Annotated in this window: 41 protein-coding genes and 8 pseudogenes (1 of these 49 running past the window's edge); 22 read left to right on the top strand and 27 right to left on the bottom strand. The window is 70.6% G+C overall.

All coding sequences use genetic code 11. The features are described 5' to 3' along the window. Positions 1 to 620, bottom strand: a pseudogene (locus tag IH68_RS0140735) (RNA-guided endonuclease InsQ/TnpB family protein); the annotation flags it as partial. A 24-nt stretch (positions 621 to 644) separates the two neighbouring features. Here IH68_RS0140735 and tnpA point away from each other — a divergent pair. Beyond that, positions 645 to 1,058 (top strand): annotated as a pseudogene (tnpA, locus tag IH68_RS50700) (IS200/IS605 family transposase). A 353-nt stretch (positions 1,059 to 1,411) separates the two neighbouring features. Here tnpA and IH68_RS0140745 read toward each other — a convergent pair. Continuing rightward, a complete protein-coding gene (locus IH68_RS0140745) occupies positions 1,412 to 2,104 on the bottom strand; it encodes a haloacid dehalogenase type II (RefSeq protein WP_030946333.1) in 693 nt (230 codons plus the stop codon). Here IH68_RS0140745 and IH68_RS56725 point away from each other — a divergent pair. The 3 genes from IH68_RS56725 to IH68_RS0140755 all read left to right on the top strand — a co-directional run bounded on the left by IH68_RS56725 (position 2,085) and on the right by IH68_RS0140755 (position 5,213). Further along, entirely contained in the window at positions 2,085 to 2,360 is a 276-nt protein-coding gene (locus IH68_RS56725) for a hypothetical protein (RefSeq protein ID WP_159403813.1), read from the top strand. The two genes, IH68_RS0140745 and IH68_RS56725, sit on opposite strands and share 20 nt — an antisense overlap. A gap of 81 nt (positions 2,361 to 2,441) precedes the next feature. Further along, positions 2,442 to 2,951 carry a hypothetical protein gene (locus IH68_RS0140750; protein ID WP_030946336.1) on the top strand — a complete coding sequence of 170 codons (510 nt, stop codon included), beginning with the start codon at positions 2,442 to 2,444 and terminating at the stop codon, positions 2,949 to 2,951. Positions 2,952 to 3,125: 174 nt separating this feature from the next. Beyond that, entirely contained in the window at positions 3,126 to 5,213 is a 2,088-nt protein-coding gene (locus IH68_RS0140755) for an NACHT domain-containing protein (protein WP_159403814.1), read from the top strand. Positions 5,214 to 5,711: 498 nt separating this feature from the next. Here the strand turns inward: IH68_RS0140755 and IH68_RS50705 are convergent. After that, positions 5,712 to 6,869, bottom strand: a pseudogene (locus IH68_RS50705) (IS701 family transposase). A gap of 196 nt (positions 6,870 to 7,065) precedes the next feature. On the opposite strand from IH68_RS50705, the gene IH68_RS0140770 reads away from it, so the two are divergent. Continuing rightward, entirely contained in the window at positions 7,066 to 7,938 is an 873-nt protein-coding gene (locus tag IH68_RS0140770; protein WP_159403815.1) for a class I SAM-dependent methyltransferase, read from the top strand. Between the two features lie 81 nt (positions 7,939 to 8,019). Here IH68_RS0140770 and IH68_RS56730 read toward each other — a convergent pair. Continuing rightward, a pseudogene (locus tag IH68_RS56730) lies at positions 8,020 to 8,349 on the bottom strand (transposase); the annotation flags it as partial. A gap of 381 nt (positions 8,350 to 8,730) precedes the next feature. Here IH68_RS56730 and IH68_RS0140780 point away from each other — a divergent pair. Together IH68_RS0140780 and IH68_RS55780 are read left to right on the top strand one after the other, a co-directional pair. Next, positions 8,731 to 9,108: a hypothetical protein gene (locus tag IH68_RS0140780; protein WP_030946345.1), complete on the top strand. Its 378-nt coding sequence runs from the start codon at positions 8,731 to 8,733 to the stop codon at positions 9,106 to 9,108. Between the two features lie 189 nt (positions 9,109 to 9,297). Next, positions 9,298 to 9,459, top strand: a pseudogene (locus tag IH68_RS55780) (IS1380 family transposase); the annotation flags it as partial. A 32-nt stretch (positions 9,460 to 9,491) separates the two neighbouring features. Here the strand turns inward: IH68_RS55780 and IH68_RS0140785 are convergent. Then, the gene (locus IH68_RS0140785; protein WP_234341762.1) at positions 9,492 to 9,959 is read right to left on the bottom strand and encodes a signal peptidase II; all 468 of its coding nucleotides are present in this window, start codon (positions 9,957 to 9,959) and stop codon (positions 9,492 to 9,494) included. A 401-nt stretch (positions 9,960 to 10,360) separates the two neighbouring features. Between IH68_RS0140785 and IH68_RS59565 the strand changes: the two are divergent. From IH68_RS59565 to IH68_RS57390, 4 genes and pseudogenes are all read left to right on the top strand, one after another. Further along, positions 10,361 to 10,495: pseudogene (locus IH68_RS59565) on the top strand (VOC family protein); the annotation flags it as partial. A gap of 167 nt (positions 10,496 to 10,662) precedes the next feature. Further along, positions 10,663 to 10,797 (top strand): hypothetical protein, encoded by a 135-nt coding sequence (locus IH68_RS59570; protein WP_324607700.1) that lies wholly within the window; start codon positions 10,663 to 10,665, stop codon positions 10,795 to 10,797. Between the two features lie 95 nt (positions 10,798 to 10,892). Continuing rightward, the gene (locus IH68_RS0140795) at positions 10,893 to 11,249 is read left to right on the top strand and encodes a PRC-barrel domain-containing protein (RefSeq protein ID WP_030946355.1); all 357 of its coding nucleotides are present in this window, start codon (positions 10,893 to 10,895) and stop codon (positions 11,247 to 11,249) included. 41 nt (positions 11,250 to 11,290) lie between these two features. Next, positions 11,291 to 11,464, top strand: a complete 174-nt coding sequence (locus IH68_RS57390; RefSeq protein WP_199931978.1) for a hypothetical protein — start codon at positions 11,291 to 11,293, stop codon at positions 11,462 to 11,464. A 60-nt stretch (positions 11,465 to 11,524) separates the two neighbouring features. On the opposite strand, the gene IH68_RS0140805 is transcribed toward IH68_RS57390, so the two are convergent. From IH68_RS0140805 to IH68_RS57395, 5 genes and pseudogenes are all read right to left on the bottom strand, one after another. Beyond that, positions 11,525 to 12,595 (bottom strand): YihY/virulence factor BrkB family protein, encoded by a 1,071-nt coding sequence (locus IH68_RS0140805; protein ID WP_030946357.1) that lies wholly within the window; start codon positions 12,593 to 12,595, stop codon positions 11,525 to 11,527. A gap of 209 nt (positions 12,596 to 12,804) precedes the next feature. Beyond that, positions 12,805 to 13,545, bottom strand: a complete 741-nt coding sequence (locus IH68_RS0140810) for a hypothetical protein (RefSeq protein ID WP_030946359.1) — start codon at positions 13,543 to 13,545, stop codon at positions 12,805 to 12,807. A gap of 75 nt (positions 13,546 to 13,620) precedes the next feature. Then, the gene (locus IH68_RS0140815; protein ID WP_051833976.1) at positions 13,621 to 14,907 is read right to left on the bottom strand and encodes an MFS transporter; all 1,287 of its coding nucleotides are present in this window, start codon (positions 14,905 to 14,907) and stop codon (positions 13,621 to 13,623) included. A 305-nt stretch (positions 14,908 to 15,212) separates the two neighbouring features. After that, entirely contained in the window at positions 15,213 to 16,778 is a 1,566-nt protein-coding gene (locus IH68_RS54250) for a cellulose binding domain-containing protein (RefSeq protein WP_030946365.1), read from the bottom strand. 150 nt (positions 16,779 to 16,928) lie between these two features. Beyond that, a pseudogene (locus tag IH68_RS57395) lies at positions 16,929 to 17,480 on the bottom strand (HAD-IA family hydrolase); the annotation flags it as partial. Between the two features lie 208 nt (positions 17,481 to 17,688). Between IH68_RS57395 and IH68_RS0140825 the strand changes: the two are divergent. From IH68_RS0140825 to IH68_RS0140835, 3 genes are all read left to right on the top strand, one after another. Beyond that, the gene (locus IH68_RS0140825; protein ID WP_030946370.1) at positions 17,689 to 18,354 is read left to right on the top strand and encodes an ArsR/SmtB family transcription factor; all 666 of its coding nucleotides are present in this window, start codon (positions 17,689 to 17,691) and stop codon (positions 18,352 to 18,354) included. Further along, the gene (locus IH68_RS0140830; RefSeq protein ID WP_030946373.1) at positions 18,351 to 19,688 is read left to right on the top strand and encodes an MFS transporter; all 1,338 of its coding nucleotides are present in this window, start codon (positions 18,351 to 18,353) and stop codon (positions 19,686 to 19,688) included. Before IH68_RS0140825 ends, IH68_RS0140830 begins: the two co-directional genes overlap by 4 nt. Before the next feature lie 173 nt (positions 19,689 to 19,861). Next, positions 19,862 to 20,371, top strand: coding sequence for a hypothetical protein (locus IH68_RS0140835; protein ID WP_051833977.1), 510 nt, complete (start codon positions 19,862 to 19,864; stop codon positions 20,369 to 20,371). Positions 20,372 to 20,409: 38 nt separating this feature from the next. Here IH68_RS0140835 and IH68_RS0140840 read toward each other — a convergent pair whose 3' ends face one another. Then, positions 20,410 to 22,557 (bottom strand): MMPL family transporter, encoded by a 2,148-nt coding sequence (locus IH68_RS0140840; protein ID WP_030946378.1) that lies wholly within the window; start codon positions 22,555 to 22,557, stop codon positions 20,410 to 20,412. Between the two features lie 250 nt (positions 22,558 to 22,807). Beyond that, positions 22,808 to 22,966, bottom strand: a pseudogene (locus tag IH68_RS0140845) (sigma factor-like helix-turn-helix DNA-binding protein); the annotation flags it as partial. A gap of 382 nt (positions 22,967 to 23,348) precedes the next feature. Between IH68_RS0140845 and IH68_RS0140850 the strand changes: the two are divergent. Continuing rightward, positions 23,349 to 23,537 (top strand): YbdD/YjiX family protein, encoded by a 189-nt coding sequence (locus tag IH68_RS0140850; protein ID WP_030946383.1) that lies wholly within the window; start codon positions 23,349 to 23,351, stop codon positions 23,535 to 23,537. An 80-nt stretch (positions 23,538 to 23,617) separates the two neighbouring features. Here IH68_RS0140850 and IH68_RS0140855 read toward each other — a convergent pair whose 3' ends face one another. Next, positions 23,618 to 24,361, bottom strand: a complete 744-nt coding sequence (locus tag IH68_RS0140855; RefSeq protein ID WP_030946386.1) for a GNAT family N-acetyltransferase — start codon at positions 24,359 to 24,361, stop codon at positions 23,618 to 23,620. A 55-nt stretch (positions 24,362 to 24,416) separates the two neighbouring features. Next, on the bottom strand, positions 24,417 to 24,908 hold the full coding sequence (locus IH68_RS0140860; protein WP_030946388.1) for a nucleotidyltransferase domain-containing protein: 492 nt from the start codon (positions 24,906 to 24,908) through the stop codon (positions 24,417 to 24,419). A 194-nt stretch (positions 24,909 to 25,102) separates the two neighbouring features. On the opposite strand from IH68_RS0140860, the gene IH68_RS0140865 reads away from it, so the two are divergent. Then, positions 25,103 to 25,318: a DUF4177 domain-containing protein gene (locus IH68_RS0140865; RefSeq protein WP_030946390.1), complete on the top strand. Its 216-nt coding sequence runs from the start codon at positions 25,103 to 25,105 to the stop codon at positions 25,316 to 25,318. Between the two features lie 62 nt (positions 25,319 to 25,380). On the opposite strand, the gene IH68_RS0140870 is transcribed toward IH68_RS0140865, so the two are convergent. Next, positions 25,381 to 26,307 carry a LysR family transcriptional regulator gene (locus IH68_RS0140870; protein WP_030946393.1) on the bottom strand — a complete coding sequence of 309 codons (927 nt, stop codon included), beginning with the start codon at positions 26,305 to 26,307 and terminating at the stop codon, positions 25,381 to 25,383. Positions 26,308 to 26,379: 72 nt separating this feature from the next. Here IH68_RS0140870 and IH68_RS0140875 point away from each other — a divergent pair, with 72 nt between their 5' ends. Both IH68_RS0140875 and IH68_RS0140880 read left to right on the top strand, forming a co-directional pair. Then, complete coding sequence (locus tag IH68_RS0140875; RefSeq protein WP_030946395.1) at positions 26,380 to 27,267, top strand: SDR family NAD(P)-dependent oxidoreductase; 888 nt, start codon at positions 26,380 to 26,382, stop codon at positions 27,265 to 27,267. A 35-nt stretch (positions 27,268 to 27,302) separates the two neighbouring features. Further along, on the top strand, positions 27,303 to 27,557 hold the full coding sequence (locus tag IH68_RS0140880; protein ID WP_030946397.1) for a hypothetical protein: 255 nt from the start codon (positions 27,303 to 27,305) through the stop codon (positions 27,555 to 27,557). 34 nt (positions 27,558 to 27,591) lie between these two features. On the opposite strand, the gene IH68_RS0140885 is transcribed toward IH68_RS0140880, so the two are convergent. After that, positions 27,592 to 28,791 carry an amidohydrolase gene (locus IH68_RS0140885; protein WP_030946399.1) on the bottom strand — a complete coding sequence of 400 codons (1,200 nt, stop codon included), beginning with the start codon at positions 28,789 to 28,791 and terminating at the stop codon, positions 27,592 to 27,594. A gap of 155 nt (positions 28,792 to 28,946) precedes the next feature. On the opposite strand from IH68_RS0140885, the gene IH68_RS0140890 reads away from it, so the two are divergent. Continuing rightward, complete coding sequence (locus IH68_RS0140890) at positions 28,947 to 29,510, top strand: hemerythrin domain-containing protein (RefSeq protein ID WP_030946402.1); 564 nt, start codon at positions 28,947 to 28,949, stop codon at positions 29,508 to 29,510. A 34-nt stretch (positions 29,511 to 29,544) separates the two neighbouring features. On the opposite strand, the gene IH68_RS0140895 is transcribed toward IH68_RS0140890, so the two are convergent. Beyond that, positions 29,545 to 30,066, bottom strand: a complete 522-nt coding sequence (locus tag IH68_RS0140895; protein WP_030946404.1) for a hypothetical protein — start codon at positions 30,064 to 30,066, stop codon at positions 29,545 to 29,547. Between the two features lie 167 nt (positions 30,067 to 30,233). Between IH68_RS0140895 and IH68_RS0140900 the strand changes: the two genes are divergently transcribed. Continuing rightward, the gene (locus tag IH68_RS0140900) at positions 30,234 to 30,767 is read left to right on the top strand and encodes a DoxX family protein (RefSeq protein ID WP_030946407.1); all 534 of its coding nucleotides are present in this window, start codon (positions 30,234 to 30,236) and stop codon (positions 30,765 to 30,767) included. Positions 30,768 to 30,772: 5 nt separating this feature from the next. Here IH68_RS0140900 and IH68_RS0140905 read toward each other — a convergent pair whose 3' ends face one another. The 7 genes from IH68_RS0140905 to IH68_RS56735 all read right to left on the bottom strand — a co-directional run bounded on the left by IH68_RS0140905 (position 30,773) and on the right by IH68_RS56735 (position 52,179). Further along, on the bottom strand, positions 30,773 to 31,555 hold the full coding sequence (locus tag IH68_RS0140905; protein ID WP_030946410.1) for an alpha/beta fold hydrolase: 783 nt from the start codon (positions 31,553 to 31,555) through the stop codon (positions 30,773 to 30,775). A 60-nt stretch (positions 31,556 to 31,615) separates the two neighbouring features. Further along, positions 31,616 to 32,755: an alpha/beta hydrolase gene (locus tag IH68_RS0140910; RefSeq protein WP_030946413.1), complete on the bottom strand. Its 1,140-nt coding sequence runs from the start codon at positions 32,753 to 32,755 to the stop codon at positions 31,616 to 31,618. After that, entirely contained in the window at positions 32,752 to 35,130 is a 2,379-nt protein-coding gene (locus IH68_RS0140915; RefSeq protein WP_030946416.1) for a thioester reductase domain-containing protein, read from the bottom strand. Before IH68_RS0140915 ends, IH68_RS0140910 begins: the two co-directional genes overlap by 4 nt. Before the next feature lie 63 nt (positions 35,131 to 35,193). Beyond that, positions 35,194 to 49,521, bottom strand: a complete 14,328-nt coding sequence (locus IH68_RS0140920) for a type I polyketide synthase (RefSeq protein WP_078912844.1) — start codon at positions 49,519 to 49,521, stop codon at positions 35,194 to 35,196. Positions 49,522 to 49,671: 150 nt separating this feature from the next. After that, a complete protein-coding gene (locus IH68_RS0140925) occupies positions 49,672 to 51,402 on the bottom strand; it encodes a fatty acyl-AMP ligase (RefSeq protein WP_030946422.1) in 1,731 nt (576 codons plus the stop codon). A 316-nt stretch (positions 51,403 to 51,718) separates the two neighbouring features. After that, entirely contained in the window at positions 51,719 to 51,955 is a 237-nt protein-coding gene (locus IH68_RS0140930) for a hypothetical protein (RefSeq protein ID WP_030946424.1), read from the bottom strand. Between the two features lie 62 nt (positions 51,956 to 52,017). Beyond that, on the bottom strand, positions 52,018 to 52,179 hold the full coding sequence (locus tag IH68_RS56735) for a hypothetical protein (RefSeq protein ID WP_159403818.1): 162 nt from the start codon (positions 52,177 to 52,179) through the stop codon (positions 52,018 to 52,020). Positions 52,180 to 52,319: 140 nt separating this feature from the next. Here IH68_RS56735 and IH68_RS0140940 point away from each other — a divergent pair, with 140 nt between their 5' ends. Then, entirely contained in the window at positions 52,320 to 53,561 is a 1,242-nt protein-coding gene (locus IH68_RS0140940) for a cytochrome P450 family protein (protein WP_030946427.1), read from the top strand. A 119-nt stretch (positions 53,562 to 53,680) separates the two neighbouring features. On the opposite strand, the gene IH68_RS0140945 is transcribed toward IH68_RS0140940, so the two are convergent. The 3 genes from IH68_RS0140945 to IH68_RS0140955 form a co-directional block, all read right to left on the bottom strand. Continuing rightward, positions 53,681 to 55,216 carry a helix-turn-helix domain-containing protein gene (locus IH68_RS0140945; RefSeq protein ID WP_030946429.1) on the bottom strand — a complete coding sequence of 512 codons (1,536 nt, stop codon included), beginning with the start codon at positions 55,214 to 55,216 and terminating at the stop codon, positions 53,681 to 53,683. Positions 55,217 to 55,329: 113 nt separating this feature from the next. Next, on the bottom strand, positions 55,330 to 56,514 hold the full coding sequence (locus IH68_RS0140950; RefSeq protein WP_030946431.1) for a GDSL-type esterase/lipase family protein: 1,185 nt from the start codon (positions 56,512 to 56,514) through the stop codon (positions 55,330 to 55,332). A 16-nt stretch (positions 56,515 to 56,530) separates the two neighbouring features. Further along, entirely contained in the window at positions 56,531 to 57,109 is a 579-nt protein-coding gene (locus IH68_RS0140955) for a TetR/AcrR family transcriptional regulator (RefSeq protein ID WP_030946433.1), read from the bottom strand. A 71-nt stretch (positions 57,110 to 57,180) separates the two neighbouring features. On the opposite strand from IH68_RS0140955, the gene IH68_RS0140960 reads away from it, so the two are divergent. After that, positions 57,181 to 57,209, top strand: partial view of an FBP domain-containing protein gene (locus tag IH68_RS0140960; RefSeq protein WP_030946435.1) — the start only. It continues 469 nt past the right edge of the window; the window shows 29 of its 498 coding nt (coding positions 1-29); its start codon is at positions 57,181 to 57,183; its stop codon lies beyond the right edge, outside the window.

Genomic DNA, 57,209 nt, shown 5'->3' on the forward strand with positions numbered 1-57,209 from the left:
CGGCTGGGCCTTCTTCAGCTTCTTCTCCGCACGCCGCAAAAAGCGCGGAGAGTCGATCTTCGTGCCGTCGGACAGGACCGCGAAGTGGGTCAGGCCGAGATCGATGCCGATGGTGCGGTCGGTCTCCGGCATCCGCATCGCGTCGACGGCCTGGGCGGTGTCGACGACAAAGGAGGCGAAGTACCTGCCGGCCGCGTCCTTGATGACGGTGACGAACGTGGGGGCGGGCAGGGTGCGGGACCACCTCACCTTCACCGCGCCGATCTTCGGCAGGTTCAGCCGGCCACTGCCGGTAATGTTCCAGCGGGCATTGGCGGTGAACCGGATCGACTGCCGCGCGTCCTTACGGGACTTCAACCGTGGTGCTCCCACCTTCGGTCCCTTGCCCAGCCAGGACCGCTCCTTCGTCTGCTTCGCCTCGGTAATCAGCCTCTTCGACTGCTCTGCGGCCTTGGGCAACGGCTGCTTGGCTGCTCTGGCCTCCTCACGGGCGCGGACCGCGTCGTTGAAAACGACACGGGCGCACCCGAACGCCCTCGCCAGGCGCACCCGAACGCCCTCGCCAACGCCCTCTGCTGACCGTTGTCCGGGTACAGGCGCAAGCTGTACCTGAGCTGCATGACCGCCACCGTAGATCTTGGGTTGTGGGTGAGATGCAGGAGATCAGAACTGGTCGGCACTGTGCTTTCGTGATGCACGCGCACTGGTCTTCGTGACCAAGTTCCGGCACAGAGTGTTCACCGATGCCCATTTGAGGCGCATGGAGGAGATCATGCGGTCGGTGCACGGACTTCGAGTGCGATCTGGTGGAGTTCAACGGCGAGGACAACCACGTCCACCTGCTGGTGAACTTCCCGCCCAAGGTCGCCGTGACCAAGCTGGTCAACTCTCTCAAGGGCGTCTCCTCGCGCCGTCTGCGGCAGGAGTTCCCCGACCTGGTGCGCCCCTACTGGCGGGCCAACAAGCTGTGGTCCCGCTCCTACTTCGCCGGAAGCGTCGGCGGCGCCCCGCTCACCGTGGTCAGGCAGTACATCGAACAGCAGAACCGGCCGGTATGAGCGTTCCCCGGCTCCGCCGGGGCGGGCCGTCATGACGCTTCGCGCCATGAGTGACGAATGTGCCCTCTCCGGCTCCGCCGGAGCAGATGCGGCGACGCTCCGCGTCGCCACCATCAGCTGCGCTTCACCCCGGCGTGAACGCCGAGGCACTGCGAATGAATCTCGGTAGCGCCACAACCAGCCACCGCGAACACCAACGCCGACAGGGCGACTTCCTGATCCAGTCGGCGTTTCGGGTTGTATTGCAGGAAGGTCGCCGAGTCCCCATACGCATCAACAGGACGAGAGCGGGATGGCCGCCCAAGACAGCCGAGCTCGCCGCCCTCCCCAGGACACCAACAACACCTGCCCGCCTACCTCGCCGTCAGCGCGGTGGCCAGTTCGTCCAGTCCGCTGCACCGCAGGTCGAAGACATCGGAACTCGTCGGAGGGTCCCCGACCGGTCGCTGAACGTAGGCTGTCCGCATCCCCGCCGCCTGGGCTCCGCGAAGATCCCAGGCGTGGGCGGCCACCATGAGCACGCGTTCTGGTGGACATCCGGCGGTGTCGATCGCAAGCTGATAGACCTCAGGAGCCGGCTTGTAGGCCAGGACGGCTTCACTGGAGAGCGCTTGGTGCCAGCGCAGCCCGGCATGTGCGTTGAGGCGCAGCAGGGCGGTGCGGCCGGCGTTGGAGAGCCCGAGCACGGGGAATTGCTTCGCCAGCCGTTCGATTCCGGCGACAGAGTCGTCCCAGGGAGGCAGGCGCTGACCCGCTGTGGCCAGCCGGGCGACGGTCGCCGGATCGGCGAGTCCGGCCTCGCCGACCACCCGTTGAGCTGCCTCTTCATCGATGATCTCGGTGTTGGCGTACGCACGAAGCCCTTGCGCGATGCGTTGCTGCTCAAGCTCTACATGCTGCTGCCACAAGGTGAGCAACTCGTCGGCAGACGCGTCGTCGGACGCAGGCACGGCCTCGCGAATTGCCGCTCGAAGCCCGCTGGTTTCGTCGACCATTGTTCCGAGGACGTCGAAGACGACAACCTCGATGTCGCAGATCCCGGCCATCCGGCCCCCTGTTCGTGCTGGTGTCAACAGCTCAGCAGGGGACGACCTTGCCCCGAATATCGTCACCAGTCAAGGTGGTGATGCGGATATCGCCGACGGTGCCGGCACCTCCGGTTCCACCGCCAAGTGGATCGCCTCGCACCACACCTCCAGCGGCGACTGCACCACGCTGAACGATTGCAGCGCCTTCGCCGTCTCAGTTGCGGATGACACGGGGAGCGACGGCCCCGAAGAAACCGCCAACCGCACCGGCTGAGCCGGACTGGACCGGGCCGGGCGCCGGTGACCGACAGGCCGACGCCCGGCTCGGCCCCCTACCCGTACGAGGGTGACCCCGATGTCCCGACCTCCGCACCGCCGCCATCGTCCCCGCCCGACCCGGGCCGGCGACGCGTGGCTCGCCATCGCGCCGGCCCTCCTGGCCCTCCTGGTCGTGGGAGTCACTGGCTGCTCGAAGTCCGACGTCCGCAGCGGCGCGCCCCCGCTGAAGCTGTGCGGGGTCACCTTCTGGAGCGGCGCCGAGGGCATCGGCACGACCCAGCTGAGCACCTCCACCCGCGGCATGCCGTCCGCTCCGGCCGCCGATCGGCTCCCTGCCACGACCGCCCGGGACTCCGGCGGTCCGCCGCCCCGCGTCGTCTCTGTCTCCTCCGACTGCTCCCACGGCCGTACGGTCGTCGTCTCCCCGGCTTCCTCTGTGCGCGTCCGCAAGGTGGCGAAGGACGGCGGCGGTCACGTCGTCGCCCTCTCCCTGGTCCCGGCGCAGCCCGGCACACCTGCCGAGGTGCACATCTACGCCTACGACGGCACCCGCCCCACTGGCCAACTCCTCACAATGGTGGGCTGATACACGGCGGCCACTACTCGGCCACTGTCTTGCGCTGGACCGTCCCTACCGCAACCCCAGCCGTAGCCTGCGCAGAACCCCGCGGGCGATTGCGCAGAGCTCACCAAGCAAAATTCAACTGCGGTGAATCCTGGCCATGTTGCGGTGGATAGCCCAACGGGAATGACGCCCTGCATGGGGGCATCGCGCGTACGTCGGACAGCTCTGGTCTATGTCGTTCTGCTGGCTGCAGCCGCGGGACTGGCACTGTGGCTTTCATCCAAGGAGTTCGAGGCAGCCCGCTTGGCGACCACTGCCATCGCGCTCGTCCTTGCTGCTCCCAGCGCCTACCTGGCCGGGGCTGCCTACCTCGCTGACCGCCGTGAGGCTGCGGCGGACATCGATGCAAAGACCAGGACGATCGCTGCCGCTGTGGCAGTGGCCGAGGCCCGGCAACGAGCGCAGCTGATCGGACCCGGAGCACACCGCATCGACTTGACCTTCCGCTACCGGACCGAGCCTGCCAACAATGCCGCCGGCGCGGACCCTCACGGCCGCCAGACCGGCATCGTCACCTACTACCGCAGAGTGAACCCTGCCCGTCTGGTGATCACTGGTGAACCCGGCGCCGGGAAGACACTGATTGCCCTGGATCTCCTGCTTGGCCTGCTGACCAGCCCTCATCGCACGGACGCCGACCCCATTCCGGTCCGCCTCTCCCTGGCTGGCTGGGACACCAGCCAGCCCTTCAAGCAGTGGCTCGCACACCAGGTCCACCAGCATTTCCGCGACCGTGGCATAACCGCCGCGGACGCTCTGCTCCTCGTTGATCACCACCGCATCCTGCCGGTCCTGGACGGTTTGGACGAAATGGATGCCGACACCGCGCCGGTCGGTCGACGCCGCGCCACCTCCGCGCTGCAGCAACTGAACGACTATCAGGACCCCACCGGCAACGCCCCGGTGATCCTCACCTGCCGTACCACGCAGTATGAGCAACTGGCCGCCCAGGACCTGCGAATGCGTGAGGCCGCTCGCATCCAGATCGATCCGGTCACCGCGTCCCAGGCGGCCGCCTATCTCACCGCTCGCAGCGCCAACCCAGCCCGCTGGACCGCGGTCATCGACAAGCTCACCGTTACACCTGGCGGCACCCTTGCCCGCGCCCTGAACACTCCCTGGCGGCTCAACCTGGCAGTCACCGCCTACGAGGAACGCCACCCCGACACGCTCACCTACCCGCATGACCCCGCGTTCCTGCTCACCTTGGCCTCGTCCAGCGCTGTCCGCGACCACCTGCTTGATCGCTACGTGCCCGCTGCGAGTCGGCAGCACCCAACTCACCCCGGTCGCTACCCTTCCGAGCAGGCTCACCACTGGCTCGCTGCAGTTGCCACTCACCTTGCAACCGGCACCGCGGCCACCGGACCAACCACCGACATCGTCCTCCACCAACTCTGGCCGATCGCCGGTCCCCGCCGCGTGCGCACCGCAGACGCTCTTCTCACCACGCTCCTCCTCTTTGTTTGCACCGCCTTCGTCGTGACCCAACTCCCTATCGACTCTTCACTTGGCCAACTGTTCCTTGTAGGAGGAACCGCCCATTCCGCCTTCTCGACCGTCTGGCAGGCCAGTCGCCCCACTGTTCCGGACCCCAAGTCCCTCCAGTTGCACCAGTTACGCGGTCGGGCCCAACGCGCGCAGATCGCCCGGGAACTCGTACGGGGGCTCGTGTCAGGGCTCCTGGCCGGGCTCGCGGTCGGCCTCACGCTCGCGCTACTGGTCTTCCTCACGGTCGAGCCGGTGCTTGCGCTTGGGGCCTTGCTCGCGTCCGCGCTCCTGGCCAGGCGCGCGTTCGGGCTCGCGGGCGAACTCGTGGCACCCCTGAATGACGCTCCACCAACCGAGCCGCGCCGTGCGCTCCGGGACGATGTCAGGGTCGGCCTCACGGTGGGTTTCGCGGTGGGCCTCGTGACCGGGCTCGCGTTCTGGCTCACGCTCACCGCCGTGGCCGCGCTCACCGTCGGCGCCGCGCACGCGTTCACGCTCGGTGTCGGGCTCGGTCTCGGGCTCACATTGGGGCTTACGTTTGGGCTGCGGATGGCAGGGGCCAGCCGCCGCTACATGGTCTTCCTCTGCTGCGCGCGCGGCCAACTACCCTGGCGCCTGGGCGCCTTCCTGCATTGGGCATACGGCACGGGAATGCTGCGGATCTCCGGAATGGCGTATCAATTCCGCCACCGTGAACTCCAGGACTGGCTCGCAACGCACCCTGTTCCCTAGGAGCACGCCGCCTGCTCCGTCCCTGGAGGGATGGTCCACCGCGACAACGTTCCGCGCCCGCACCCACAGCACGGCGACAAAGTCGAGACGGCGGTGGCCAACTATCTCTGAGGAAAATGGTCAACCATCGTTGAACACCGGCCGCCCAACAGCGGACTTCCCATTGTATCTGGCCACCCATCGCTGAAGGTCCCAGTCGACCGCGACAGCCGGCTGATGTCCTGCTGCCATCCCACCTTGAGCGTGTGCCATCGAAGCCTGAGCGCCCGATCCACAGAACGAGACAGCTATCTCAATTTTCACGCTCTGCTGAACCGGCACGTCAGACGCCCGCCCGACCTTGGCAATTCAGATGCTCCCGGTTCGCTCGGAGTGCGTGTGGACGCTCGCGTAAGGCCCTGGTGCTACTTCTTCGTCGCCAGATGGACCAGTTCTCTGCTCGTTGCGGGGAAGTCTTCGGTGCTTGGACGATGCGGTTCCAGATCTTCCGGATTTCGTTCACCGTGAGAGGGAGAAGATCTGGTCTCTCACCGGATGCGGAGCCCCTTTTTGGGAAGCGCGGCGGAGGACGACGAGGAATGCGGCGGCAGTCATGGACAGGGTGATGTGCCGATACCACGCTTCGTAGCCGCGAACTTGGCAGTGGTCCAGCCCGGTCTCGTTTTTCGCGGTCTGGAAACATTCCTCCACCGACCAGCGGGAGCCGGCGACGTGGATCCACTCCTCGAAGGTGGTGTCTTCGGGGGCGAAACAGATGTAGTACGCGATCTCCGCCGGCTTCGACCGGCTCCGGCGAGCCAGCAGCCAGTGAGCCCAGCCGGAACGGCGCAGGGGTCGGATGGGTTCGGCCGCCCAATCGTAGATACGCGGCCCTCGCACACCGTTCCCGCAGCTCAGCGGCTCCCAGGCATCCTCCGGCAGCCGGGCGATGACGTGATGGGCCCCTTCCTTGAGGAGGCCCATCGACACGACTGACTGCGACTTGGTCACCGCCAGGACGTGAGGTATGTCCCGCGACTCGAGCCACAGGCGGAACTGCCCGTCGCCGCCGTATACCGCGTCGGCGGTCACCCAGCCGAACGGAATCCCTGCCGCCAGAGCGCGTTCGACCATGCGGCGAGCAAGGGCAGGTTTCGTGGCGAACTCAACATCGTCTGGAATGCCGGCCGCGCGACACCGCTCACGATCGGAGGTCCATCCCCTCGGGAGATACAACTCCCGGTCCACCAAAGCTCGTCCATGCTGAGAGGCGTAAGCGAGGAACACGCCGATCTGAGAATTCTAGATCCTCCCTGCCGTGCCCGAATACTGGCGGGCCACACCGGCCGATTTGCGGCCTTTCTTCAGGAAGCCCGTCTCATCCACGACCAGAACACCGCCGTCCGCGTCCTCCAACTCGTGTACTACGAGAGCACGTATGTCATCCCGGAGACCATCGACGTCCCAGCAGTAGGAGTTCAGCAGACGCTGCATCCCCTGTGGGCCGGCGTCACCCACTGCCTCGGCCAGCGTCCAGCCGTTTTTCCGCTCGACCTCGCTGAGCAGTCCCTGCAGGCAGGACCGCATCCGACGCCGAGGCTCAACACGACCGAACCGCCCGGCGAACCGCCCCACGAACTCATCAAACAAGCCGGACCAACCGTCAGCTGCCCCCACCGTCACACCGACGACAACGAGACACCTGCACCGCAGTCACGAAGTGTCGTTTTCGTGTTACGACTCGTAACGAATTGAGCGCGGCATTGCTGTGCAGCATCACGAGGTTTCGCGACCACCTGTGGCTCCCAGCTGCGCAGGGTACCCAGGGCGAAAATCCTGTGGCCCCGTAAGGCGTAGCTGGCAGACTGTCGAAGTGGACGATCAAGAATCTGACCTCGACACCGGAGCTGCTCAGGATGCTGTCACCGCCGAGCGATCGATGGTGGCTGACACGACGCGCGCAGCTCGCCGGATGTCGTTCAACGCTGATGCACTGACCTATAAACGAGGCAGACCACGGTACCCGGACGCGGTCTTCGACCTGTTGGCAGAGCGCTGCGGGCTGCGGCCCGGTGCGCGGGTGCTCGAGATCGGTGCCGGTACGGGACTGGCCACCGAGCCGCTGCTGGCGGCCGGCGCGCACGTGGTCGCGGTCGAGCCCGGCGAAAGCCTGGCCGCGATCCTCGTCGCCGATCACGCGTGTGACCGGCTGGAGGTCCTCGTCAGTGACTTCGAGGCTGTAGACCTGCCAGGCGAGTTCGACCTCGCGGCGGCGGCGACAGCGCTGCATTGGCTCGACCCGGCCACGTCGACCGCGAAGATCGCCCGGTTGGTGCGTCCGGGCGGCTGGCTGGCGGCGTGGTGGAACGACTTCGGCGACGTCAAGCGGCCGACGCTCTTCCGCGACCGGCTCGACGAGGTCTACCAAGACCTGCTGCCTGCCGAGACCGGCTACCGGGACAGCCGCTCGCACGTCCTCGACACCGACCGGTGGCGCAGCCAGTTGACCACGGGCGGCTACTTCGACAACGTCTCCGTCGAGATCATCGAATGGGAGCAGATCCTGACCGCGCAGACCGCACGGGATCAGTGGTCCACGTTCCCGAACATCGCGGAACTCTCTGCGCCCGACCGCGAAGAGTTCCTCACTCGCCTCGGTTCGCTCGTCGACGAGCTCGGCGGCCAGGTCGCAGACCCGCGCCTAACGGTCACCTACACCGCTCAACGCGTCCAAGGCTCGCCGTGACCCGCATCCGCAGCGGTCCAGCAGAACACCATGACGAACGCGAAGACCTGTGGGCCACGGCGACACGAGACACAGCGACAATTTCAGCCGTCGCCAGCAGATGACGGCACAGCCGAGGGTGACGAAGGCATGGTGGATGTCGTCGCGGATCTCCCAGCGGATGCGCAAGCGGCGAAACCAGTGCAGCAGCGCGATCGTGCCCTCCACGACCCAGCGATAGACGCCCAGTCCGGAGCCGTGTTCGATGCCGCGCCGGGCGATATGCGGGGTGATCTCAAACCTGCGCACCCGGTCACGGTAAAGGTCGTGATCGTAGCCGCGGTCGGCATACAGATGCCTGGGCCGCCGTAGCGGTTGGCCGCGCTTGCCGCGGATCGGCGGCACGGCCTCGATCAGCGGAATCAGTTGAGTGCCTGTTTGCGATCCCGGTGTCGATCAGGAATGCGGGGTAGGGCTCGGTCATGGACCCCGACGAGTCAGAGGCCCCGGCACGGAAGTCCGCTCGTGAAAATGAGGCGCTCGCCCTGTCCGTCTTCGGTCTGCGTCTCCCGCTCCTTCGCCCGGCCCAAAACCAGCAGCGCACCACAGGGGGTATCCGCATGCCTGGCTAGGTCAGGTAGGCCTCGTGGTCGGAGACGTCGTACACCGCGCCCCTCGCGGTCGCTTCAGTCATCAAACACGTTTCGACGGTAATCGAACCCTTGGTGTCCTCCATTCGGCGACATCTAAGTTGAGGCGTCCAGCAGCACGAAGACGGCCTGCGGCGACGCAGGAGACCCACCAGGGGGAAACATGCGCAAGCTGTTCAGTGCCGCCGCGGCGTTCGCGACTGCGGCCACCGCGGTGGTGGCGATCGGCGGGGCCGCCCAGGCCGCGCCGGCGGGCAACAGCACGGTGTACGGATGCCTCTCCGGCAACGTGTGCATCTGGCCCGAAAGCGTCTGGCCGCAGGAAAACCCGCACCCGACCAACCAGTACGCCAGCTACGGCGCCCACAACCTGAGCAACCAGTTCGGGTACCACTGGGTCCTCAACAACCAGTACGGCGGCGCCACCGCGGACCTGTGCAACAACTACGGCGGCACCAACTGCGGCGAGCACCTCGCGCAGGACGAGTGGACCTACACGTACCTCACCCCCATCAACTCCATCAAGCTCAACCGGCCGTAGCGCGCCGCTCGCCACGGGGGAGCAACGGCTGGGACCTGTCCACGCCGGTCCCGGCCGTCCCGTTTTCCGCCACACCGGGTGAAAGCTTGGCTCCCTGTCCGACCCCCGAACACACCACCACGCTAGTGGCTCGTCTCGCATCGTTGACCAAGTAATCGACGTGCCGCCCGGCGGCCAGCAGACTATCTCGCCGAGCCGAAGAAGCTCCGCTACCGGCTGCTGCATGCAGCCGCTCGCATCACCCGGGGCGGTCGCCGCTTCCATCTGCGCATCTCCGCAACCTGGCCCTGGCGAAACGAGCTGACCAGCGCATTCGTAGGCCTCACAGCCCTGCCCCGGCCAGCCACCTGAAGCATGACAGCGCCCCTGCCCGCCCACCAAGGTTAGGCGGATTCTTCGCCCGGCACCTTAACGAGTTGCACACCACGCAGGCTGAGCAGCACCAACCCAGCGCACCCGCAGACGAGCGCGATGTCGGCGACGTTACCCACGAACGGGCCGTAGTCGATGAAGTCCACAACATGCCCGCGGCCCAGGCCGGGCTCGCGGAAGAGTCGGTCGCCCAGGTGGGATACCGCACCGCCGAGCAGCGCGCCCAGCACGAGCGCCCAGCTCGCCGAGGCCAGTCGGCGTGCGGTGTAGAGAATGCCGACCACTGCCGCTGCCGTTGCCAGGGTGAACACCCATGTCGCCTCGATGCCTATGGAAAAAGCGGCGCCAGGATTGTACAGCAGCCGGAAGTGGATCAAAGGCGGGATCACGGCGACGCGCTCGCCGTCGGACAGCGCGGAGACCGCCCACAGTTTGGTGAGCTGGTCCGCGAGCAGGACTACCGCCGCCAGTATGAGCATCACGCCGTACAGTCGGCTTGAACCCCGCGCCAACCGCATCATCATGGCCTCCGTGCGTAGCGATATCCGAACCAAGATTCCCCGAGACTATCGGCCCCTTCGCCATGGCAAGGTGCACGTTGCCGCCGTGGGGCAATCGACTGAGCTCGTGGCTTGTCACGCAGCCTTGGCCGGGTATTCGGTCCACTGACGGATCGATGACTCGGGCGCGAAGCGGGTCTTCGGCTCGGCCCGGCTGTTCCGCCAGCGGATGTAGGCGGCGATGTCGGCGTTCTGCTCGTCGTGGGTGCGATGATCGGTGCCGTTCAGCGCGAAGTAGCGCAGGGCTGCGAACTCGGATTCGATCCAGTTCAGCCAGGATCCCTAAGCGTCGTTCCCAGGCAATCGACCAAGGAGCGACCATGGTCACGATCAAGACCGCCAATGCTCAGTTCTGGGTGCACGACCAGGACGAAGCGCTCGACTTCTACACCACCAAGCTCGGCTGGGAGGTCAGGGCGGACGTGACGATGGAGGCATCGAGCTTCCGCTGGTTGTGTGTGGCGCCGCCGGGTGCGGACGGCCCGGCGCTGGTGCTGATGCCCGTTCCGGGGCAGCCGATGCTGGATGAGGCGAGCAGTGCCCAGCTGTCCGATCTGGTGGCCAAGGGTGCGGGCGGCACCCTGTTCTTGGAGACCGCGACTCCAAGGCCGCCTATGACGAGCTGTCCGCCCGAGGTGTCGAGTTCAACGACCCGCCGACGGTGCAGCCGTATGGAATCGACACGTCCTTACGCGACCCCTCGGGCAACAACATCCGGCTCACACAAGTACTGGAATTCGATCCGGAACGCCACTGACCGCACCCCACAGCGAGGGCGGCCTGGCCGCACGCCACCTGTCGGCAGGGATATCAGGGACACGTTCAGGGGTACTCCTCTGGTGGAGGTCCATGATGTTCGAGGCAGGCGACATTCGTGAATGGCGTGGTCACGGCGTGGTCGACCCCCGCGGTCACAAGATCGGCACCCTGGAGGCCGTCTACGTCGACACCGCGACAGACCAGCCCTTCTTCGCCACGGTGACCGTGGGTCTTCCCACCCGTCGGCGCCTGGTTTTCGTGCCGCTGTCCGGAGCGACCGTCGGGCCGGGCTATCTCAAGATCGCTCATCCCAAGGACGTGGTGAAGACGGCTCCCGCGATCGACACCGACGGCGAGTTGCCTGCCGCGGACGAGCCGGAGATCTTCGCGCATTACGAACTCGACTACGCGCCAGGAGCAGGCGGTGAACGCCGTCTGGCCCGTCGCTGAGCCGCCGCCGCTGAGAAGTCGATGAAGCCGCTGGAGCGCCGATGAGTCTGTTTCTGTTCCTCATCATCGTGGCCCTCGTTCTGGGCATCATCGGAGTCGCCGCGCACGGCCTGTTCTACCTGCTGATCATCGGCGCCGTCGTGCTGCTCGCCGACCTCGCCTACGGCGCCGTGCGCTTCCGCCGTGGCGGACGAAAGCACCGCTTGGCACGCTGACCGCGACATTCCCCGGCGGCGGCCGGCATTCTCTCGCCCTCGCCGCCGGGCTCTGTCCGGTCAGATGTCGTCCAGGCGGCGGATGTCCTCCTCGTCCCAGGTCCGGGTGGAGCGGGGGTGAGTGTAGGGCTCGGCCTCGGGCGGGTGGCCGCCGGCGATGGCCCGCTGCCGCACGGTCTCGGCATCGAACTCCAGGCCCAGCAGGATCGCGAGGTTGCTGATCCACAACCAGACGAGGAAGACGATGACGCCGGCCATGGTGCCGTAGGTCTTGTTGTACGAGGCGAAGTTGGCGACGTAGAACGCAAACCCGGCGGAGGCGGCCAGCCAGATCGCCAGGGCCAGCAGGCTGCCTGGTGTGATCCACCGGAAGCCCTTGACCTTGGCGTTCGGGGTGGCCCAGTACAGGATCGCGATCATGACGGTGACCAGCAGCACCAGTACGGGCCACTTTGCGATCGACCACACCGTCAGCGCGGTGTCCCCGATCCCGAGCGCCTGCCCGGTCTGGCGGGCCAGCGCACCGGTGAAGACCACGATCAGCGCGCTCATCACCGCCAGCACCATGAGCACCACGGTCACACCGATCCGCATCGGCAGGATCGCCCACACCGGTCGGCCCTCCGGCATGTCGTAGACGGCATTCGCAGCACGAATGAAGGCGGCCACGTACCCGGACGCCGACCACACCGCCAGCACGATGCCGACCAGAGCCATCACCGAGCCGGTCCCGGCGTTGTTCTGCAGTTGTTCGACGGCCCGCGTGATGATGTCGCGTGCCGAGCCGGGAGCCAGCTGCCTGAGGTTGTTCAGCACCTTGTCGGTGGCCGACTTGCCGGTGATCCCCAGCAGGGAAACCAGCACCAGGAGGGCCGGGAACAAGGACAGCACGCCGTAGTAGGTCAGCGCCGCGGCCCGGTCCGCCAGCTCGTCGTCCTTGAACTCCTTCAAGCTGCCTTTGAGTACGGCGACCCAGGCGCCCTTCGGCAGCTTCGTCGGCGTGTCCGGAGCAGCCCGTTCGACCTCCCGGTCCGGTCCTGCTTCCTCCGGTGACGGCACCGGGTCCCGGGAAGCCGGGGCCTCGTCGGTGCCGTCCTGATGTTTCCGCCCTGGAAGATGCAGCTTGGTCATACCCGCCGGGTATCCCCACGGCGTGGGCTCAAGCGGACGCCCGGCGGCTGTACCGGCCTCGTCTCGTACTGTGCCGCACAGCGCCCTCCAAGGACCGCCCTGACCAGCGTAAACACGCTTGGACGGCAGCATCGACCGGCGCCTGCCGCAGACCGGAATCGGGCAGGACGGCATCCGCCGTGTCCGGTCGATCAGCTCGCCGGCCCCTCCTACTCGCCTCGGGGCTTTGGTCTGTCGGGTGGGTCGAGGGTGAATACGGTGATCCACTCGGCGTCCGCGGCGTGGTAACCGAGGCCGGTCAGAGTCTCGGAGGCGGCACGCATGTGCCCGGCGCCGTAGACGACGGCGATGGCGAACGGGCCGGTCCGTCCGGCGTAACCCCGGTCGAAGTCGGTCAGGGCCTTGGCCAGCAATCGGTCGCGGCGCCGGAGAACCAGGTCGTCCAGGCCCGGCCAGAAGTCCGCCACGGCCTGCTCGCTCTCGCTCATCAGGTCCTCGACGGCGAGGTGCCGGGCGAGCCAGCGACGTGTCCCCAGCAGCCGCATGGCGGCCGTCATGGCCGGCACCACCGTGGCCACCATCGCGCGTTCCCTCAGTGGCAGCCGACGGAACCCTTCCTGGAACTGCGCTCCGCTCATGTCGGGGCACACGACGGGCAGCCCGAGCGCCTCGAAGTCGATGTCCTGCACGACCAGACCCAGGCGTTCATGTCCGTCGAGTCGCTCGTACGACGCGACCAGGGCGTCGGCGCCGGGCGAGCCTTCCCCAACGCCCTCGGCGACCACCAGGTCGCAGTCGCGGCGCAACCGTGCCGCCACTTCCCGGTAGAAGGCTGCCTCCCCGAGGTGAACCATGGGAAAGAGCACAAAGGTCAGCCCCGTCTGCGGCCGCGTGAACCTGATGACGGCCGATCGCACCCCGGCCAGGCCGGTCACCTCGATGAACTGCACACCCGCCCCCTTCGCGCCTGCCCCTCCCCCACAACCACGCCAGGACCGCCTGTGAGGGTTGCTCCCGGCTCGCTCTTACGGGCCAACACCAATGGGGCGCCGAAGGCCGGCGGCTACCCCCCGCTCTCCAGGCGTTCCCGACGGTTGGGCTGCCTCCGTGGTGTGTCCCGCTTCCGTCGGGGCTTCTGCGGCGGAGGAAGTGATCACCTCGGAGCGTCGGTCGCCCCGGTCCATGAGGCCGCCCGTGAAAGCGAGGCCGAGGCCCGCCACTGCGAGGGCGGCGCCGACGAGGTTGGGGGATGCCCAGCCCCAGCCTGCGGAGATGGCCAGTCCGCCGAGCCAGGCGCCGCCCGCGTTGGCCAGATTGAAGGCGGAGTGGTTGGAGGCCGCAGCCATCGTCGGCGCGTTCTTCGCCTTGGCCATGAGAAGCATCTGGACGGGTGTGGTGACGAAGGCGCCCATCGCACCGATGAAGGTGATCGTCACCAGGGCCGGGACGGTGCTGTGGACGGTGAAGAAGAAGGTCACCAGGGCTGCGGCGAGCAGGGCGAGGCCCCCGTAGAGCGTCGGGCGCAGGGCGCGGTCCGTGAGGGGGCCCGCAATCAGGGTGCCGAGCGTCATGCCGACGCCGTACAGCGCGAGGACCAGGGTGGTCGAGGAGTCGGAGATGCCCGTCAGGTGCGTCAGCATCGGCACCAGATAGCTGTAGACGGCGAAGAACCCGCCGAATCCCACCACGGCCGTGGCCAGGCCGATCGCGACCTGCCTGTTCCCCATCGCCCGCACCTCGTGCCGGATGCCGGACTGGCCGCCTCGTGGCTGGTGGGGGACGAAGAGGGCCAGCGCGGCGAGGGCGACGAGGCCGATGACGGCGACGGCACCGTAGGCGAACCGCCAGCCGAGCTGCTGGCCGAGAGCGGTGCCGGCAGGCACGCCGACGATGTTCGCGACGGTCAGTCCGAGGAACATCTTGGAGACGGCGCGCGCAGCTCGCTCGGGGGCGACCAGCCGTGAGGCGACGACCGCACCGACGCCGAACAGTGCGCCGTGCGGCAGCCCGGCCAGGAAACGCGCGGCGAACAGCAGACCGAAGTCGGGTGCGAGCGCGGACGCGATGTTGCCGACCACGAACAGCCCCGACAGGAGCAGCAGGAGCCGTTTGTGCGGTATGCGTGCACCGATGCCGGTCAGTACGGGGGCACCGACGACGACACCGAGCGCATACGCCGACACGAGGTTGCCGGCGTGTGGCACCGACACACCGACGCCGTCGGCGATCTGGGGCAGGAGGCCCATCGTGGCGAATTCGGTGGTGCCGATGCCGAAGGCGACGACAGCCAGGGCCAGCAGAGCCAGAGGCATGGTGCGGGTGAACCTTTCAACGCAAGCAGTGCAGGGACGAGGGAGCGGAGAACCGCCGAGGTCGTCCAGATCCCACGGCAGGCCGCGTCGAGCACCATTGCCCTGCGCACCCCCAAACAGGGCAAGCCCATGAACAGTGCAGCAGCGGCAGCAGACCGCGCATTCCAAGATCGAGCCGTATTCCGGCGTGATCTACGTCATGACAGTTCCGGCCGGGCGGACAGCGACGTGTCGCGTCCGACCGGCCGGAACCGTTGCGTCGATCAAGCCGCCCGCGCCCGCTCGGGCAGCGTGCGGACGTCGCTTCAGCCGGTGTAGGCGGAGAAGATCTTCCCGAACTCGTAGGGGGACTGCGGGATGTTGGTGCACTGGTAGAGCGCGCCCGTGCAGGCGTTGCGGTCCCGGGTCGCCTCCCAGAACGCGAGCTCTCCCAGGTGCCTGCTCTGGGCGAAGGAGACCAGCTGGCGGGCGTCGGCCTGGTCGTAGATGTGGCCGTCGTCGTTCTGTCCGAGCATGGGCGTCACTCCGACCATCGCCCAGAGCCGGGCGTCGGTCCTGCTCGGGAAGAGCGACTTCAGCTGGGTGAAGGTGCTCTGTGCGGCTTGGACGGCGGCGTCGCCGTAGTCGACGCTGCGGTAGTAGTCCATGGCCATCACGTTCACCACGTCCAGGTCGACTCCGGCGTCGCGCGCCGACTGCACGACGTTCAGGCCGTCCGAGGTCAGCCCCTCCGGGAGGACGGGCAGTGTCAGCGAGATCCGCAGCCCCGGGTGGGCCTGCTGCAGGCGCGCCAGGGCCTGGGAGCGGCGGGCGACGGAGGCCGGATCCGCGGAGGCCGCGCCCTCGATGTCGAAGTCGACGTACTTCAGGCTGTACGCGGTCACCACCGCGTTGTACTCGGCGTACAGCGTGTCCACCGAGCCACAGGCCTGGGCCAGTTCGATTCCGCTGGCGCCGCCGAAGGAGACCTTGACGTCTCCCCCGGCGGCCCGGATGGCGTCGATCTGGTCCTTGGCCCAGCCGTCGCGCGGGTCGTAGGCGTTGAACCACATCGCCTTGCAGCCGGAGGCGGTGATGAAGGCCATCGTGTAGCTCTTCACGCCGCTCGCGGAGGCCATGTCGGGCATGCTCGGCGTGGGCCACGCCCCCATGTCGATGTACGGCGCGGTGAACAGACCGCCGCTCGGCTGCTGACCGCCGGTAGAGGTCGTGCCGCTGACGGCCGCGGAGTAGGCGGAGACGTTGCCCGCGGCGTCGCGGGCCCGCACGCGGAAGGCGTAGCTCGTGGCGGCCTGCAGGCCGGTGGCCGTGTAGGAGGTGCCTGTCACAGTGACTGGCGTGCCGCCGTCCCGCGAGATCTCGTAACCGGCGACGGACCCAGAGTCGTCGGTCGCGGCGCTCCACCGCACGGTCAGGGAGGAGGAGGTCGCGGAGCCGACCGTGACTCCGGCCGGGACGCTGGGCGGTGTGGTTTCGGTGCTCGAACCGCCCGTGCAGGACGCTCCGTTGAGCTTGCAGCCGGTGGGCGTTCCGGTGCCGTTGGACACCCACCCGAAGGAAGTGGAGGCACCCGGCGCCAATGTGCCGTTGTACTCACGGTTCTTGAAGGTGTAGTGGTTGCCGCTCTGGGTGAGCAGTGCGTCCCAGTACGAGCCGACGGTGGTGCCGGATGGCAGGTCGAACTCGACACTCCAGCCCGACAGGGTGGTGCTGCCGGCGTTCGTGATGGTGTACGCCCCCTGGTAACCGCCGTCCCACGTCGAGGTCTTGGAAAAGGCGGCGTTCGGTGTGGCCGCGGCGGAAGCGGGTGGGGCCAGGACCAGGAGGAGCAGCCCGGCGAACAGGGCGAGAAGTACCGACGGTCTTCGCATGTGCTGCCTCCACTGGGGGGTGGGCGCCGGCTTGGCGCATGAAGCCGCAGAGTTGGTCCATACCAATCCTCTGGCATGTACATACCGAGGCTGGGACCCGCCGTCAAGCGGTACGCCCGGCCTGGAACATGCTGTGGAGGCGTTGCGGGAACCCCAGGAACCTGTCGAGCTCCTGGGTACGCGAGAGTCGACCCCGGAGGGCGCGTCCTCAATGACCAGGCACTCCCCCGGCTCGGCGCCGAGTCGCTCCGCGGCCGGCAGATAAGGGACCGGTGACGGTTTGCCTTCGTCGACGGCGGCGGCATCCACCACCACACGCGGAATCGTCAGCCCAGTCCGGGCGAATCGCCCCCGTACCCGGTGCTCGTAGTTCGAGGTCACCAACCCCCAGCGCCCCACAGTCAGGGCCGACAACAGCTCAGCCGCACCTTCGAACGCGCCATAGACGCCGGACCGGACGTCGCCGTCCTCCAGTTCGTGCAACGCGGCCAGGCACTCCCGCGGGTTCCGATCCGGGGCGACGGCGGCAAAGGTCTCCATCGGCCTCGTCCGCAGTGCGACCCGATACACCGCCTCAGGGTCCGGTCCGTGTCGCGTGGCCCACGCTTCCCAGACCCGGCGCTGGTTGTCCACGGCGTCGATCAACGTACCGTCGACGCCAAACAGACATACGACCCGAAACCGATCATGCCCATCCGCCAAGAAACTGCCGCTCCGAGGGAAGTGTTCCGCGAGGCGCTGGGCGTGGCCGACGCGTGCTGGATACGCGGCCGGGGGCGGCGCACCGCGGCAGGACCGGCAAGGCGGGGCGACACCAGGTGTGGGCGCAAGGTCAACTGGCGCACAGCTGCAAAGAGTTCTTCGCGAAGGGGTCTTTGCGAAGGACTCTTTGCGGTCTAGAGTGCGCGACATGACAGACATCGGGGCGGCCCCAGAAGGCCCACAAGGCGCAGCAGACGCAGTCGTTCTGGATGCCAAGGGGCTGCGCGCCCTGGCGCACCCGGTGCGTGTGCACCTGGTCGGACTGCTTCGGAAGTACGGGCCTTCGACGGCTACCCGGCTCGCGGAGCGGCTGGGCGTCAACTCCGGGACCGCCAGCTATCACCTGCGTCAGCTCGGCGCGGCCGGTTTCGTCGAGGAGGACACGGAACGCGGCAACGCACGCGAGCGCTGGTGGCGTTCAGTGCATCAGATAACCGAGTTCAGCGACCGGGACCTGGCTGACCGAGAGCCCGAGGCCGCTCTTGCCTACCTGCAGTCCGTCGCCGCCATCTACACCTTGCGTGCCCAGCGGACGCTGAACGAGCTGCAGACGATGCCCCGTGCCTGGCGGGACACCTTCGACATGAGCGACTGGGCTCTGCGGCTCACGCCCGAAGAGGCCGTCGCCCTGCGGCAGGAGCTGAGGGAGGTCGTCGCCCGCTACCGGTGGGATACGCCGGAGGCGACAGCGGATGCCCCCGAGGGCGCCGAGCGGGTGGCAGTGGTCACGCACGTGCTGCCTGAACTGGATGCGCCCGCCGTGCCGGCCGCCCGTTCCGGTCGCGGGGAAACGACGGGAACGCAGGCGTCATGAGGGAAGACCTCCCGGACGCCGAGGGCAGGTCCGGCAAGCGGTCCTTACGGCCGCTGGGCGGCGTGCTGGCGGCCATGGCCGTGTCGCTGACCGGCACTCGGATCTCGGCCGTGGCGCTGCCCTGGTTCGTTCTCGTCACGACCGGCAGCGCCCCCCGCACCGGGCTGGTGACCTTCTGCGAAATGACTCCCTATGTGCTGGTCAAGGCGTTGACCGGGCCCCTGGTGGACCGGATCGGGCCGCGGGCCGTGTCCTGGACCACGGATCTGGTCAGCGCAACGGCCGCCGCCGCGGTTCCCCTGCTCCACGCCCTGCACCTCCTGTCCTTTCCGCTCCTGCTGGTCCTGGTCGCAGTGATCGGCGCCGCCCGCGGCCCCGGCGACCTGGCCAAGCAGGTCATGGTCCCGGAAGCCGCAGAGCGCGGCAGGGTACCGCTGGAACGGGCCACCGGGCTGTCCGGCGTGACCGAGAGGCTCGCCTCCACCATCGGCCCGGCGGCCGGCGGCTCCCTCGTGGCGCTGCTCGGGCCTCTGACCGGGCTCGTCGCCAACGCAGGCTGTTTCGCTCTCGGATCGGTGATCATCGCTCTGGCACTGCCCCGCGGCATGGGTCGTGCAGTGGAAGAGTGCTCATCGCAGGCCGGGGAGACAGGATCGGGCTACTGGCGGCGATTCGGCGCGGGCTTCACCTTCCTGCGCGGCGAGCCGTTGCTTCTCACCGTGATCGTCATGGTGGGGATCACCAACCTGCTGGACGCGGCGTTCGCCACGGTGCTCATGCCCGTCTGGGCCAGAGTGTCCGGCAACGGGCCGACTGCCATCGGACTGACCGGCAGCGTGATGGGAGCGGCGGCAGTCGGTGGAAGCCTGATCGCTGCGGTGGCCGCGCACCGGCTGCCCCGCAGGGCGGTGTTCTTCACGGGGTTCCTGCTGGCCGGGGCACCGAGATTCCTGATCCTCGCCGCCGATGCCCCCTTGGGGGCGGTACTGACCGTCTTCGCCGTCAGTGGATTCGGGTCGGGCTTCCTCAACCCGGTGCTGGGGGCCGTCCTCTTCGAGCGGGTGCCGCGCCGGATGCTGGGACGGGTCAACGCGCTCGGTGACTCGCTGGCCTGGGCCGGAATCCCTCTTGGCGGACTCCTCGCCGGGGCGGCGGTGGCCTCTGTCGGGCTCGTGCCGGTGCTGCTCGCCTGTGGGACCGTGTACTTCCTCACGACGAACCTCACGGGACTGCGGCCCGAATGGCGCGAGATGGACCGTGCCGGCAGACGAGGTGTCGTCACGCCGCACGCCGACGAAGACGCCTCACGCGGCAGCGCGAACGTCACGACATGACGTGCGCAGGAGGGGCGATCTCCTTCCGCTTCCTGCTTCCCGCACGCCATGGCCGGCGCCTGCCGTCCTCGGGGCGGGCATTAACCCGGCAGTACTGCTGTTGCACCACAGGACGCCTGCACAACAGCCCCGACCGGCGTCACCCCGGAACAGGCGAGAACGGAACGGGCGACATGAGCGACGTACAGGCCGGCAACCGCATACGGGCCGCTGCACCGGCCCCGGACAGCGACCTGCTCGAGCGGATACGCCGGCACCGGCGACACACCCTGGAACTGCTGACCGTCTGCGCCGTCGGTCTCGTCCCCTGGACCGTGCTGCTGGCGGTGAAGCTGCCCTCCGGGTACCAGGTCCATCACTGGCGCGTCACGTGGGTGGGATTCGACGTCCTGCTCGTGGTCGCGATGGCGTCCACCGCGCTTCTCGGATGGCATCGGCACCGCGCCGTCATCGTGGCGGCTCTCGCAACGGCTCTGCTTTTGATCTGCGACGCGTGGTTCGACGTGTCTCTCGCCTTCGGCACCTCGGAGATCTGGCTGTCGGCGGCGCTCGCCGTGTTCGCCGAACTGCCTCTGGCCTTCTATCTGATCCGCCGGGTGACGGGGATGATCTCGTTGGCACAGTGGCCCTCCGCCAAGGCCGTGGCGTGCAGCGACGAGCAAGCCCCCGGCCTGGACGCCTGAAGGATCTGCGGCACGGCAGCCGTCTGCTCCGCGCGCGGTCAGCTCATGGGCTGCTGTGCCCTGGGCTTGACTGCCTCCGGGTGCGGATACGACGGTGGCACACGCAGCAGGCGGGCCGCCCACCCGGGCAGGTGCCAGTTCCACGGGCCGAACAGCGAGACCAGCGACGGAACCAACAACATCCGAACGATGGTCGCATCGAGAAGGATGCCGATACCGAGGCCCGTCGCCAGCGTCTTCAGATCAGTACCGGGGCCGGAGGCGAGCGCGGCGAAGGCGAGGAAGAGGATCAGCGCGGCGCTGGTGACCAGCCGGCCGGTGCGGCCGAGGCCCTCGATCACGGCGGCGTCGGTGGAGCGGCCGGTGTCGTACTCCTCGCGGATGCGGGAGAGGATGAACACCTCGTAGTCCATGGACAGCCCGAACAGGAACGCGAAGACCATCAGCGGGATCCAGAAGGTGATCGCGCCGGTGGCCGCGATGCCGAAGACCGCGTCGGAGCCGTGACCGTCCTGCCAGAAGATCACCATCACGCCGAGGGTCGCCGCGAGCGAGATCAGGTTCAGCAGGACCGCCTTGAGCGGCAGCAGCAGGGAGCGGAAGGCGCGCACCAGCAGGACGTAGGTCAGCAGCGCGATGATCGTGAGCATCAGCGGGAAGTTGCCGTAGACGGCGTGCATGAAGTCGATCTGTGCCGCGCCGATGCCGGCGACGCCGATGACGCCGGGCAGGCCGTCCGCGGCCGTCTTGACCCGTTTGACCACGCCCACGCTCTGCGAGTTCACGGTCTCGTGGTCGGGGATGACGACGACGATGCTCTGCCCGGCGCGGTTGCCGGCCGGCCCGGACGGCAGGAGCACGCTGCTCACGCCGTCGATCCCGGCCAGCCTGGCGGCGGCCGTGCGGGCCTGGTCGGTGCGGACCAGGACCTCCATGGGGGTCAGGGCGCCGGTCGGCACACCGCCGCGCTCCAGGGTCTGCAGGCTCTCGTAGGCCGGGCCGCTCTTGGCCAGCGACTCGGAGGAGGCGAGGCCGATCTTGATGCCGAGGAAGACCCCGGTCAGGGCGAACAGTGCGGCCAGCGCGGTGGCGGCCGCGATCCAGCGGCGTCGTACGACGGCGGCGGTCCACCGGCTCCAGAAGCGGCTGGCCCGGTCCTCGTGCCGGATCTTCGGCCAGTCGACCTTCGGACCGACGCCGCCCAGGATGGCCGGGGTGAGCGTAAGCGTCGTCAGCACGCTTGCCAGCGGGATGAGTGCTCCGCCGTAGCCCATGCTCCGCATGAACGGGACCGGCAGGACCACCAGCGCCAACAGACCGATCGCGACGGTGACGCCGCTGAACACCACCGCGTGCCCGGCGCGTTCCATCGCGACGACGACCGCGTCGTGGTTGTCCCGGCCGTGATCGCGCTCCTCGCGCCAGCGGGTGACGAACAGCAGTGAGTAGTCGATCGCCACGCCCAGGCCGATGAGGGCGACCAGGAACTGCACGATGAACGACACATCGGTCGCATAGGTGAGCGGCAGCAGCATCACGAAGGTCGCGAGGATCGACACCGCCGCCACCACCAGCGGCAGCAGGGCCAGGAAGGACGCGAACACGAAGGCGAGTACGGCCAGAGCGCCGACAGCGCCGAGGAGCGTCTCCCCGAGGACGCCGGGCCCGCCGCCGTTGTCGCCGCCGGAGGCCAGCACGTCCTCACCCGTCACGCCGACCGCAGCGCCCGTCGGTACGGCTTTCTGCGCCGCCGACCGGATCGGATCGGTCAGCAGCTTCTGGCTGGGTGACGGGTTGAACCGGTAGAAGACCAGGGCGTAGGCCGTGCGGTCGTCCTTCGTCCGGAACGCCTTGTCCCCGGTGTTCGCCTCGTCGATCACCCGTAGGCCAGGGACGGCTGTGCCTGCGGCTGTGAACGCCCGCCCGACATCCCTCTCGTGACCGGTGATGGTCTGCCCTGCGGGGAGCGTGACCGAGATCAGATAGGGGTTCGTGTCACCGCCGCTGCCGAAGGCACGCTCGATGCGGTGAGCCGTCACCGTCCCGGGCTGGCCCGGCAGGGAGAAGTCGATCGTCAGCCGGTCCGTCGTCCGGCCGGCCAGCAGGATGCCGGCGACGAGCACCAGTCCCCAGAACGCCACAACCGCCTTGCGGTGCCTCAGAACGAACTCGGCCCACCGTCGCATGCCCGGACCTTCCCCACGTAGGTTGCGGGAGTTTAGCGCTATGCCCCCTTCCTTCACTATCAGGCGGATCGATGAAGTTTGCGATCCGTGTCCGTGTCGGGCTGAGCCGTCGGAAGAGCGCTCGGCGGGCTGGGCCCTCAGATCCGCCCGGCCAACCACCCTCCCGGGGTTCCAGGGCTGCCCGCGCCGGAGTGTTCCGTCGAGGGCCGTCCCGTCGGGTCCTGTTCCGTGCGGTCCGGTGAGGTGTCGTTCATCGCCGGGCCTCCATCACCTGGCTCAGTGCGGCGATGCCACGCGCGCTGTGTGTCTTGACCGAACCGCAGGAGATGCCCATGGCGGCGGCTATCTCGCTCTCCTTCAGTCCGAGCCAGTGGCGCAGGACGAGTGCCTCGCGCTGTCGTGCGGGCAGGTCCGGGCCGTACGGTCGCCGCATCCGCTGCCGACGACCGAGTCGCCGTACGTCGAGTCCCGTATCGACCGGCCCGAGCAGGCCGGCAAGCCGCCGCTAGTGTGGGCAGGCTCTTGACGCTCTCTCGCCCAAAGGCAGGAGATTCCACGGGTCGCCCCGTGGGATTCCTGCTTCGTCGTCGACTGTCCGCCCGGAGTTCTCCGTTGAGGTCTTACACCGGCCCCACAGGCCGACACTGCCAGTGAGCCCACAGGTAAAGATCAAACCTACGGGTCGGAGCACGGTCCTTCCCCCAGAAGGCGAAGCCCCCCCTCCTTTCCCTGCTCCGCAAGAGTCCGTTTTCCCTCCGCCCTGAAAGGACGGAGTCTCCACGAGGAGTCAGATGAACATGAGGGGCTGGGCGCGGAGGGTGCGCTGGTATCTGCGTGAGCTGACCGGGGAGGCGGAGTACGACCGCTACTGCGAACGGCACCGGCGCCACCACCCGCTCGCTCCGGTCCCCAGCCGCCGCGAGTATCTGGTGCTCCGCGCCCAGCACCGGGAGGAGCACCCGCACAGCCGCTGCTGCTGACGCCTTCGGCAACCACCGCCGGACGGGTGCGCATCCATGAGGGATGCCGCACCCGTCCCTCGTGCGGGAGCACCGAGAGATCACGACCGACGGGGCGAGTGCCGCGCCAACTCGATGCTGAGTTGTGCGCCCAGTTCTGCAAAGCCCAGTGCGGCCGCAACGCGGCGGGAGGCCGGACGCCGGGCGCGCCACTGCGGCAGCAGCCCGGCAGCGAGGGCGTGTGCGGCCGTCGCGGAGCCCGTCGCCCGGGCAAGTCCGCGCCCTCGCACCTGTGGTGCGGTCAGCACGCTGACGTGAGCGGTTCTGCACGGCCAGGTTCGGTATCCCGCGGCGGCGATCACCTGACCGTGTTCTCGGACCACAAACGCGGGCGACGTGATCTCGTCCAGACCGGCCTCACTGGCGTCCTCGGGTCCTGCCGCCTCTTCCAGTCGCCTCAACTCCCGGTCATCGGCAGGCAGTTGCTCCACCGTCGACAAACCGGCGTGCACTGGCCGGAAACGTTCCGGGGACAGGTACGCCAACACGGCCGGCCCGAGCACTCTGCTCACGGGCAGCACCGCGCGGACCGAAGCCGCGTCCACGACAGCCTCCACCGGAAGTACCCGCAGTGGGTCGCGAACGATCGCAGCAGCGCTGTCGCTGGGCACGGTCACGATCGCCGATCCGCCCAGGGCCACTACGCCGACCCAGCCCGCCGGGCACATCCCGGATTCCGGGGAGACAGCCACGTTGACACCGCCGCTCGACAGGAATGGGACCGGCACTCCGGCCAGGTCCTCCCAGAGACTGCGGGCTCTGGCCAGGAGCGGATCGATCGACATGGCTCCGATCCTGTCAGGTGGATTGGGTCACCGGACCATGCCTCCTTCTTCCGGTTCAGAAGTGGGTGGCGATCCCGAAGACTCGGCGGAGTTGCGCCATGTCGTGCCGATCACGATCGGACGGCTCATACCCCTGATGGAAGAAGACCTGCTGCGCGGCAGACAGACACGGGACCGCCGATCCCCCGATGGTGCCCGAAACGAAACACGAGGAGGGGTAGATGAACGGATGCTCCGGGATGGTTGATGCCTGTTCTGCGGATCCGTCGTCTTTGAAGATCAGCGGATGGAGGTCGATGTCCCGTCCGGCCGCGTCGGTGACGACGAACCGGACGGGCCGCCAGTTGAGGCTCTCAGCGAAACCCTGCTCGGAGAGGACCGCCATGACGGCGGCTTCCTGGTCCTGGCGGTGCATCAGGTCCAGGTCGCGGTGGTCTCGGGTCTGTTCTCCGATCAGAGCGTCGATCCCCCAGCCGCCGCCGATCCAGATGTCGGCCTCGGCCCGTCGCAGCAGGGTCAGGACCGACAGCACGTCTTCAGCTGTCATCACCTGTCGCAGGTTAGAAGCGATCACCTGGTGCCGCGAGCGAATTCCCACGACCCTGCGGTCGGCGGCAATTGCGTGTGGAAAGGGAGCCGGCGTCGTGGGCGGCCGGACGGTCCGCCCGCCAGTGCGGCCCGCCTAGCAGCATGATTGGCTGGCCCCGGGCAGTGCAACAACACACCGGAGGGCACGCAGGTATGAGTAGCGGCTACACCTATGAGTACAAGGTCGTCAGTTTCAGGGAGTCGCTGATCGGTGACGCGCTGGACAGCGACAAGCTGGAGAAGGTTCTCAACAAGCATGCCGAGGACGGCTGGGGCCTGAAGGCGATCACCTCCGCCGACGTCAAGGGGCGTATCGGCCCCGGCGCGGTCGAAGGCCTGCTCCTCACCTTCGAACGGCCCCGCGCATAGCGTCGGCTGTACCACTGTTTCCAGCGTCGGGAGCCGCACCGTCCGCGGCTCCCGACGCTGTTTCAGCTGTGCGCGCCTGGGGCGTCGAGGGCTGCGGCGCGGAGGGCGGCTGCCACGCGCATGACCGGTTCGGTGGGTGGGTGCGGGAGGCGGGCGAGGAGCAGGCGCCGTTGTTCCTGGGGTCCGCCGCGAACCGGGAGGATGCGTACGCCTGGCGGCGCGGCGGGGGCGAGTGTCGCGGGCACGGTGGTGAGGCCGCAGCCGGCGGCGACGAGATGGAGCTTGGCCAGCCAGTCGCGGGCGGTGTGGGCGACCTCGGGTCGCTCGTCGAGGCCGGGCCACACTCCCATCAGCCGGTCCTGACCTGAGCCGGCGCTCCCGATCCAGCGCTGCCCGCGCAGGTCGTCGACGTCGACGAAGTCGCCGCGGGCCAGGGGGTGGCCGGCGGGCACCGCGAGAAGCAGGGCACGTTCGCTGAGCGTCTGCAGGGCGAGCGGGGGCGAGTCGGTGTCCGGTGGGCGGAACGGTGGCATCGAGGCCAGGAGGGCGAGGTCCAGGGTGCCGGCTCGCAGGGCGCGCACCAGCGCCGGGGTGGTGCCTTCCCGGCTGACGACGTCGATCCCTGGGTCCGTGCGGCGCAGCATGGCCAGGGCCGTGGGGAGCAGGACGGCTCCGGCGCTGGGGAACCACCCCAGACGGACCGTGCCGGACTGCTCGGGCAGGCCGGACAGTTCGCGCGCAGTCGCATCGATCTCGTCGAGCACGGTCGTTGCCCGGCGTATCACGACGCGGCCGGCCGCGGTCAGGTGTACGCCGTCGCGCCGCCGTTCCAGCAGCTCCGCGCCTGCCGCCCGTTCGATCGTGGCGATCTGCCGGGACACCGCCGACTGGGTGTAGCCCAGCGTTGCGGCGGCCGCGGTGAACGTTCCCTGTTCGGCCACCGCGCGCAGGACCCGCAGCGCGGTCAGCGACACATCGGTGAAGTCCATGACGATTACGCATACCAGCTGTGCCCAACTTTCGTTGGACTCATGGAGGTGGCCGTTTTTAGCGTGGCAGGTATGAATGCTTCGCGAATCGCTCTTGTCACGGGCGCCAACCAGGGGCTGGGCCGCGCACTGACCGAGGGACTGGCGGCCCGTCTGAGCCCGGACGACCTGGTGCTGCTCACCGGCCGCGACCAGCGGCGCGTGGCGGACGCCGCCCGCGCGGTGGCGCAACTGCCCGGCACCCGCAGCCAGGTTCAGGGCCGGGTCCTGGACGTCAGCGACACCGGCGCGGTCACGGCACTCGCCGATGAACTGCGCACACGGTACGGCGGTGTCGACGTCGTGATCTCCAATGCGATCGCCCGCGTGCTGCCCGAGGAGTCCCAGGCCGCGCGGGCCGACGAGTTCATCGACGTCGCCAACACCGCCACCCACGCGATCCTGCGCTCCTTCGGCCCGATCCTGCGCACGGGCGGCCGTCTGCTGGTGGTGGCCAGCAGCCTGGGGACGCTCGGGCACCTCGACCCGCGGCTGCACCACTTGTTCGACGGCGCGAGCCTCGACCAGGTCGAGTCCGCCGTCGAGGCCTGGCGGAGCCGGATCCACGACAAGACCGCCGAGGAAGCGGGCTGGCCCCGCTGGCTGAACGTGCCCTCGAAGGTCGCGCAGGTCGCCGCCGTCCGCGCGGTCGCCGCCGAGCGCCGCGAGCACGACCTCGCGACCGGCACCCTGATCGCCTCCGTGTGCCCCGGCATGGTCGACACCGCCACCTCCCGCCCCTGGTTCAGCGACTACAGCCAGGCCCAGTCGCCCGCCCGGGCCGCCCGCGCCGTGCTCGATCTGGTCTTCGCCGAGCACGTCGATCCCGCGCTCTACGGCGAGTTGGTGCGCTTCGGCAAGGCCCTGCCCTGGCACGACGGCACGCCCCCGGTGGAACAGGACCGGCTGCTCACCCCCTGAGCGCATGGGGTGCGCCGCCGGGGAAGGTGTACAACATGGACGCCCATGCGGCAGGCCACGCCTACCGGCACCCGGACTGGAGCCGTGCCAGAGCTCTCGCGCTGCCGGCCCGGCGCGATGCGGACGTCCTGCGGGCCGAGCGTGCCGTGGCCCATCTCGTTCCCCGTGCTCTGGGGGCGCTGCAGGTTCCGGGTATCGCCGACGCCGTGTCCCGCCTTGTCCCCGAGGTCGAGCAGCACATGCCGGCCGGTCCCGGACGGGAGGACCTCCTCGTCGCCCTCGCGGGCTGACGGGCGGCACCGGGCACAGCCCGACGACGGCGCGTCAGCGCCGGGCCTCGACGGCGACACTGCCCCCGTGCTCGCGCCAGGCCTGCTCGCGCAGCTCGGCCGACAGGAGCAGTTCCACCGCTGTGCAGGCCAGCGCCTCGGTCGCGGCGAGCATCACACGGCGGGCGCGGTCGGAGGCTGCCGCGAGGGCGAACTCGGGGGTGTGGTCGGAGCCGTCCGGATCCATGATGGCGACGTAGGGGTGGATCGCGGGCACGCGTCCGCTGACGTTGCCGATGTCCGAGGAGCCCAGGAACACGCCGGGCGCCGGTGGCGTGAGGTCGATGCCGGCGCGGGCCAGGTGACGGGCGAACCGTAGGGACAGTGCCGCGCTGTCGCGGAAGTGCTCGTAGCGCGGTGTGGCCCGTCCGAAGGTGACCGTCGTGCCCATGGCCCGGGCCACGCCCTGTGCACAGGTCAGCACCTCGCCCGCCAGGTCCTCCAGAGCGGTGGTCGTCGCGGCGCGCAGGCCGAACAGGCCTTCCGCGTACTCGGGGACGATGTTCGTCGCCAGCCCGCCGTCCGTGACGATGCCCTGGACATGCGACCCCTGCGGGAGGCGTGGGCCGACGGCGGCGAGGGCGTTGAACAGCTGGATGAGGGCCGCGAGGGCGTCGATGCCCTCGGTGGGGTTCCCGGTGGGGTGAGCGGCTCGGCCGTGGAAGCCGATGCGGTACTGCGTCTGGGCGGTCAGGGGCGCCCACTGCCAGTTGTGGACGCCGGGATGGAACATGAGCGCGGCGTCGACGTCGTCGAAGACGCCCGCGTCGGTCTCGGTGACCTTGCCGCCGCCGCCCTCCTCCGCGGGCGTGCCCACGGCCCATACGGCGCCTGCGCCGTCCCCGAGGACGGCCCGTGCCGTGAGCGCGGCGCCGAGGCCGGCCGCGGCGATCAGGTTGTGGCCGCAGGCGTGCCCGAGCCCGGGCAGCGCGTCGTACTCCAGGAGGAGGGCCACCGCCGGCCGGCGGACGGTTCCCGCCCGCGCGGCGAAGGCGGTGGGCAGGCCCGCGAGGTCGCGCTGCACCGTGAACCCCTCGCGTTCGAACTCGCCGCTCAGCAGCCTCACCGCCCGGTGTTCCTCGAATCCGTACTCGGGGTCGGCGTGCAGGGCCAGCGCGACCTCCCACAACCGCTCCGCGCGGACGGCCACCTCCCTGACGACCCGTCCGAGCGCCTCGTCCACCGCGTCTGCCACACCGGCCTCCCGAGGCCTGCCGGATACGTCCATGTCTCTGTACGAGTTCCAACAAGGCGGCCTCCCACACCGTTAACCCGCTGCGGGACGGGGCACTCGGGGGCTCCGGCGGATCCGGACGGGGAGCCGCCGCTTCTTGGCTGGAGGTGAAAGGGATGGGACACGGTGGAAACGTCATCGACGAACTGATGACCGATCACCGGGAGGTCGAGGAGATCTTCGGCCGGATCGAGGCGCTGCCGTCCGGCGACAAGGACCGCAAGGTGTACGCCGACCAGGCCACGATGGAACTGGTCCGGCATTCGGTGGCCGAGGAGGAGTACCTCTACCCGGCGGTGCGGGAACACCTCGTCAACGGGAACACCATGGCGGACAGGGAGATCGACGACCACGCCGGCGCCGAGCAGATCATGAAGGACCTGGAGAGCTGCGACGCGGGCGACGCCGAGTTCGACCGTCTCGTCGGGAGGCTGATGAGCGAGGTCCGTGCGCACATCGCCGACGAGGAGGAGAACCTGTTTCCCCAGCTGCGCACGGCATGCACTCCGCAGATGCTCGACGAGCTGGGCGACAAGGTCCGCCAGGCCAAGAAGCTGGCGCCGACCCGGCCGCACCCCTCCGCACCCGACACGCCTCCGGCCAACAAACTGCTGGCGCCGGGTGCCGGGCTGGTCGACCGGATGCGTGACGCGCTGAGCGGGCGCGGCAAGCACGAGTGACGGGACTACTGCCCGGCACCTGAACGGCCGACTCTCAGACGGGCTGTCCCGGCTTGAGCAGGTTCATCAGCTGGTCCTGGTGGAGTGCGGTCACCGGGGCAAGCAGGTCGGGGTGGCGCAGCAGGGCTGCCGCCCTCCGGTCGCTCTCGTCGGGGGCGACCAGGCGCCGGAACGCGGCGGGCGTCGTGGCCGTGTGGCTGCCCTCGGCGACCGCGGCCACCGCGAGGCCGGCCAGTTCCGGGTCGCTCAGCAGACAGGCCGCCCAGCTGGCCACGACCTCGTCGACCCAGGTGCGCCAGGCGTGGGCGTCCAGGTCCTGGCCGGTGGCGTCGTCCGCGCCGGCGAGCCAGTCGAGCCGGGCGGATCCTCCGGGGCCCGCCATGCCGACCAGGGCGGCGTCCACCGGGGTGGGGTAGCGCAGCCATGCCGCGACCGTCACGGCCTGGCGGGCCTGCACCTCGCACAGGGCCGAGGCCAGTGCGCCGCCGCCCGAGGGGTAGGCGCAGGTCAGCCACTGGGCGGTCGCCGCGATGAGCGGGGAGAGGTCTGCGAGCACTGCGGGGGCCGTCCGTACTGCGTGGGAGAGGGCAGGGGCTTGTGAAAGACGGTAGCTGGCCGGCTCGGGCAGGGACATGCCCGCATCCGCTCCGGTGGCGTGGCATCGACCACAGCGACGCGGGAACCCGGTGGGTCTCTGCACGCACCCACCCCCGGGAGAGGGTCATGAGTCTTCTGCGTCTGGTCGGCCGCCCCATGCTCGCCTCCATGTTCGTCTCCGGTGGTCTGAACACGCTGCGCGCTCCCGAGGAGGTCGCTCCCGTGGCCGAGCCCGTGGCCCAGCCGGTCACCGAGCGGGTGGAGGCCCTGCCGGACCGTACCGAGCAGCTCGTGCGGCTCAACGGGGCCGTGCAGGTGGTGGCGGGTCTGCTGCTGGGCAGCGGCCGTCTGCCCCGCCCGGCCGCGCTGGCCATCGCGGCCACGCTGGTGCCGACGACGCTTGCGGGTCACCGTTTCTGGGAGGCGGACGACCCCGAGGAGCGCGCCCAGCAGCGCATCCACTTCCTGAAGAACCTGTCGATGCTGGGCGGTCTGCTGATCGCGGCCGACGACACCGCGGGTGCTCCCTCGCTGGCCTGGCGTGGCCGTCATGCCGCGCATGATCTGCGGCGCGATGCCCATCTGGTACGCCGGTCCGTGCGGGCCACGGCCCGGCCGGCCGCCGCCGTCGGCGGTGTCCGGGCCCGGCTGGCCCGCTGATCACCTCACCCGCGGGCGGCGACCAGGAAACGGTCGAGGGCCGTGGTCAGTTCCGCCGGTTTCTCCACCGGCAGTTCGTGACCGGCGTCGATGATGCGGACCTCTGCGTCCGGATAGGCCTTGGCCATGCGCAGCATCTGCCGCACCGGCAGCTGGATGTCGTGGTAGCCGTGGATCAGGAGGGTGGGTATACGGATCTCACCGACCCGGTCCAGGACGTCGAAGGCGCGCATGGCGCCGTAGAGCGTCATGACGACCTCGCGCGGGGTGGCGGCGGAGGCCTTGATGCAGGCGCGGACCTCCTCGCGGGGGTAGCCCGGCGCAAAGGCGCGCTGGATGTTGGTGGCGACGAACAGCTTGTAGGGGACGAGGGTCGAGGCCGCCATCAGCAGGCCGCGGCCGCGGCTGTAGGTCATGCGGGCGATGGAGTCGACCAGGACGAGGCGTTCGACGCGCTCGGGGTGGTCGAGGGTGATGGTCTGGGCGATCATGCCGCCCATGGAGTGGCCCACGAGGACGGCCCGTTCGACCTCGAGGTGGTCGAGGAGGGCGAGGACGTCGGTGGCGAGTTCCGCGACGGTGGGCACCCCCGCGCCGCCGCTCTCGCCGTGGCCGCGCAGATCGAGGCGGATCACCCTGCGCTTCTTTGCGAAGTGCGCCATCTGGTGGTCCCAGCGGTGGCGGTTGGCCGTCCAGCCGTGGATGAACACCAGGGGCACGCCGTCGCCGTCGCGGGGGCCCTCGTCGTCGTACGTCAGGGCTGCGCCGTCGACTTCGAGCTGCGGCATGGTGCCTCCTGGATACGGTCCGGTTACTGGCGAGTACGTTAGCGGTCGGCGGGGCCCTCGTCACCGGCGTTCGCCGAGGAAGTCGAGGATGTGTCCGAAGACGTCGAGGGCGGCACCCCGGCCGAGGAACGTGTCCAGGTGGCCGTAGCCGGGGATCTCGGCGTAGGTGACGTCCAGGTGGGGGTGGCGGCGGGCGAGGACGTCGCGGCAGAGCTGCTGGGAGTCCAGCCAGAGGCCGTTGTCGCTGCCCGTCAGGAGCAGCAGCGGGGTGTCGATGTGTCCGGCTGCGTCCAGGGCGTTGGGGGGCAGGGCCGCGTAGCGGTGGTCGGTGTCGTGCCAGCGGACCACGGTGCGGGCCAGTTCGATGCGGCGCAGGTGCGGCAGGATCCACAGGGGTGCGGGGCCGAGGAGTTCGGCCAGCCGGTTGTGGGTGGTCTCGGTCAGGTGCTCGTGGACGAAGAGCGAGGCGCCGGTGCCCCATGCCGAGTGGTGCAGGATCTGGCAGGTGGGGTCCGGGCAGCTCGCCTTGCGGGAGGCCAGTGCGAACAGGGGCGTGTACTTGGAACGCAGACCCACCGTGCGGAAGTCGACGGGGATGTGGTCGAGGCGGGACTTGAGCAGTTCTTGGGCCAGGGACATGCGCAGCGAGGTGCGGCCGCCGAGTTTCGGGGTGAGGAACACACCCTGCGCCACCACGCCCGCCAGGCCCGGGACCAGGCCCGCCGTCATGCTCATGGAGAGGGTGAGGGCGCCGATGCAGTGGGCCACGGCGAACAGCGGACGGTCGTCGCCGATACGGGAGCGGATGTGGGCGACGGCTGCGGGGATGTCGTGGAGGGCGACGTCGTCGTAGGTGTATTTCTGGCCGGTGGCGTTGTAGGGCAGGCGGCAGCTGCCGCGCCAGTCCAGCAGCCACGGCTCGTAGCCGTCGTCGAGCAGGACGTCGACGAGGTTGCGGATCTCGGGCAGCAGGAACATGTCGGCGGAGGCCGTGTGTCCGTGCAGCAGGAGCACCGCGGGGCGGTCCCGCTCGCCGGTGTCGATGCGGGTGAGGCCGAGGCGTACGCCGTCCGGGGCGTGGAAGGGGATCTCTTCGACCCGCTGCGGGTCGAGACGGTGGTGCAGGGGGCGCAGGGTCGGGGTGGTTCTGACTTTGCGGAGGGCCGGCCTGGTGGTGGGTTTCGTCGCCTTGAAGATCATCGGTTGTGCTCCGTGGGGTGCGGGGTGCGGCGGAGGTCGAGGAGGTCGGCGGCGGCCCGGGTGAAGGGGCCGAGCAGGCCGCGGCCCATCTGGAGGCCGAACCAGGCGAGCCAGGTCAGCTTGGCGGCGCGCTGCTCCCGACCGGTCAGCCGGGGGTCGACCTTGATGCCGTCGATCTGGTCGCGTACGTAGCTGTCCGCGGGCACGACCAACTCGCCGGCCAGGAGGGCGGGTTCACCCTGACGTCCGATCTCGACGGTCAGGGCGCGGGTCTGGCGCCAGACATCGCGGCGGGCGCGGGCGTGCTTGCGGCCCTCCAGCCACCAGCTGCCGCCGTCCGCGTCGCGCAACAGCAGCCGGTAGCGAAGGAGTTGGTGGGTCAGGCCGTGCTGTTCGGGGATGCCTTCCTCGGGGCGGATCCACACGTCGCCGCGTTCCACGGTGAGCGGGTCGGGGTGTACGGCCGGGCAGGCGAGGTGTCCGCGGACGTCGATGCGGCGCTCGGTGACCAGCTGGTGCATGCTCGCGATGGAGAGTGTGAGGGTCATGGAGCAGGGCGTGTCGACGGGGGCTCCGATCGGGCCCACGTGGCCCTCGGTGCTCTCGGTGAACCAGAGATAGGGCTGGTCGTCCTTGTGCGGCAGCCGGGCCAGGCCGTCACCCGCCAGCCGCTCGAACGTCTTGAGCTGTGCGCGGGCGTCGTAGCGGGTGGCCGGTGGCAGACCGAGGGCGTCGACGAGGTGGGCGGTGCGTTCGCCGCCGGCCGCCGGTCCCTTGAGTGTCGCCTCGCACAGCTTGAGTGCGGTGGGGCTCTCCAACACCCGGGAAAGGAAGGTCAGTTCGGGGACGGGTTCGGCCTGCAGGCGGGCCAGGGTGTCGGTGCGCCAGTCGTCCCAGTCCTTGACGCGCACGTGCATGCCGCCCAGGGCCATGTCCTGGACGACGTCGTCGAGCGTGTTCGGCACTCCGGTCAGGTTGTAGTCGAAGCCCCAGGCGTCGGGTTCGCAGATGACGCCGACCGCGACCCGGCTGACCCAGTCCACCGGGGCGACGTTGAGATGACGGAAGGCGGGCACGGTGCGGAAGCGGCCGAAGGCCGACACCAGGCCGCTGGAGAGGTCCTGGGGGTTGTAGGCGCCCGTTTTGGTGTGGCCGCCGATGCCACCCGGGCGCAGGGCGGTGACGATCAGGCCGTGGTCGCGGGCGCGGCGCAGCGCGACCTCCGCGGCCCACTTGGTCTGGTCGTAGCCCGCGATGAGGCGGTCGGCGTGGGCCAGGGGGTCGTCCTCGCCCATGGAGGTGATGCCGACCTCGTTGAAGACGGCGATGGAGGAGATGTGGTGCAGGGGTTTGGGGCGGCCGGCCGCCGCCAGTTCGGCCAGGGCGAGGGTGCCGAGGACATTGCCGGCGCGCAGTGACTGGTAGCCGCGCAGGAAGTCCACGGCCGCGGCCACGCCCACGATGCCGTCCAGTTCGTGGGCGAGCCGGTTCCACTCCTCTTCGTTCAGGCCGAGGTGCGGGCGGCGGATGTCGCCGGGCAGCACGGTGATACGGCGGCGGACCTCCGTCGACCAGGGCAGCCGGTAGCTGCGCAGGGCCTCGCCGAGCCGGGTCTCGGCCGCTTCCTCGTCGGCGGCGCGGACCAGGCAGTACACATGGGCGTCGCTGTGGCGCAGCAGGTCAAGGAGCATGTGGCTGCCGAGGAAGCCGGTCGCGCCGGTGAGCAGGATCCGGCGGGGCGGCAGGGGCTCGGGGGCGGCGATGAACGGGAGGCGGTCGGCGAGGGCGAGGTCGGCCAGGATCTGGTCGAGGTCTTCGCGGCGGGCGGTGGTGTGCGGCGCACGGGCGGGTTCGGCCCACCGTACGGCCGGGGGCGGTGGCGTGCGGGGAGAGGGGACGGGCAGCGCAGTCGTCGTCCCGGCCGTCGGTTGTTCTGCGGTGGTGACCGTGGGGGCAACGGCCCTGATTCCGGGGATCCGTGCCCAACGGCGGGCGAGGCTGCTCGGGCGGGCGTCGGCGAACACCTCGTCCAGATCGACCTCGATGCCCAGTTCCTCCTCCAGCTCCGCCACGAGTTCCACCGCGTGCACGGAACTGCCACCGGCGTCGAAGAAGTCGGTGTCGGGCGAGAGATGGCCCTCGGGCAGAAGGCGGCCGGCCGCCGTGGCGATGACGGCGGCCAGCACGTCGACATCCGGAGACGGATCCGTGTCGGGCGCCCCTTCCGTGGCTGTGGCGGCGTGTGCAGGCACGGCAGCCGGCACGACCCTCGCCAGCAGGTCGCTCACGCTGAGTCCGCCTCCGCCGCGCTCGATCGACTCCGCCGTCGCCCGCTGACCGGCGTACGCCGACGCGTCCTCGTTCATCTCACGCATCAGTGCCCTTCACCATGTCCGCAACCATTTCCGCGGTCCCTTTCTCTTGCTGTCTGCTTCGTTTCACTGCTGCCAGGAGCGGAACGCCCGCAGGTGTTCGGGCGTGACCACGCACTCCAGGCGCTCGTCGTCCTGCTCTCCCCCGCCCAGGCCGGCCAGCAGCCGGCGGGCCGGTGCGTTGCGCTCGGTGCGCTGCGCGGTCAACCGGACCTTGGTGCAGCCGAGTTCCTCGGCGCGGTCGGCGAGCCACTGCAGCAGGCGTTCCTCGACGCCCCGGCCGAGGGCGCGGCAGCTCATCAGCCAGGCCGGTACGTCGAGTCGGTCGCCGTCCGCACGCAGGGCGAGGAGGGCGATCTGGCCGTAGTCGCCGAAACGGTCCCGGGCTGCAGCCGTCCACACCTCGCCGTGCTCGCGCCAGCGGGCGACGTCGAGGCCGTCGTCGGAGCGCGGGTGAAGGGTGAACTGGTTGGTGCGGCGCACCAGTTGCTCGGCCCGCGGGACGTCGCCGGCGGTCAGGGGCCTGATGTCGACCTCCAGTTGCAGCCCGGCCAGGAACTCCTCGAAGCCGGCCTGCTCACGGACGGTGTCCCGTTCCCGTTCCTGTTCGTAGAAGCGGGAGCGCAGTGCGTCCTCGGACGTCGCCGCGGGAGGCACCAGCGGCCACAACCGCCCCAGGAACGCTTCCAGTCCGGCGGTCGGGGGGCAGGTGACCGAGAGCACCTGCGGCAGCGCCGAGCGGACCTTGGCGATCTCGGCGGGGTTGTCGTCGAGGAACAGGAAGCTGTCCAGGCCGAGGTTGAGTGTGCGCGCCGCCTCGGCGAGGCGGTCCGGCTTGGGGCCCCAGGCCGCGGAGAGCACGCTGAAGTGTTCCGGCTTCAGCAGGCTGTCCGGGCGGTCCAGGACCGCTCGCACCGTGTCCGCGTCGTTGTTGCTGACCAGCACCAGCAGCGCGCCGGCCGCACGCCACTCCAGCAGCCTGCGTGCCAGCAGAGCCCGGGCACCGGTCAGGTCCACCGCCCCGGCGCCGATCTCCCCGGCCACCCCGCCCCACAGGGTCTCGTCGCCGTCCACCGCGATCACCTTCGGCGCGGGGCGGCGCACGGCCTGCAAGACCTCGGCGAGGCGCAGGGCGACGGCCGCCTGGAAGTGCGCGGTGAAGGGGAGGTGGGCCAGGCGCTCGGTGCGTTCGTCGAAGCGTTCCTCGACGGGGTGCCGGCTGGTCCAGTCGTCGGGGCCGAACACTGCCGTTGCGGGCAACTCGGCCAGTTCGGCAGCGAGTTCGTGCTCCCAGCGCCGCAGGCGGTCCGGGGTGTGCGCGGCGGGCAGGAAGCCGACGACCAGCGGCTTACGGGTGCGCTCGGCCAGGGCTCGCAGGGCGGCGGGGTAGGCGGTGCGCAGCTCGGCGAGCAGTGCGTCGTCCACCGGCCCGAACCGCTCCAGGTCCGCCGCCCGCAGCAGCACCACGCCCACTGCCGTCGCCGGGTCGGCGAAGACACCGGACGGATCCCGCAGGCCGGCCAGCACGTGGTGGTACGGGGCTTGCGCGACGGCCGTCGCGGTGCCGTCCGGCGCCCCGTCGTCGAGGGCCGCCTCGCACATCAGGGGCAGGTTGCCGAGAGCGAAGGTGGCGGCGAGAGCGAGTGCCGGGCGCGGGGCGGCTGCCGCGGCAACCTCTTCACCAGGGTCCGGCCGTTCGGCGGCAGGCGTCGCACGCACCGTCGGCGAGGCGTCCTCGACGGTCTGCGCGAGCAGCCGCACCAGATCCTCCCCCAGCCCGGTGGCCGTGGCCGTGTCGAGGATGTCGAGATTGTGGTCGAGCCGGATACGGCCGGCCTCCGGCGTCACGGTGATCATGAGGTCGAGGTCGGAGTAGCCGGTGCCCACCGGCAGCACGTCCAGGCCGGTGAGGCTGCCCGCGGCACGGACGTAGTTGAAGTACACCTCCACCAGTGGCGCGTCGGGCCGGTACAGGCCCTGCTTGGCCAGCACCGGCAGGACGTCCGAGAACATGGCGCCCTTCGTGAGGATCTTCTCCAGGCGGCTGTCGGTGCGGCGCAGTACGTCCTCGATCGGCTCCTGTGCCCTCGCCTCGGCGGGGAAGGGCACCGGTACGCCGAAGAAGCCCACCGCGTCGAACGCGTCGGCGTGGATACGGGTGTCGACCGGCACGGCGAGGACGAAGCGCTCCCGCTCCCGCCGCCTGGCCAGCAGTACGGTCAGGGTGCCCAGGCAGAAGGCGGCGGGCGTGACGGCGAGGTTGCTCGCGGCCGCCGACACCCGTGCCATGAGGCCGTCGGGGATCGCCACGCTCACGCTGCCGGCCCGGTAGGAGCGCGCGGCCGGACGGGGGTGAGTGAGCGTCAGGTCGAGGCGCTCACTGCCGTGGAACGCCTCGCGCCATTCGGCCGCCCCGGTTCCGGGGTTCTCCCCCGGCTGCTGTGCTTCGATCAACAGGTGCAGGTCGCGGTTGGTGACCGTGGCAGGGAGGGAGGTGCCGGACAGTTCGGTGTCGATCTCGGCGGCCACCAGCAGCAGGGACTGCAGGTCGCTGACCGCGTGGTGGGCGCCGTACAGCAGGATCTGGCCGCGCTCACCGCCGTCGAGGAGTTCGAACCGCCACAGCGGGGGTTGCGCGAGGTCGAACGGCGGCTCGAGCAGGCGGCGCAGTCGGTCGGCGGCGTCGAGTTCGTCGGCTGCGGGGACGGCCGTCCAACGCAGCAGCGGCTGTTCGGGCTCCCGCTGCACCTGCAGCTGCCTGCCTGCCTCGCTGCCGGTGACGATCGCGGTGCGCAGCGCTGCGTGCCGGGCGGCCAGGCGGGTGAGGATGCCGGTGAGCGTGGCAGGGGTGGTCGCGCGGGTGAGCCGTACGGCGAGGCCGACGGCATGGGCCGCGGCCGGCATGTCCGGCCGTGCGCTGCGCAGCAGGCGCACGACGTCGCGGGTGGCCGGGCGCTGTTCGCTGTCCGGCACTTCGGTGGCCGCTTCGGTCCGGGTCGCTGCTGTGCTGCGTTCAGGCAGGGCTGTGGCCAGGGCTTGGGCGAGGCCTCGGATGTCGGTGGCCGAGAAGACAGCGGAGGACGGGAGTTCGGCGCCCAGTTCACGGGCGAAGGCGTTGCGCAGCCGCACCAGCATGAGGGAGTCCAGGCCCAGTTCCTTCAGGGCCGTGGTCGCGGAGGCGTCGACGGCGCCACCGGAGACCTGGCCGACCCTGGCGCGCACATATGCCTCGAGCCGTTCCGTTCGCTGTTCGTGCGTCGTCGCCGTGAACACCTGCTTGACCAGGTCGTCGGAGCCTTGCGGGCCCGTCGGGACGGTGGCCAGGTCGGCGAGGAGGGGACGGGTGCGGGCCGCGTCGGTGTCGAGGGCGAGCAGCTCCCAGTCCAGGGCGAGGGGGGCGAGTTGGCGGCGTTCGGTGGCCAGGACGCGGTCGAACAGTTCGCCGCCCTCGGCGGGAGTGAAGGCGACGAGACCCGAGCGACTGGTTTCGGCGGCCCGGCCGGCCTCCGCGGCGACCATACCGACGCCGGTCCACGCGCCCCAGTCCAGGCTGAGCGCGCGCCTCCCGGCGAGGCAGAGGTGGTGGGCCCAGGCGTCCAGGAAGGCGTTGGCCGCCGAGTAGGGGCTCTGCCCGGCCGAGCCGAACAGGCCGGCCGCCGAGGCGAACAGGATGAGGTTCTCGGCCTCGGGGACGAGTTCGGTGAGCAAAGTGGTGCCCAGCACCTTGGGGCCCAGGACGTTCAGGACGCGTTCGTCGCTCAGGTTCGCCACCGTGGCGTCGTCCAGCACGCCTGCGGTGTGGACGACCGTGGTGACCGGTCCGGCTTCCCGTCGTACGGCGTCCAGGGCGGCCGTCAGGCTGTCACGGTCGGCCACGTCGGCACGGGCGACGTGCACGGTGACACCGCGCTCTTCCAGCCCCTTGATCCAGGCCGCCGCTTCCGGGCTCGGCGCGCTGCGGCCCAGCAGGGCCAGCTGCCGGGTGCCGCGCCGTGCCAGCCGCTCGGCGACGACGCGGCCGAGGCCGCCGAGACCACCGGTGATCAGGTGGACGCCGTCCGGGGTGAAAGCGTCACGGGCGCCGTCGTCCGGACGGGTGCGGACCAGTCGCGGCACCATGCGGTCCGCGGCGCGCAGCGCGACGAGGCGTTCGTCGTCGGCGTATCGCAGTTGCGTCCACAGGGAGTCCACGCCGTCCGTGGGCGGCAGGTCGATCAGGGTGGTCCTCAGCTCCGGGTGCTCCTGGGCGAGGGCGAGCCCGAAGCCCCAGGCCAGGGCCTGTTCGGGACGGGTCACCTGTGTGCTGTCGCCGGCGGCCTGACTGCCCCGGACGACCGTGAACAGACGAGGCGCCGGCCCCTGCGCCCGGTCGGTGAGCATCCGTACCAGGTGCAGGGTGCTCAGGCAGCACAGCCGCGCCGCCACCTGCTCGGTACGCGAATCCCCGATCGGCGGGGCGTCGAGCGCGGACAGCTGCACGATGCGCTCGGGTGCCGCGTCCGCGAAGGCGTCCTCGAACAGGCGGGTGAGGTGCTGCGGATCAGCCGGGTCGAGCACGTACCGGCCGGGGCCCTGGACGCCGAATGCCTCGCCCCTGCGGACGATCACATGGGGCACCGAAGCAGCGTCGAGCCGGTCGGCGAGTTCGGCGGCGACGCCCGACTCGTCCGCCAGGATCAGCCAACTGCCCTGGGTGGGCGCCTGTTTGGCGGGCGGGTGCGGCTGCCAGCGGGTCTCGAACAGTGCGCCGTCCAGTGGGGAGAGCGCGGCGAGCTCGAACTCCTCGACGGCGAGCAGGAGTTGTTCGTGTTCGTCGTACAGTCGCAGGTCGACGGTTGCTCTGTCGCCGTCCACGGAGCGCAGTCGGCACGTGGTCCATACGGGAGTCGTCCTGCGTCCGGTGAAGTGCAGGCGCCCGGCTCCGGCGGGTACGAAGGCCCGGCCTGCGGGTGTGTCGTGCGGCAGGGCGGCCGTATGGAAGGCGGCGTCGAGGACGGCCGGGTGCAGCAGATGACCGGTGGCGGGCCGCGGGGCAAGCCTTCCCCAGGCGGTCGAGTCGCCGGAACGGGCCTGCTCCAGGCCGCGGAAGGCCGGGCCGTATTCGATGCCGAGGGCGGCGAGTTGGGCGTAGACGGCGGACAGGTCGGCCTCTTGGCCGCACTGTTCGCGCAGGGCAGCCGGCGATTCGCGCTCGTCCGGCGCTCGGTCGCCGCTCACCGGGGTGACGCGCCCGGTGACATGGCGGTCCCAGCGCGCGGAGGCTGCCGCCGAGGCGATGGTGAAGTGACGCAAGTTGTCCTCGGCGGGCCGCAGGACCAGTTGCAGCCGCACCGGCCGCTGGGCGTCCAGACGCAGCGGCTGGTCGAAGCTGACGTCGGCCAGTGCCACTTCGCCGCCGCCCTGCACGGCTGATGCGGCCTCGATCGCCATGTCCAGGAAGGCCGCGGCGGGCAGCCACACCTCGCCGGTGACGCGGTGGTCGGCGAGATGGGCGAAGCGGTTGTCGCGCAGGTCGATCTCGGTCTGGAAGATGTGGCGGTCCGCCTCGTCGCTGGCCTCGATGTGCGTGCCCAGCAGCGGTGAGAGGCCGCCCGTCGGGGTAGCAGGCGTGCGCCAGTGGCGCTCGTGGGTGAAGGCGTAGGTGGGCAGGTCGACGCGGCGCCCGGCCGGGAAGAGGGCCTGCCAGTCGGGGGTGTGGCCGGCCGTGAACAACTCCCCCACCCTGCGCAGCAGGTCGTCGAGAGCGCCCTCCTCTCGGCGCAGGGAGGCGATGCTCACGGCGTCGATTCCGGCTTCTGCGGCGACCGACTCGATGGCGGAGCCGAGCGAGGGGTGCGGGCTGAGCTCGACGAAGTACCGGTATCCGTCCTGCAGCATCCGCCGGATCGTGTCGCCGAAGCGGACCGGCTCACTGAGGTTGCGGTACCAGTACCCGGCATCCAGCCGGTCTCCCGGCTCGGGCTCGGCCGTCACGGTCGAGTACAGCGGCGTCCCGGTCGGCGTACCCCGGACGGTACGGATGCGGTCGAACAGGTCGTCGCGCAGGGCTGCCATCAGGGGGGTGTGCGAGGCGAACGGGGTGGACACCCGCCGGGCGGCGATCTGCTGCTCCTGGCACTGGCCGAGCAGGTCGCTCAGCGCGTCCGCGTCGCCGGACACGGCCGTGGACTGCCCGCTGTTGACCGCCGCGACGAACAGCCGCCCCGCATACGGCTCCAGCAGCGCCTCCGCCCGGGTGCGCGGGAGCTCCAGGGCGAGCATGCCGCCCTTGCCGACCAGCGGTACGGCCGCCCGGGCGCGGCCGCACACCACCGCCACGGCATCCTCGAGCGTCAGGGCGCCCGCGCTGTATGCGGCCGCGATCTCACCCAGGCTGTGTCCGACCACGGCGTCCGGTGCGACACCGAGTGCGCGCCAGGCGGCGGCCAACGCCGCGTTGACGGCGAAAAGGGTCGGCTGCAGGTACTCGGTCCGGCCCAGCGGCGCGAGCTCTTCCGGTGCGCGCAGGACGTCGAGGACCGACCAGCCCGCGTGCCGGCGGACCTCCTCGTCCACGCGGGCCAGCTCCTCGCGGAAGGCATCCGAGTCGGCCGCCAACTGCACGCCCATACCGGGCCATTGGCCGCCGTGCCCGGCGAAGACGAAGGCCACCTTGCCGGACGGCTCCTCGCGAGGCGCCGCCACAGGCCGTCGTCCACCGGCCAGTTCATTCAGCTCTGCCAGCAGTTCGTCCCGGTCACCTGCCACCAGCGCCGTGCGTCGCTCGAAGTGGCTGCGGTGGAGCGCCAGGGTGTGGGCCACGTCCGGCAGCGTCATGTCACCGGTCAGGTGCTCGACGAGCCGGGCGGCCTGCCCGCGCACCGCGTCCTCGGTGCGCGCCGACAGCACGAACAGCCCCTTGAGCAGCGTGGGTTCGCCCTGCTCAGCGGGCGTGTCGCCGGGCGGTGCCTCCTCCACGATCACGTGTGCGTTGGTTCCGCTGATGCCGAAGGCGCTCACTCCGGCACGCCGCAGCCGTTCGCCGGCCGGCCAGGCCACCGCCTCCCGGAGCACGTGCAGCCCGCTGTCGGCCCAGTCCACGTGACGGCTGGGGGTGTCGGCGTGCAGCGTGCGGGGCAGCATCCCGTGCCGCAGCGACTGGATCACCTTGATCAGCCCGGCCACGCCCGAAGCCGCCTGCGCATGGCCGATGTTGGACTTGAGCGAGCCCAGGTACAGCGGCCGGCCGGCGGGGCGCGAGGCGCCGAAGACCTCCGCGAGGGCGTTCGCCTCGATCGGGTCGCCGAGTGTGGTGCCGGTCCCGTGGGCCTCCACGTAGTCGATGTCCGCGGGGGCAAGTCCGGACAGCTCCAAGGCCCGCCGGATCACCTGTTCCTGCGCCGGGCCGTTCGGCGCGGACAGCCCCTGGCTGCGGCCGTCCTGGTTCACAGCGGTGCCGCGCAGTACGGCCAGGACCTCGTCCCCGTCGCGGCGGGCGTCGCTCAGCCGCTTCAGTACGACCATGCCCGCACCCTCGGCCCAGACCGCTCCGTCGGCGGCATCCGAGAAGGAGCGGCACCGGCCGGTCGGGGACAGGCCGCGCAGGCGGCTGAACTCCACGAAGGTCTGCGGGGTGACCATGAGCGTCACCCCGCCCGCCAGGGCCAGGTCGCATTCGCCGGCGCGCAGCGCCTGCGCCGCGAGGTGCACCGCCACCAGGGAGGACGAGCAGGCCGTGTCGACGGTCAGGGCCGGGCCGTTCAGCCCGAGCGTGTAGGCGAGCCGGCCCGAGGCCACGCTCAGGGCCGAGCCGGTGCCGACGTAGCCGTCCAGCTGGTCGAGCCGCGCCCCGGCGAGATAGTCGCCGGCGAACATGCCGACGTACACGCCGGTGGTGCTGCCCGCCAGTTCGGCGGGCACGATCCCGGCGCGTTCCACGGACTCCCACGCCGTTTCCAGCAGCAGCCGCTGCTGTGGGTCCATGGCCGCGGCCTCGTTCGGTGTGATGCCGAAGAACGCCGCGTCGAAGGAGTCGATGTCGTCGAGGAAGCCGCCTTCGCGGGCGTACGACTTGCCCGGCGCCTCCGGGTCGGGGTCGTACAGCGACTCCACGTCCCAGCGCCCGGCCGGGAACGGGCCCACTGCGTCGCGGCCCTCCGCAACCAGCCGCCACAGGTCCGGCGGGGAGCCGACCGCGCCCGGCAGGCGGCAGGCCGTGGCGATGACGGCCACGGGCTCGTCGGCCGCGAGTGCCGCCGTGCGGGCCTGCTGCGCGGTGTGGCGGCGCTTGCCGCCATCGGTTGCGAGCGCGGTGGCCAGCAGGTGATCGGCGAGGCGGGCGGGAGTGGGGTGGTCGAAGAGCAGGGTGGCGGGCAGCCGGACGCCGATGCGGGTGCCGAGGCGGTTGCGCAGGTCGACAGCCGTCACCGAGTCCATGCCCAGCTCGCGCAGCGGCTGGTCGGGGCGGACGGACCGGGACGAGGGCAGGCCCAGGGCGTGGGCGGCCTCCTCGCACACCAACTCCAGGACCCGGGTGGCGCGTTCGGTGTCCGTCAGCCGGGCCAGGCGGTCGGCCAGTCCTCGGCCGGTGTGCCGGTCGGGGCGGGGCGAGGACAGCAGGGAGGTCCACAGGGCACCGGTGGATGCCGCGTTGTCGCGCAGGCGGGGCAGGTCCAGATGCCAGGCGAGCAGGTGCGGTGTGCCGCGGCGCAGGGCGAGTTCCACGAAGGCGCGGCCCTGCTCGGGGGTGAGAGCCCGGTGGCCCAGGCGGGCCATGCGCTCCAGGTCGGCGTGTTCGGCGGCAAGTCCCTCGCCGGCCCACGCGCCGAAGGAGATCGAGGCGGCGGGCAGGCCCAGCGCCCTGCGGTGGTGGGCCAGTTGGTCGAGGAAGACGTTGGCGGCCGCGTAGTTGGCCTGCCCGGCGTTGCCGACGACGCCTGCGGCCGACGAGATCAGCAGGAACAGCTCCAGCGGCAGCCCGGCGGTCAGCCGGTGCAGATGGGCGGCGCCGTCGACCTTCGGGCGCAGCACCTGCGCGAGTCGTTCGGGAGTCAGCTCGGCGAGCACGCCGTCGGCCAGGACTCCGGCGCTGTGCACCACGCCGCGCAACGGCAGTACGTCGCCGACGCCGGCCAGCACACCGGCCAGGGCAGTCGCGTCCGCGACGTCGCAGGCGGCCACCTCGACGTCGGCACCGAGTGCGGACAACTCCGCGACGACCTCGGCTGCCCGGGGGCCCGCTGCCCCTTGACGGGACGTCAGCAGCAGCCGCGGCACGCCCTGTTCGGCCAGCAGGCGGGCGATCTGCCGGCCGACCGCGCCCAGGCCGCCGGTGATCAGCACCGTGCCGTCGGTGGGCACGAGAGCGGGACGGCCGACGAGGTCGAGGACGACGGGACGGCCGGACGCATTGCGGCGTACCGCCTCGCGCGCGGCGGTGACCGGGAAGACCTGTGGACGTACGGGGGCGTGGACGGCGGCGCGCAGGGCCTCGGCCAACCGCTCGCCGTCGGCCGAGTGCGCGGGAGACACGGCGGCCGCGGCCGTGAACGGCAGGTCGTCCGAAACCACGGCGACCAGCGGCGCGTCAGCGACGAGCTCGGAGCCGGGCGTGGCGTCGGCGAGCACGTCGACCCGCGCGCCGGGCCCACATCCCGCGGCCGCGGGCACGAGGGACACGGCGGCAGCGGCCGTGAACGGCAGGTCGTCGGGAACCACGGCGACCAGCCGCGCGTCCGCGACGAGCTCGGAGCCGGGCGTGGCGTCGGTGAGGACGACGACCCGCGAACCACACGCCAGGCCCTCGACTTCGGGGCCGACCTCGGTGAGCACACCGGCGCAGGGGGTGTGCGTGGGATGCAGGCCGACGGCGTGCACCTCGATCCGCACCTGGGCGGGACCGAGCGCCTGACGCGCCACCGGGCGCAGGGTGGCGTCGGCCGGAAGGCCGGTCAGCTGGTAGCAGTCCCCGGCCGGGGTCCGCAGCACGTCGGCCGGGCGGGCGCGCACCAGCCGCGGGGCCAGCAACTCTCCCTTCCTCAGGGCGAGTTCGCCCTCGTCGCCGTGAGTGACAGCGGCCGATATCGCGGTCGCGGCATGGCCCCCGTCGATACCGCCGTCCAGGTCGAGCAGGGTCAGTCCGAGGTCCGGGTGCTCGCTGCGGGTGCTGCGGGCCAGGCCCCACAGCACCGACTGCGCCAGGCCCGGCACCGTGTCGCCGTCGCCGGTCGCGACCGCACCGCGGGTCACCCAGAGGGTCCGCGCGGGCGCCCCGTCGGTCGCGAGAGCGATGTGTTCCTGCACCTCCGTGAGAGCTTGGGCCGCCAACTCGCCGGCCACAGCGGCCGGTTCGGCGTCCGCCGCCCCGCGCGGCCACACTCGTACGACGATGTCGGCACCCGATTCGCGCAGCTCGACTCCCGCCGCTTTGAGGCCGTGTGCGATCGCCGCGACGTCCGGGTCCGAGCGGTCACCGATCACCGTCCAGGCCGCCGCCCGCTCGCCCGCGGCGGGCGCTTCGGGCAGCGCCGTCCACGCCACTTCGTACAGGTGCCGGGCGTGCTCCGAGCCCGCGCGCAGGTCCGCCGGGTCGGCGGCCCGTAGCCTTACGCCCTCCAGACGGCCCGCCGGGATGCCGTCCGCGTCCCACAGCGTCACGTCCAGGAGCAGGTCCGTCCCGGAGCCACCGGTGCGGCGCACCATCGCGGTCAGCTCGCTCGCCCCGCCCGGCGGGAGGACACAGCGGCCCACCGCCACCGGCAGCAGCGCCCGCCCCGCCGACGCGTCGAACGCGGCGGCCGCCTGCAACGCGGCATCCAGGAGTGCCGGATGAACCGGATACGCCTCGTCCGCGTCACCGGTCACAGGGGGCAGCGCGAGCCGCGCCAGCACCTCGTCCCCGCCGGTCGCGACCACCGAGCGCACGCCCCGGAAGGCCGGGCCGTAGCCGAGCCCGAGCGCGGCGAGCCGGTCGTACGTGTCCTCGCCCCAGACCTCCTCGGCCGTCTGCGGCCACACGGGCGCCGGTGTGCCCGGTTCGGGGCCGGGTTCGGCCGCCGACGCGGTGGCGTGCAAGGTCCACTCCGCCGCCTCCCGGCCGCGCGGGCGGCTGTGCACGGTGATCTCCGGTACGGGGGCGGAGGCGTCCACCTCGACCGACACCTCGACCGTGCCGGAGGCGGGCAGGGTCAGGGGGGCGAGCAGCAGCAGGTCGGCCAGGTCGTCGGGAGCGTCGGGGCGGGCGACGGCGAGCGCGGCGCGGCACAGCTCCATCAGGGTGGTGCCCGACACCACCGTCTGCCCGAACACGGCGTGGTCCGGCAGCCAGGCGGCGGTGGCCGGGGACCACTCGTTGCGGAAGGTCCAGCGGGAGGCGTCTGCCGACTGCAGCTGGATGCCGAGGACCGGGTGGGCGGCGCGGTCGAAGAGGGCGGGTCCCGCTGCGGCGGTCTCGGGTTCGGTCCAGTGGCGCTGTGCGTCCCAGGCGTACGTCGGCAGGTCGGCGGCCGCGGTGTCGGGGACGAGGCGCCGCCAGTCGATCGGGCGGCCGTGGACGTGGAGTTCGGCGGTCGCGCGGTCCAGGCAGGCGGGTCCGGGTTCGTCGCGGCGCAGCGATCCGACGGCGACCAGGTCGTGGCCGTGGTCCTCGCCGACGGTGGTGACGGCGGTGAGCAGGGAGGGGTGGGGACTCAGTTCGACGAAACAGCGGTAGCCGTCGGCCACCATCCGCTGCACGGTCGGCCCGAAGCGGACCGGCTCGCGCAGGTTGGTGTACCAGTAGTCGGCCTCCAGCTCGTCGGTGACCGGTTCGCCGGTGACCGTCGAGTACCAGGCGACGGACGTCGGATACGTGATGACGCCGTCGAGTTCGTCGAGGATCGTCGCGCGGACCGGGTCGACGTGGGCGCTGTGGGAGGCGTAGTCGACGTCGAGACGGCGGGCGAACACCTGGCGCCGGTCGAGGTCGGCGAGGAGGGTCTCGAGTGGTTCGACGTCGCCGGCGATGACGGTGGAGCGGCCGCTGTTCACAGCGGCGATCGATACCCGGCCGTCCAGTTCGGCAAGGAGGGGCTCGACCTCGGTGTGCGGGAGGGCGACGACCGCCATGGTTCCGGTGCCGGACAGCTCGGTCAGGGCCTGGCTGCGCAGAGCGACCACGGCCGCGGCGTCGTTGAGGCTGAGCGCCCCGGCGACACAGGCCGCGGCGACCTCGCCCTGGCTGTGCCCGATCACCGCGTCCGGGCGTATGCCGCGCGCCCGCCACACGGCGGCCAGGGACACCATCACGGCGAACAGGACCGGCTGGACGACATCCACGCGCTCCAGCGAGGGGGCAGCGGCTTCGCCCCGCAGGACCGACGTGACCGACCAGGTGGTGAACGGGCGCAAGGCCGCGTCGCAGCGGTCGAGCTCGTCGGCGAACACCGGGTCGCCATCGAGCAGATCGCGGGCCATGCCCGCCCACTGGGCACCCTGGCCGGGGAAGACGAAGGCCAACTTCCCCGGCGGGAGCACCTGTTGGGGCCCCACGGTCCGGTCCGGGTCCGGTTCCGCCGCCGCAAGTGTGTGCAGGTCGGCGAGCAGTTCGTCGCGGCCGCCCGCCCGGAGGACGGCCCGGTGCTCGAAGTGCGTGCGGTGGTGGGTGAGTGTCGACGCCACGGCGGACAGCGGCAGCTGCGGCTGCCGCGCGAGGGCCTGCCGGAGGCGTTCCGCCTGTCCGCGAAGGGCCTCGGGGCTGCGGGCGGAGAGCGGGAAGAGAGTCTGGCCCGTCGGCTCGTCGGCGCCGGGCTGGGCCGAGTCCTGCGGCGCCTCCTCCAGAACCACGTGCGCGTTCGTCCCGCTGATCCCGAACGCACTCACGCCGGCCCGCCGCACCCGCTCCCCGTCCCGAGGCCACGCGCAGGGGCCGGCGACCAGGCGCAGGCCGCTGTCCGCCCAGTCGACGTGCCCGGTCGGAGTGGCGGCATGCAGTGTCGCGGGGAGCACGCCATGCTGGAGCGCCAGCACGGTCTTGATGACGCCGCCGATGCCCGCCGCGGCCTGCGCATGACCGATGTTCGACTTGAGCGAGCCGATGCCGAGGGGCCGGTCCGCGGGGCGGTCGGGCCCGAAGACGGCGGCCAGCGCCCGGACTTCGATGGGGTCACCCAGGGGCGTGCCGGTGCCGTGGGTCTCGACGTGGTCCAGATCGCCGGGCTGCAGTCCGGCCGCGTCCAGGGCGGCGCGCAGCACCCGCTCCTGCGCCGGGCCGTTCGGGGCACTCAGCCCTTGGCTGCGCCCGTCCTGGTTGATCGCGGACCCCTTGATCACGGCGAGGATGCGGTCGCCGTCCCGGCGCGCGTCCGCGAGCCGCTTGAGCAGCACCAGGCCGCAGCCCTCGGCCCACACCACGCCGTCCGCCCCGGTGGAGAACGGACTGCACCGCCCGGACGGCGACAGCCCGCGCAGCCTGCTGAACTCGACATGAGCGCGCGGCGTCACCAGCAGCGAGGCACCACCCGCCAGCGCCAGGTCGCACTCGCCGCCTGCCAGCGCCCGCGCCGCCAGATGCAGGGCGACGAGCGAGGACGAGCAGGCGGTGTCGACGGTGACCGCCGGTCCCTGCAGGCCGAGGGAGTAGGCGATGCGTCCGGAGGCCACACTGGACGCCGAGCCCGTGCCGACATGACCGTCGAGCTGCCCCAGTGAGGCGGAGGCGAGGTAGCCGCTGTCGTACAGGCCGACGTAGACGCCGGTCGAGCTGCCGTTCAGCGTGCCCGGCACGATCCCGGCGCGCTCGATGGTCTCCCAGGCGGTCTGCAGCAGCAGCCGCTGCTGCGGGTCCATGGCCGCGGCCTCGCGCGGGGAGATCCCGAAGAAGGCCGCGTCGAAACGGTCGATGTCGGTCAGATATCCGCCGCGCAGAGAGTACGCAGTGCCGGTGGCCTCCGGGTCGGGGTCGTACAGCCCCTGGGTGTCCCAACGGCCCGGCGGCACTTCGGTGATGACGTCCTCACCCGAGGCCAGCAGCCGCCACAGCGCCTCGGGGTCATCCGCGCCACCCGGGAAACGGCACGCCATGGAGATGATCGCGATGTCGTCGTCCACCCGCGCGAACGCCTCGGACCGCACCGGGCCGGCCGCCCCTGTCGCGGCGGACGGGTCGCCGAGCACCGCCTCGGCCAGCGCCGCGACCGTCGGGTGGTCGAAGACCAGCGAGGGGCTCAGCGTCCGGCCGGTGCGGTCGGACAGCTGCGCCGCCAGCGTCACCAACTGGCGTGACCCCAGGCCGAACTCCGCGATCGGCCGGTGCGGGTCGACGGTCAGCGGGTCGAGCCCGGCCGCCTCTGCGACCGAGGAGATCAGCCAGGCTCGCACGCTCTGCGGTGCGGTGAGGGACGGCTCGGCGGGCTGCTTCGCGGACTCGTTCGCAGGCATCGGGGCAGGTGTCCTCGTGAACTCGGGCTCGGGGTGTTTTTCCGTGCGAGCGATACGGCCGGCGTGGAGGCATGACGACGCCGTGGGCGGCCGAACGGGCGGGCGGGTACGGGTGTTGTGCCGCTGGGCGGCGCGGGAAGGCGGGTGGTGTCAGCGCGCGGCGGGTGCGGTGACCGGGGAGAGGGAGCCGGCCAGGTGGGCCGTCCGGGTCGCGTGGCGCTGGATCTTCCCGCTGGAGGTCTTGGGGATCGTGCCGGGGTGCACCAGGACGACCTCGCGTACGGACAGGCCGTGGGCCTCGCCGAGCGCGCTGCGGATCAGGTCGGTGATCTTCTCCGAGTCGCCCGCGGCGTCCGGGGCCACCTCGGCGACGAGGACGATCTGCTCCCCTTCGCCTTCTGCGTCGGCGGGGACGGAGAAGGCGGCGGTGCAGCCGGGGCGCAGGGCCGGGTGGCACATTTCGGCGGACAGCTCCAGGTCCTGCGGGTAGTGGTTGCGTCCGTCGATGACGATCAGGTCCTTGAGGCGGCCGGTGACGAAGAGTTCGCCGTCGTGCAGGAATCCGAGGTCGCCGGTGCGCAGGAAGCGGCCTTCGCGGCCGGTCAGGGTGGCGCGGAAGGTCTCGCGGGTGGCCAGGGCGTTGCGCCAGTAGCCCTTGGCGACGCTGGCTCCGCTCACCCAGATCTCCCCGACCTGGCCCTCGGGCAGTTCCGTGCCCTCTTCCGGGTCCGCGATCGTCACCGTGAGGCCGGCACCGGGACGGCCACAGCCGACCGCGGCCGCGTCCGCCTCGCCGGTGTGCGGCCCGAGCTCCTGGGCGGCGAGAAGAGTGGGCGGGGCGCCCACGGAGGCGCCGGTGACCATCACGGTCGCCTCGGCGAGGCCGTAGCAGGGGTAGAAGGCCTCACGGCGGAAGCCTGCAGCGGCGAAGGTATCGGTGAAGCGACGCAGGGTGGCGGCGCGTATCGGTTCGGCGCCGTTGAAGGCGACCTTCCACGAACTCAGGTCGAGGCCGTCGACGAATTCGTCGGTGGCGTGCTTCAGGCTCAGTTCGTAGGCGAAGTTGGGGCCGCCGCTGGTGTGCGGGCGGTAGTGGCTGATGGCCTTCAGCCAGCGGTCGGGCTGCTGCAGGAAGTGCAGCGGGGAGAAGAGGGTGGTGGTGAGGCCGAGGTAGACGGTGTTCAGGACCGGTCCGATGAGTCCCATGTCGTGGTACACGGGCAGCCAGCTGACGATCAGTTCGCGGCCGTACTCATCGATGACCTCCGGGGTGTGCCTCATCCGTTCGGTGATGATCCGCTCGTTGTCGAGGAGGTTGCCGTGGGTGACGGCCACGCCCTTGGGGGCGGAGGTGGAGCCGGAGGTGTACTGGAGGAAGGCGACCGAGTCGGGGGTGAGGTCAGGGGCACGCCAGGCGTCGGCGGCCTCGTCGGGGATGTCCTCGGTGGCGAGGCAGGTGATGTCGGTCAGCTCGGGCAGGTGCTCCGCCATGCCGGCCAGGGCAGTGACGACTTCCCGGCCGCCGAGGATCACCTTGGCGTCCGCGTCGGCCAGCAGACGCCTCATTCGGGTCAGGGCGCGATGGTTGTGCGCCCGGCCCTGCGGGGGCACGCCGGGCACGGCGACGACACCGGCCGCGAGGCAGCCCAGGTAGTCGCTGATGAACTCCAGGCCGGGCGGGTGCAGCAGCATGGCGCGGGAACCGGTCAGCCCGCGCTCCTGCAGCCAGGCGGCGACGGCCCGGGAACGGTGGGCGAGCCGCGCGTAGGTGATCTCCTGGATCTCTCCGTCGCAGTCGCCGGAGACGAGGTAGCGGTATGCGGTCCGGTCGGGCTGTTGGGTGGCGTGCTCGGTCAGTAAGTCGACCAGGGAACGAGCCATGGGAAGAGTCTCACCTGTCTGAATCGGCGGGTGGGGAACTGGAGTTCGATGGCCGCGCGACACGTATGCGCAGCAGCCGCGAGCGGCCCGGCTCCCTTGCCGGACTGCGCGACTCGACCAGCCGTCCGGGGAGTGGCGACACGCCGGCTCCCCGCACCCCGTACAGCTTGCTACCGGCGAGTAGCACTGTAGCAAGTCTGTTCGGCCCGTCGACCCGAACTCTGTAAACGCTGGGTATCAAACGGGAGTTGGGCATGCGGAAGGCCCGGTCGCCCGTGGCATGCACGGTGCCGGGCCCGGGGACGGGACGCCGGTGTCAGCCGCCGTTCAGGCGTCCGCGCAGCAGTCCCTTGCCGATTTCCGCACCCTTGCGGCTGTCCGCCTGGGCCTTGCGGAACAGGTCGGCCAACTCGGTGTCCTTCTCGCGCTCCGCGTCCTGGATGTAGGTCTCCAGGCGCAGGGCGTTGCTCAGGCACGCCTCCACGTACCAGATGAGGTTGTAGTCCTTGTCCGGTGTACCGGTCACGCCGCCGGTCTCCGTGCTGCTGGTCATGCGGGCCTCCTCCAGCGGTAGTCCTTCCGGGGCCGTCCGAGTACCCGTCCCGCACCGGGCAATCAGCCGACGTCCCAGAGGAAACGGCGCCTGTGGATGCCGAAGCACGGGTTGATGAAGTCCAGCAGTTCGCACGGGCCCGACGCGACCACCTCGCCGATACCGGGCAGGACCATGGACGAGTTCGCGTTCCAGCTGTTCCGGGCCGTTGAATTCCGCGCCACAGCTGGCCAGCGTGACGTCGCAGGAAGCGTCGACATGTCTGACGCGGGCACCGTCCACGTCATGGCAGGGCGCGGCAGGAATGGCGAAGAATCGCTCAACCGTACGAGAGTGATCGGTGACGGTGTGTACTGTGCTGCGCGTGACCGTCACCGACCGCATCGACCGCTTTGTCATCGACCCGTTCGGCGCCGACATCCCCGGAGAGAGTGCCCGGCTGCGAGCCCTCGGCCCGGTCGTTCCCGTCGAGCTGCCGGGCGGCATCCCCGCCTGGGCGCCGACCGGCTACGACACGCTCAAGGACCTGATCCTCGACCCGCAGGTCAGCCGGGACCCCCGGCTGCACTGGAAACTGTGGCCCGAGATCGGTGAACACCCCTCCTGGGGCTGGATATTGGGCTGGGTGGGCGTGGTCAACATGCTCTCCACGTACGGCGGGGATCACGCACGGCTGCGCAAGCTGGTGGCGCCGAGTTTCACGCACCGCCGTACCGAGACGATGCGGGCGCGGGTGGAGGCGGTCACCGAGGAGCTGCTGGACGTGCTGGCGGCGGCCGGGGCCGACGGACGGGTGGTCGACGTCAAGGCCGCGCTCGCACAGCCCCTGCCCATGCGGATCATCTGCGAACTGTTCGGCGTGCCGGACGAGTTGGTGGACGACACGCGCCGGCTGATCGCGGCCATCATGGACACCTCCGACCCGAGCCCGGAGCACGCCGCTTTCGTGCAGCAGCAGATCGGGACGGTGCTGCCGGCTCTGATCGCCCACCGCAGCGAGCACCCCGGGGACGATCTGACCACCGAGCTGATCCGGGTGCGGGACGAGGACGGCGACCGGCTCAGTGACGAGGAGCTGCTGTACACGCTGCTGCTGGTGATCGGCGCCGGGTTCGAGACCACCGTCAACCTCATCGGCAACGCGGTCGTCGCCCTGCTCCGGCACCCCGACCAGCTGGCCGCCGTACGGGCCGGGAAGATCGGCTGGGAGGCTGTCGTCGACGAGACGCTGCGGGTGCACCCGTCGATCGCCTCGCTGCCGCTGCGGTTCGCCGTCACCGACATCGTGGTCGGCGACATCACGATCCCGGCGGGCGACGCCATCATCACGACGTACGCCGCCGCGGGGCTGGATCCCGCGCACTACGGGGCCGACGCGGACGCCTTCGACGCCGCGCGCGGGGTCGACGACCATCTGTCGTTCGGGATCGGTGTGCACCGGTGCATCGGTGCTCCACTCGCCCGGGTGGAGGCACTCACAGCGCTGCCGGCTCTGTTCGAGCGCTTCCCCGAGGTGCGACTGGCCGTCCGCGAGGACGAGTTGCGGCAGGTGCCGTCGTTCATCGCGTTCGGCTGGCAGGAGGTGCCGGTGCGGCTGCGCGCGTAGAACCGCAAGGGGGCCCGACCGGTCCCCCGTGCCGGTCGTGCCCCCGCGGTCCGTCGAACTTACGCGTCCGGTGGATCCGTTGTGAACCGTGTCAGTGCCCGTTGCCGTGTCCGCACGGCTCATCCGTGCACAGGTGAGTCCGGATGGTCCCGGTTCGCCCGGCGCAGATCGGGCTGGTCGAGGTCGCCGAGGGCCAGATGGGCGAGGACGACCTCGTAGAGGTCGCTGCCGGCGGCGAGCAGCTGGCGTTCGAGGACAGGCTCCGCGCTGCGCACGTGCTCCCGCACCGTCTGCGCGTGCACGCCCAGGTTCTGCGCGGCGCGTTCGGCGTTGCCTCCCGCGGCGATCCACATGCGCAGGGTGCGGCGCAGGTCGCGGGCGTCGGCATTGAGGCGCGCCAGCAGGTCGCTCGCCCAGGTGCGCAGGGCGGGGCCGGCCAGCAGTTCACCGAGCCGAGCGTGGCCAGTCGCTGCGGGGCCGGTCTTGTGCGGTTCCGTCGACAGGCCGATCCAGGTGTTGAGCGCAAGGTGGACGACGGCGCGGGCCGCGAGATCGGAGAAGTCCGTCTGCAACAGGGCTTCCACGCGCTCCATACGGGCACGAACGGTGTTGCGGCTGACGCCGAGCACCTTGGCGGCGTTGACGGCGGTGAACTGCAGACCCAGGCGGGTGGTGGCGAGGAGTTCGGCGCGGGTGTGGTGCGCCAGGGTGTCCAGCGGGCGCAGCACCTGGGTCGTCCATCCGTGCAGTTCGGCGGGGTCCATCAGGCGCTCGGGGTGGGTGCGTTCGGCGTACACCGCCTGCTTGTCGGGCCGGAAGCGGGCGACGGCGAGCGCGCTCACGGCCTGTCCGTAGGCGGTGGCGGTGCGGGCCAGGCTCTGCGGGGCGCTGCCGCCGAGGAAGGTGCCCGGCCGTCGGTCGACCAGGGAGCGCAGTTCCGCGGCGGCCGCGTCGCCGGGAGCGACGACGATGACGTGCGCATCGACGGCGGGGCAGCGTACGACCAGCACCTGCTCCTCCGTCGCGCTCAGGCACTCCTCGGCGAGGTGGTCGCGGTCCTCGGCGCAGCCCTCGAGGACGTAGACACAGGCGGTGTCGGTGTCGAGCAGCCCCGGCCACAGACCTGCGGCGACGCGGCGGGCGGAGACGGTGTCCTCGACCATCAGCAGTTGCAGGATCGCCAGGCGCAGATCGGAGGTGGCGCGTTGGAGCCGGCGTCCGGCGGTGGTCGCCTCGCGTGCCCTGAGCAGAAGTTCGACCACCTGGGCGGTGTGGGTCACGATGTCGGAGGTCCGGCGGTCGAAGGGGGCCGGGCGGGACACGGCCAGGACACCGGCCGGGGCGGGCTGCGGCTGCTCCACCCTGACGAGCCGCAGATGGCGTCCGGTGTCGTCCCAGGCCGCGGAGGCGATCCGGCCGGAGACGAGGTCCGCGAGGAGGTCCTCGTCCAGCGCTGTCGGTGTTCCGGCGAGGAGCCGGCCGCTGCCGTCCTGCAGCCAGGCCGTCCCCTGCACGGCGTCCGCGAGCCAGGCGACGACCCGGCGGATGTCCCGCCCCGTGGGCCGCAGATGCTCGAGCAGTTCCTGCGCCCACGCCGGGCCGCCGTCGGCGCCCGTCACCTGTGCAGGGCGGGCCCCGTCCTTTCGGCCAGCCATGTCGGCCTTCTCCTCGTCCATCGCATCGACCTCGGCGTTTCGGTCGGGGACGTTACCTCACGGGTGCCCGGTGGTTGCGTAGCCATGGGTGGGTGCGACGGGGAGCGGGCCTTTCAGGTGGTGCGGTCGGCGAAGGCGCCGCCGGGGGCGAAGGCCACTGAGGCGAAGCGTTCGCCGATGCGGAGGTGGGTGGCGGCGTCGGGGTGGAGTTGGTCGGGCAGGGGCAGTTCGGCGTGGTCGGCCTCGCCGTAGAGTTCCCGGCCGTCAAGGTAGTTCAGGTTCGGGTCTGCTTCCGCGCGCTGGGCGACGATACGGGCCAGCTCGTCCCGGATGACGCCGAGGGCCAGTTTCCCGCTCGCACGTTCCCCGGGATCGCCCATGGCCTGGAACTGCAGTTGACCGTCGCTCAGGGAATTGAAGTCCAGGACGCTGGGGCCGGGCGTGTCCTCGTGTATCGGGCACAGGATGGGCGAGACGACCAGCAGCGGAGTCGTGGGGTGCCCTTCGCGGACGGTGTCGAGGAAGCCGTGCACGGCGGGGGTGAAGGCGCGCAGGCGCATCAGGTCGGTGTTGACCAGGTTGATGCCGATCTTGATGCTGATCAGGTCGGCCGGGGTGTCGCGCAAGGTGCGTGCGGTGAACGGGTCGAGCAGGGCACTGCCGCCCAGCCCCAGATTGATCAGGTCGACTCCGCCCAGGGAGGCGGCGAGTGCGGGCCAGGTGGTGGTGGGGCTCGCCGCGTCGGAACCGTGGCTGATCGAGCTGCCGTGGTGCAGCCATACCCTGCGGCCGCTGGGCGGGCTGGGCTCCACGGGGGCGTCGGTGCGCAGGGCGAGCAGTTCGGTGGTCTCGTTGTGCGGGAGCCAGATCTCGACGTCCTTCACCTCGTCGGGCAGGTCGGTGAAGCGGAGCGTACCCACGGGCCCGGGCCGGAGTTCGGCGGTGCCGGCGACCATGTCGATGGTCACGGTGTTGCCGCCCTCGACACTGCCCCGGCCGGCCGGGCGGCCGTCGACGAGAAGGTCGTAGACGCCGTCGGGACGGGGCGGGGCGCCGACGTAGTCGCGTTTGGTGGGCAGGGTGTCGAGTTCGACGGCCGTCGCACGCGTGCGGAACGCCAGCCGTACGCCCGAGGGCTGGGACTCGGCGCTGGCCAGCTGCGGATCGGTGCACTGGGCGCGGGCCCGGGCGGGCAGCCGGTGCGGCAGCACGCCGCGCTCGGTGCGCTCCACGTCGAGGGCGCCGCGCAGCAGTTCGGCGGTGACGGGCGTGGTGATCCAGTCGTGCTCGGTGGGCATGTCCTCAGCCTGTCGATCAAAGGGTCGGGGTGGTGGGCCAGTTGCACAGCAGCGCGTCCAGGGCGTCCAGGATCCGCGTCCAGCTCTCCTCCGAGTCGGGGGCGCTGTGGCTGAAGCCACCGGCCGTCTCCAGACTCGAGTAGCCGTGGAAGACGCTGCCAAGCAGCCTTACGGCGTGCGTCTGGTCCGGTTCCGTCAGGTCGTAGCCACGCAGGATCGCGCGTGTCATCTGGGCGTGGCGCACGCCCGCACTGGCGGCCGCGGTCTCGGGGTCCAGCCGCAGCCGGGCCGCTGCCGCGCGCCCGGGGTGTTCCCGGCCGTAGTCGCGGTACGCGTTGGCGAAGGCGATCAGGGCGTCCTTGCCCGCGCGGCCCGCGAGGGCGTCGGCCGCCCGGTCGGCGAGCTCCTCCAGGGCGAACAGGGCGATCCTCGTCCTGAGGTCCTGGGAGCTCTTCACATGTGAGTACAGGCTCGCAACCTTGACACCGAAGCGGCGGGCCAGCTCGGAGACGGTCACCTGGTCGAAGCCGACCTCGTCCGCCAGCTCCGCCCCTGCCCGGACCACACGTTCCGTGGTCAGCCCGACGCGCGCCATGGTCGGCCTCCTCTCTCGCCAGAAGCGATTATGCATTTGCCTAAAGCTTATAGGCAAATTAGCGTGAGGTTATGGAACCGCTGACCGAGCAAGAGATCCG

Origin of the sequence: Streptomyces sp. NRRL S-646, from assembly GCF_000720765.1 — a bacterium.
GTDB lineage: Bacteria > Actinomycetota > Actinomycetes > Streptomycetales > Streptomycetaceae > Streptomyces.

What these genes read in the sequence shown, in the direction of transcription:
- IH68_RS0140860 (WP_030946388.1), bottom strand. Translation starts at nt 24,908, where the DNA reads ATGACAGCTGAAGACGTGCTGTCGGTCCTGACCCTGCTGCGACGGGCC.
- IH68_RS0140925 (WP_030946422.1), bottom strand. Translation starts at nt 51,402, where the DNA reads ATGGCTCGTTCCCTGGTCGACTTACTGACCGAGCACGCCACCCAACAG.
- IH68_RS56725 (WP_159403813.1), top strand. Translation starts at nt 2,085, where the DNA reads ATGTCGCAGATCCCGGCCATCCGGCCCCCTGTTCGTGCTGGTGTCAAC.
- IH68_RS0140850 (WP_030946383.1), top strand. Translation starts at nt 23,349, where the DNA reads ATGAACATGAGGGGCTGGGCGCGGAGGGTGCGCTGGTATCTGCGTGAG.
- IH68_RS0140950 (WP_030946431.1), bottom strand. Translation starts at nt 56,514, where the DNA reads ATGCCCACCGAGCACGACTGGATCACCACGCCCGTCACCGCCGAACTG.
- IH68_RS0140825 (WP_030946370.1), top strand. Translation starts at nt 17,689, where the DNA reads ATGACAGACATCGGGGCGGCCCCAGAAGGCCCACAAGGCGCAGCAGAC.
- IH68_RS0140815 (WP_051833976.1), bottom strand. Translation starts at nt 14,907, where the DNA reads ATGCCTCTGGCTCTGCTGGCCCTGGCTGTCGTCGCCTTCGGCATCGGC.
- IH68_RS0140905 (WP_030946410.1), bottom strand. Translation starts at nt 31,555, where the DNA reads ATGCCGCAGCTCGAAGTCGACGGCGCAGCCCTGACGTACGACGACGAG.
- IH68_RS0140915 (WP_030946416.1), bottom strand. Translation starts at nt 35,130, where the DNA reads ATGCGTGAGATGAACGAGGACGCGTCGGCGTACGCCGGTCAGCGGGCG.
- IH68_RS0140750 (WP_030946336.1), top strand. Translation starts at nt 2,442, where the DNA reads ATGTCCCGACCTCCGCACCGCCGCCATCGTCCCCGCCCGACCCGGGCC.
- IH68_RS0140830 (WP_030946373.1), top strand. Translation starts at nt 18,351, where the DNA reads ATGAGGGAAGACCTCCCGGACGCCGAGGGCAGGTCCGGCAAGCGGTCC.
- IH68_RS0140855 (WP_030946386.1), bottom strand. Translation starts at nt 24,361, where the DNA reads ATGTCGATCGATCCGCTCCTGGCCAGAGCCCGCAGTCTCTGGGAGGAC.
- IH68_RS0140890 (WP_030946402.1), top strand. Translation starts at nt 28,947, where the DNA reads ATGGGACACGGTGGAAACGTCATCGACGAACTGATGACCGATCACCGG.
- IH68_RS0140780 (WP_030946345.1), top strand. Translation starts at nt 8,731, where the DNA reads ATGCGCAAGCTGTTCAGTGCCGCCGCGGCGTTCGCGACTGCGGCCACC.
- IH68_RS0140745 (WP_030946333.1), bottom strand. Translation starts at nt 2,104, where the DNA reads ATGGCCGGGATCTGCGACATCGAGGTTGTCGTCTTCGACGTCCTCGGA.
- IH68_RS0140875 (WP_030946395.1), top strand. Translation starts at nt 26,380, where the DNA reads ATGAATGCTTCGCGAATCGCTCTTGTCACGGGCGCCAACCAGGGGCTG.
- IH68_RS0140920 (WP_078912844.1), bottom strand. Translation starts at nt 49,521, where the DNA reads ATGCCTGCGAACGAGTCCGCGAAGCAGCCCGCCGAGCCGTCCCTCACC.
- IH68_RS54250 (WP_030946365.1), bottom strand. Translation starts at nt 16,778, where the DNA reads ATGCGAAGACCGTCGGTACTTCTCGCCCTGTTCGCCGGGCTGCTCCTC.
- IH68_RS0140795 (WP_030946355.1), top strand. Translation starts at nt 10,893, where the DNA reads ATGTTCGAGGCAGGCGACATTCGTGAATGGCGTGGTCACGGCGTGGTC.
- IH68_RS0140870 (WP_030946393.1), bottom strand. Translation starts at nt 26,307, where the DNA reads ATGGACTTCACCGATGTGTCGCTGACCGCGCTGCGGGTCCTGCGCGCG.
- IH68_RS0140955 (WP_030946433.1), bottom strand. Translation starts at nt 57,109, where the DNA reads ATGGCGCGCGTCGGGCTGACCACGGAACGTGTGGTCCGGGCAGGGGCG.
- IH68_RS0140835 (WP_051833977.1), top strand. Translation starts at nt 19,862, where the DNA reads ATGAGCGACGTACAGGCCGGCAACCGCATACGGGCCGCTGCACCGGCC.
- IH68_RS57390 (WP_199931978.1), top strand. Translation starts at nt 11,291, where the DNA reads ATGAGTCTGTTTCTGTTCCTCATCATCGTGGCCCTCGTTCTGGGCATC.
- IH68_RS0140880 (WP_030946397.1), top strand. Translation starts at nt 27,303, where the DNA reads ATGGACGCCCATGCGGCAGGCCACGCCTACCGGCACCCGGACTGGAGC.
- IH68_RS0140930 (WP_030946424.1), bottom strand. Translation starts at nt 51,955, where the DNA reads ATGACCAGCAGCACGGAGACCGGCGGCGTGACCGGTACACCGGACAAG.
- IH68_RS0140755 (WP_159403814.1), top strand. Translation starts at nt 3,126, where the DNA reads ATGGGGGCATCGCGCGTACGTCGGACAGCTCTGGTCTATGTCGTTCTG.
- IH68_RS0140865 (WP_030946390.1), top strand. Translation starts at nt 25,103, where the DNA reads ATGAGTAGCGGCTACACCTATGAGTACAAGGTCGTCAGTTTCAGGGAG.
- IH68_RS0140900 (WP_030946407.1), top strand. Translation starts at nt 30,234, where the DNA reads ATGAGTCTTCTGCGTCTGGTCGGCCGCCCCATGCTCGCCTCCATGTTC.
- IH68_RS0140910 (WP_030946413.1), bottom strand. Translation starts at nt 32,755, where the DNA reads ATGATCTTCAAGGCGACGAAACCCACCACCAGGCCGGCCCTCCGCAAA.
- IH68_RS0140840 (WP_030946378.1), bottom strand. Translation starts at nt 22,557, where the DNA reads ATGCGACGGTGGGCCGAGTTCGTTCTGAGGCACCGCAAGGCGGTTGTG.
- IH68_RS0140785 (WP_234341762.1), bottom strand. Translation starts at nt 9,959, where the DNA reads ATGCTCATACTGGCGGCGGTAGTCCTGCTCGCGGACCAGCTCACCAAA.
- IH68_RS0140805 (WP_030946357.1), bottom strand. Translation starts at nt 12,595, where the DNA reads ATGACCAAGCTGCATCTTCCAGGGCGGAAACATCAGGACGGCACCGAC.
- IH68_RS0140945 (WP_030946429.1), bottom strand. Translation starts at nt 55,216, where the DNA reads ATGGCTGGCCGAAAGGACGGGGCCCGCCCTGCACAGGTGACGGGCGCC.